The organism is Companilactobacillus nodensis DSM 19682 = JCM 14932 = NBRC 107160 (genome assembly GCF_000615905.1).
Lineage (GTDB): Bacteria > Bacillota > Bacilli > Lactobacillales > Lactobacillaceae > Companilactobacillus > Companilactobacillus nodensis.
The window spans coordinates 1-41,451 of sequence record NZ_BAMN01000020.1 but is presented as its reverse complement, the minus strand read 5'-3'; the positions used below and the strand labels follow the sequence as shown (position 1 = coordinate 41,451).

Genomic DNA, 41,451 nt, shown 5'->3' with positions numbered 1-41,451 from the left:
TTTATATTAATAAATAAATTCATTTTTAGGATAAAAAAAGACACCTCCGAAGAGGTGTCTTAAAAGTCATTATTTAATAACTGTATATCCATCACGAACTTCAAACAATGAGCTTGTTGACTCATCCATTTCTGTCATTCTGATAGAATCTCCAAGTAATTCAGTTACTGAAAGGATCTTTAACTTGTCGAACTTGCAATCATCCGGTACAACGATTGAATCTGTTACAACAATTTCCTTTAGTTCTGAGTTCTGTAGATCATGGGCAGCGTTCTTTGAGAATATTGGGTGGGTAGCAGCGGCGTAAACGTCGATTGCTCCAGCATTCTTCAAAGCTTCTGCACTATTTATCATTCTTGTACCAGTATCAATCAAGTCATCCACGATAACGCAGTGCTTATTTTCAACGTCACCGATAACACCGGGAACAATATCTTCCATCTCAGTTGATCTTTGATCAACGATGGCAATTTGTGAACCGAACACTTCAGCAAATGAGCGAGCACGTTTCATTGAGTTGTGATCAGGAGCAACGAAGACGAAGTCGTCTTGTTTGTCATCCATCTTATCCATGAAGTACTTGGCAAAGATTGGCATTGCACGTAAGTGGTCAACCGGGATATCGAAGAATCCTTGGATTTGATCGGCATGCATATCAAGTGCAATGACACGGTCAACTCCACCCATTTCTAGCATGTTAGAGAATAACTTAGCTGAGATAGGTTCACGTGCGCGAGACTTTCTGTCTGAACGTGTGTATGCGAAGTAAGGCAATACACAAATAATTTGTTTTGTACTTGCACGTCTTAGCGCATCAACAGCAATCATCAATTCCATGAAGTTATCATTAACTGGATCTGAAACTGAGTGAATGATGTAAACGTCTTTTCCACGAATACTCTCGTTGATTTGAATATTGATCTCTCCATCTGCGAAGTGAGAAACGGAAGCGTCCAACAATGGAACGTCCATATATTCAGAAATTCTCTGTGCTAATGGTGTATTACCATTCAAAGAAAGTAAAGCAATTTTATCTAATGATGTATTAGACATATCTGGTCTGTCCTCCAAAATTATATTAATACTGGTCGATCAATGGGCTTACTTTCGTCCGCAATCACAAGTCCCATGTCATTATCCGTCATGACACGTTCCTTATTGCGTACGGCAGACTGCGAAACGATTGTAAACTTATAGTTCAATTTTACACTTAATTGAAGGTACTTATCCAGTATATAAGAGTCAATTTTACCATTTAAGTACAAATGATACTGCGGATATTTTTTCATAACGTTTTCAACCGTTGTTATATTATCCGGATTCTTCAGCTGAGAAATCGTCAGAGCAATACCTACACGCTCGGCAAAGTTACCCAGAAACTTATTTTTTTCGTCCGGCTTTAATTGCGGCTTGCCAAAAACATTTTTCTTAATATAATCCTCAACACTAGTCATTGATTTCCACCTTTCGAACTGTTATTCCTATTATACATACTATAATAACGGTATAATGACCATAAAGAAAGGATGTGTTATCTATGGATGAAATGGTATTTTTTAACCCTGGTGACGCAATTGCTAACTCAAAGGATTTTGGAGAGGCAGTTCGTGGAGCACAAATTTATAAAGCTAAAGATCCTTATGAATCATCCTTAATCGTTGCCGAAGACGTTTCGGACAACAAGAGCTTCGTTGTCTACTTCGCAAAGGATGAGAAGTCACACGTGAAGAATTCTGACAAGTCAGTTATTCCCTATCACTTGAAGAAAAAAATCTAAATCTTCAATAAAGTGATAAACGACAATGCAGCAACCGTCTGTACACTACCGACGGCGAGACCGTAGACCAAGAACTTAGGACCTTCTTTTAAGAACTTCGCCAAGTTCAGTCTTAAGCCGATAGCTGCCAAAGCAGTCGTTTCAAACCAAGTACTGATCACATGAGCACTATTACCAAAGATTGAGGGCATCGTGGTCATACTATTAATAATGCAAATAATCAAGAATGCCAAGACGTACCATGGAATCGGCATTCTTGTTTTTTTATGCGTCGTTACAGTTGCTTTATTACGGTTAACTTTCTTCTCGAACAAGAACACTACGACTACTAACATAATAATGCGGGTGATCTTGAACAACATCGCATACTTAACTGTCTGAGCATCGATCAAGCTGGCACCAGCGACAACTTGACCAACTGATTGTAATGTTCCACCAAGCAAGGCACTCTTACTCAATAAATCATCCCCAAAGACTGCCAATCCCAAAAATGGCAATGTCAGCATCATCACAGTTCCTAGTAGATTAACTAGTGTGATGATCTGTCCTTTCTCTTCATCGTCAGCGTCAATTGCCGGTGCAATCGCACCGATAGCCGATGAACCACAGACGGCATTCCCACCTGCCATCATCAGTGACATCCGCTCACCAAACCCGAGCTTGCGTCCAATAGCATAAGCTGAAATAATAACAGTAGTCATCATCATGACAATGTAAGCCAATCCACGCAGACCCATTTCAGCAATCGTCTGAAATGTGACCGTGAAACCTAACAACACAACTGAATATTCCAATAACTTACTTTCTGAGAACTTAGTTCCCACGGCAAGTCCAGTCTGCTTAAAAAAAGTATTTCCCAAAACAATTCCTAATAATATTGCAATCGTAGCACCGCCAAGACTGGGCAGCCAAATTGCTACCACCTTGGCGATAATTGCGACCGCTACTGATAATCCGAGACCTGGCAAGGTCGCAACAATTTTTTGCATTCTTGTATCCTTACTAGTTTCTAAATCCATATACTTAACCTCCTATGACCGTCTCTTAAGTATATAGGTAGAATTATGATTAAATTATTCAATAACCTAATAGCTTTTATTAATAATTCTGATAGGAGTTGATCACCATGCTCAAACTACTGGAAACATTCAAGACAGTTTACGAAACCAAAAGTTTTTCCAAAGCATCCAAAATCCTCTTCGTCTCACAACCGACTGTCTCCGGACAAATCATGCAATTAGAAACCGACTTGAATATCAAACTATTCATTCGCAATGGTCGGCAAAAAATCGTCGCTACTCCGCAGGCTGATATTCTCTACAAACGGGCGATCGATCTGATCGACGATTGGGAAGATCTCCGACAAGAGATCCGTCACGATGCCGACAAAAAAATAACTTGTGATATCGGAGCTTCACACACATTCGCCATCTACTTACTACCTATCTTATTGCCGAAACTATACAAGAAGTTTCCAAACATTCACTTCACTATCAAGATGATGAATTCAATGGAAGTTCTCGAAAGCATTGAAGCTGACAATCTCGACTTCGGTTTCATCGAAAAGCCTCTTGCTGCCAGCAATATTAGACGAACTAGTCTTTGCGACGACCAATTAGTCTTAGTAAACAATGGCAATCCTTGGTTAGTTCGTGAACCAGCTTCAGGAGTCTACTATTATACTAAGCAATATTTGGCTGAAAATAATATTACTGAACCGAAGATGGAAGTAAAGAATAATGAAATGATCGTTAGACTACTCAATCAAAACTTCGGAACATCTATTATTTCCAAACGTGCGGCTGAAGGATTGGATTATCAAACTTTGAATTACAAGTACGAACGCAAATTCTATTTGATGCGTTCTGAGAGTCACCACTTTGATGATATTGATGAATGTATCAATTACACGATCAAGATGTGCCGTAATTTATTCTAAAAAAACAGCCCCGTTCTCAAAGTGAGAACGGGGCTGTTGTCATATTAAAGAAATCCTTTAATTTTTGAAGCTAACGTTGGAAAAATATAGATGACTTTTTCCTTCCAAGTTTTACTATCTAAACCTAATCCAATCACATTAACAAACAAATTAATATCGTCAGTTGCGGTTTGACTAACTTCAGAAACACCAACCAGCTTGGAATCTTTATCGAATACTCCAACTAGTTCAGAATCCTCATCGTTTGTACCCGCGTAAGCAAAATCTGATTCCAACGAAAAATGTTCAATTCTCAAGTCATCACTAGCCTGTGCATCTGTGACCGACACTCCAGCTTGAGCAATCTGAGGAAAAGTGAATGAACCCGTTCCCGTAACTGGATATGAAATTGGTGCTTCATTACCACTAACTATATAGGCTCCTTCGAATTGTGCAACTGGTGTTAATTTTGGTGCGACCAAAGGACTCTTCTTAACAACATCCCCAGCAGCATAGATGCCTTCAACACTAGTCTGTAAATGATCATCAACAACGATACCTTGTCGATCGTGTTCAATACCTAAACTGTCTAAGTTCAATGATGAAACATTAGGAATCCTCCCAGTTGCATCGACCACATAGTCTGCGTCATAAGAATTGCCTTGTGCAGTATGAACAATATACTTGCCATCAGAAGTCTTGGTAATTTGATCAGCAGCTTGACCAAAATTAAATTTGATTCCTCGTTGCTTCATTTGATCAACGACAACTTTGACATGTTCTTGGTAGAACGGACCTAAGGCCTTATCGGAGAACTCAACCATTTCAACATCTGCACCAGCAGCACTGACAACTGTCGCAAGTTCCATACTGACATAGCCACTTCCAATAAAGACCATTTTCTTAGGGAGCTCAACCAAATCCAAAACGTCATTACTACTATGTGCGTATTCATTACCAGGAATATTAAGTTTATTAGGCTTCATACCTGTCGCAATAATTATCTTATCAGCATCATATTTACTGTCACCTATTTGAACCGTGTGACAATCGATGATTTTAGCTGTACCAGTTTTTGTATCAATAAATTCATTTTCAAAACCAGCTTTTGAATTATCAGGATACGGTTTGAAAGTCTTTTTCTTAGTTTCCATCAGTGTCTTCCAATCGATCTTTGGAGCGGCAACTATACCACGATTCTCTAACTTTTGTCCGATCAAAACATCTCTAACAGCGCCTTCTAAGAAAATTTTAGGTTCACATCCATAGTTTGGGCAGGTTCCACCAAACAAATCATTATCAACGACCAAAACTGTTTGCTTACTATTGCTCTCTTTTAATTCATTTGTGAGTCCAAAGGCGGCTGGGCCACTTCCAATTACGATATAATTATATTTTTTATTATTCATCTTTTCCTCGTTAGAATACCCTTGACGGTATATTATTTATTTAAATACTTTTCTATTTCTTCTTTAAAGAGTTTCTTTGGCTTAGCACCAACCATTCCACTGACCATCTTACCATCTTTCATAATCAAAAAAGTTGGTATTCCTTGTACCCCAATTTCATTTGCTATCAAAGGATCCTTATCGACATTCATTGAAACAAACTTAACATCCTTGCCTAATTCATTTTCAGCCGATAATGATTTTAATATTGGATCCATCATTTTGCATGGGGGACACCAGTCTGCTCTGAAGTCTACAACGGTCACACCTGGCCCGGTAGTTTCTTTTACATAAGTATTATCATGAATTTCTTTTACGCTCATTTCAATGAACCTCCCTTTGATGAATATTAATATACCCCCTACCGTATATTAAATCAACAAGTTTGCTTACGAATAAAAAAAGAGGCTCGAAACTTTCTTCAGATGAAAGTTTTGAGCCTTAATTTGTTAAAATATAAGTGTATACAGTTTTATTCGATTTGTTCTCGATTATCCTTATCCAACCGAGAATCTCTGATAGTTTTGTACACTCGTAAGTTAGCCACACCAACGTCACGCACATTTTCCATGGCGAACTTTCTAGTGATGCTATCCTTACGAGAAACATAATGATATAGCGGTAGCGTGTCAAGATAGAACTTCTTAGCGACGGTCGCATATTCAACATTGAAGACCTGATCTTCCATTAAGTCGAGATCAGTCTGAAAATGTATTGAATTATCCTCGATCACACTGCGACGGTACACCTTATTCCACGTGTAACCCATGATAGGACCACTTATCTTGGTGATCTGCTTGATTGCTTCATCACGATCAACCAAGCCATTCTGACGCTTATCTGTCTTGACCTTACTCTTGCCATTTTCGGTGTCCATAAAGAAGCCGCACGTGGCAAGATCCACGTCAGTATCAACAAAAACTGTTAAAAAGAAATCAACATATCCCGGTTCTAACCAATCATCGCCATCGATAAAGGTAACGAGATTGCCAGAGATATGTTGCAAACCAGTGTTTCTAGCTGCTGAAACACCAGAGTTATTAGTATGAGGAAATGACGATATCCAATCGTACTTGTCCTCATAACTTGCGATAATATCCAACGTACTGTCGGTCGAACAATCATCCACAACGATCAGCTCAAAATTTTTATTAGTCTGAGCAACTAGTGAATCAAGTGTCGACACTACATAGCTGGCAACATTATACGTTGTCATTATGATTGAAAGTTTATTTTTTACCATTAAATCACCTTAATAGTATTTTACTTCGAAAGACCTACAATACGCAACGAATCCGGGGAGGAAAAAACATGAAACGAATCTTAAATCTTGACGGAGCCATAAACTTACGTGAATTGGGAGGCTATAAAACCACTGATGGTAAACAAATTAAATATAATAAACTCCTTCGTTCAGGAGATATAAGTAATTTAACTCCGGAAGCTTTAAACTACCTTAAAAAATACGGCTTAAAGTACGTAGTCGATTTTCGTGGTGACCGTGAACAACAAGTCTGGGCTGATCAGAGCACAGATTTTTATCAAATTTATTCCGATCCCGTTTATCCATTAATGGGCAATGGCGACAAGCTGGCAAGTGCTTATAGCAATACAACATCCTACTTAGGAATGATCTATCAAAGTGTCTTATTGGACAAATACGGACAACGTGCCTATTCGTTATTATTTGAATTATTATTAGAAAACAACCAAGAACACAAGTCATTATTATTCCACTGTGCCGCTGGTAAGGATAGAACCGGCATGGCTGCCATTTTGATACTCAAGGCCTTAGGCGTTGATGATGAAACCATCGCTCGTGACTACCTACTGACCAACTTGATGTATTCTGATTCTGAAACTATCGAAAAAACGCTCAATGACAAAGACGGTAATCAAAATATCAACAAGATGAATATGACCAAGGCCGACTTAGAGAGTATCACTTCTGTTTTTGATGCTCTCAAGCATTATTATGGAAGCTTCGAAAACTATTTAACACAGGCATTGAACTTCGATAAGAACAAATTGGCGCAATTAAAGAATATTTACTTAGAGGACTAGAACATAAATCTCAACGTAAGCTGTGATTTTTTTGTATAATAGAGTTTCGATATGTGAAAGTTTCATGAACTTTCATACCAACGTCTTTATACAAGTATATTTATCTTGTATACTAAAGTCTGTTAATACAATGGAGGAATGAGAATGTTTTGTCCAAATTGCGGCCATAAAGTTGACCTATCACAAAAATTCTGTGACAACTGTGGCTATGATCTAACTTCAATAAAAACTAAACGTAATGAAGAAAAAAATGAAGCACAAAAAAAAGATGATGATACAATAAAATCTTTGGCTGACATCGAGGCAGAATTAAATGATTCTGAACCCGTCAAATCAGAACCAGCACCTGCCGCCAAGCCAAAATATGAGCAAGCACCCGCCCAACAGCATGAATACAGCTCAGTTAAACCTGCTGCTGAAGTGGAACAAAAAAAGCCAGCTGTTAAACCCGCACCTAATTATGATTCCGTGCGTACTTTTGATAGCACAAAAAAAGTTCCTGACGAAGCACTAGAAGATCGCACTGTGGCTTACAACAAGGACGCCTTTAGAAAAGCCGCCACACAAAAACCATATTCCGCACCGAGAACTTCTAATCCAACTCACTCATCACAAGCACAACACGAGTCAGCGGCATTGAATACTACTCAAGACTTCAAGAATCGCCTCTTCAAAAATGGTGAGGATCCCTTCAAACCCACTAAGAGTAAGTTGAAGAAAATGAAGGAACAAAAGAAACTTGAAGAACAACAAAACGATACTAACGATGGCTTAATTCATAACATGGGTAAATTTCTCAAGAACAATGCCTACTTAGGAATCTTTGCCGTGATTATTGTTGCCATCTTATTGGTGGTTAAAAGAAACTACGGCTTCATTGCTTTGGCAATTGTGTTATTGCTATGGTTCTTAGCTTCTCAAGTTAGCCATGGTAATGAAATGAATGCCAACAAAAAGTTCAAACATGAGAACAGCAAAACCTCTAACGATCAACCGCAACAACATCAAGAGACATATAGAGAACCTAAGAAACAAAAAGTAACTGACTCTTCACGTGGTAAGAATACTCGTCAAAAAGTTATTATTGGTTCATCGATCATTGGCTTTGCGGCTTCAATCGGTGGTCCCTTCATCAATGGAGTATCACTATCAAGTACAATTGCCTCAGCTGCTAACTACACGGCCAACTTCGGTTATCAATACAGTACTCTGATTGTTAACTTATCTTCCGCAATTCGCTTAATTTGTTTCTTATCACCAGTTATTGCTTTGATCGCGGCCTGCTTCAGAAAAAAGGGTACTATCAGACTAGTAAGAATTTTTACCGTTTTACCAACTGTTATCTATGCTCTAGTCTTTGGTATTTTCTACTCTGGTGCCGTCAATTCCGCTGTTATTACTGGCCAAACGGCTGTGGGTGGAACACAATTCGGTGCTAGTTTCTACGTCCTATTGGTTACATCGATCGTGTCATTGATCATGGCATATTCATTACATCCTCGAGCTAGAGTTTAGGTTTTCTAATGCCACTTCCGTTTGTCAGTGATTCCACCTGCTGTGGGACCAGCCCCAGCCTTAAAGGCGGTCTGGGACTTCGACTTTAAGCTTTGCATGAACCGCAAATCTTAAAGCTCGTCCATTTTGTAAGGCCGGGAGTTCACCGACCTAACAAAATTTTCGCAGCCGGTTCCATTACTGACAACCTCCAGCTAAGTTAGATTACTATATCAAGTAGTGGAGCCAGGCAGGTACGGCAATCCTGTGTCAATGCAGTTAGTCAGCGATTTATGCTGGCTTACTGCATGGGACGACCTTGAAGACGCGATTTTCGGCTTCAAGGCGAGGTCATAGACCGCACTTCGGCTATGGCCGTTCCCCACAGGATGCCGTACCTGCCTGGCGGAACGAAACCACAAACAACAACCAAAATATACATTGAGTACAAACACCAAGCCACCCACATCTGGGCGGCTTTTTTATTTGCATTACCCATCTACCCTGCTATAATTTGAATTAAGAAAATCAAATATGTTTAAACATATCTGATTTTCGAAAACTCATTTCTTTTATAAAATAAAGACTGGGTTTGCACCTTCCACTTCCTCACCGGTTTAAAAAGGCCGCAGTCGTGGATGGTGTACCGAAGCACCTCAATGAATGGGATGAAACAAGGGGGCTACCCTCCTTGTTTTTGAAATTTAAATATATATGTACGGGGATGAATAAGAATTAATACCATACAATTTAAGGATTCGTTCTTTTCAGTCATCCGTAGAGCTGGCGGATCGATTGAAAAGACGAATCTTTCGCATAAAAGCTGTAGTCATTTGATTGCCAGCCTAATCATTAAATAAAACCCTCCCGAGATACACAATTTCGTTAAAAACTCCGAAATAGGTGATAACAATGTTATATAACGTCTCCCTGATAATTTTAAGTCTCTTCTTGATGATAATTACAATAGGCTTGACCTATTTAGGAATTAAACACACACTTCGTAAGCAATAGTGTTTGCTTACAAATAAAACCCGCCTACTACGTCAATGATGTAGTAAGCGGGTTTTTGTTGTGATTAAATACTATTCTCAAACGACCAATTCAAAGTTGTACTATATTGTCCTGGCGCTACGGCAGCGTCATGAATGTGCAACAACAATCCATTTTCCTTATCCCAGCCGATTGAATTCAACGGCTGGTCTTTTTGGCTCTCAGTAACTTTTACTTTTTTACCGACTATTTCCACGAACTTACCCTGATCATACAATCTCAGACACCCTGGCAAAGAACCACCATCATCGTTGGTAAATTCACCTTCTTGAGTTAAGAATACTTTGATCGGTTCCTTAGTTCGCCTTTGATCATCAACCGTAACTACATCATTTGGTTGGTTAGTATCATCTGTTCGTGAAATTATTTTATCAGTAGTATACGCATTAACTGCTCCATAACTAATATCTCGCACATCCTTTTGAAGCACGTTAGTTACGTAATTCATCACCTTATCCTTACCACGGAACCGATAAGCATTGTCCTCTTCACCAGAATAAATATAGGGATGGGCTACCATCTGTTCATTCATATACACACCATCGACTCTAGTGCGAACTTCGATTACAAATGTCTCTCCTGATTCCCGGCGTATCTGGTCAATCTGCAAGATCGGTGACGTTCCACCAAAATAATTGATAACTTGATATCTACTTGGATCTATCTCCTCATCATTGATCTTGACACTATCAATTTCAGTATCACCGTATATCGGCAAGACATAGGTACCCTTTCTCAGTGGACCACTATCTGGACTTATTGTTATCTCATCACGATATGAAACAATATCTCCGTTGGCAATATCATCGATCAAATCATCAGTATTATTGTGATTAAAGGTTTCATTCTGTACCGTATTATTCAGTGTAATATCCGGCTTGTCGCTGGTAGAACATTTAATCGAGCTTTATTAGTAACGTACTCATACACATCCCTGCTGAACCTCATACTGATCTCGGCCCAATACAAATCATTATCAAGTCTGACCCTTGCCTCTTCAATCACGTAAGACAGTTCCTTAGTATTTGAAGCAACTAACTCACGCTTCTGAGTACCAGCAGGTTGACGATACCATCTAACGGTAAAATCATTATCCTTATCACCTAACTGACCAATATGCCCCTGCATTGCGAACATGGCAGACTCACCAGACTTAACTTTCTTGTCCTCAAGTCCACCACCAATTTGCACATCAACACTATCAGAAACAGAAGTCCCATCTACATTCTTGATCGTACCAGTAACTCTTACGATTCCAGATGCCCCACGACTATTGGCATTTAACTCACCAGTTTCAGGGTTTATGTAAGCCAACTGATGATTGTCGACAGACCAAACCAAGTCCTCGGTATAGTCTTCAGGATTAACCTTGGCAGTTGCGACCGTCGAGTTCAGTGCAATCTCACTCGGATTATTGTAGAGATAATCATCCTGAACTGAGACTTCAATTTTTTCAGCATTTTTATCTTTGGCAGAATAATGAATTCCCGCTACTTGCGACCAAATTTCAGCGATAGAAAAACCCAATCCACCTGCCTGACGCCAGTTAACTCTTTGTTGATAATAGATTGAACCCGGTTCATTGGAGGTAACACGCAGGTCTTCTTCATTACCACCCTCATTACGAGAGATCTCAGTCCAACTCCTACCTTTATCCGTTGACTTGTACCATTGATATCGTGGAGCCGCAAACGGCGATGTGGCTATTCCCAGCGTGGAACGTCCAGAGTGGGTATTCAGATGGATCGAATGCCCAACAACTGTATAAGTTGTGGCTGGCGGTTGAACCGTATAACCTCTATTTAGCCAGATACCTAGGAACTTTTTAACATCTTCAGATGGTTCTTCTTTTGGTTTAACATCCAAATTAGAATACTGTGTTGCTGCATCAACAGTTTGGATATTATTCTTTAACATTCCCCCCATAACAACGAACACCGCTATCATTACTAGGGCATATAATACTCTCCTCATGAAAGTCATATTCCTCATTCTTTACTTTAATTTATTTGCTACAAAAATACTTTTAAAATTCTTTGTAAACAAAAAGTAGCCCGCTGAATGTGACTTCAGCGTGCTACTTTTGCTATTTATATAAGATTATTAATTTACTTGTTTTTAACCAAAAACTGCATACGATCTGCAACGTTAGTAAATATACCATCTACGCCCCAAGAAAACAACTCCTGAGCTCGATTAATATCATCTACCGTCCAAACGTTGATTTGATAGCCATAGTCCTTCATTTTCTTAACCTTAGCCTCAGTTAAACCACGACTGTCCGGATGGATATACTTGGCGTGACAAGCTTGCATGTACAAGTTCCAGTCTTCACCCATTCCGAAGACGTCGAACAACACGGCATAGTCAAGATTTGGTCTCAACTCGTGCATCTTCATCAACATGATGGGATTGAAACTCGAAATAATCAATTGTACATCTGGGTCCAATCTATCAGTTGCTTCCGCAAATTGAGCTACTAAGCTATTTGCCAAGTGGTTAGCGTCATCCCCAACAACACCTTTAAGTTCAATATTGGCATTCAGCTTATGGATATTTAAGAAATCGATCAGTTGACCCAACGTAGGGATCTTTTCACCGCGATATTTCTCAGCAAACCATGATCCTGCATCGGCTTGTTCAACTAATGAGCTGTCCAAAGTTTCAATTGAACCCTTCTCATTAGTAGTTCTATCTAATTTGTCATCGTGGATCACGAAGACTTTTTCGTCTTTTGTGATACTCAGATCAGTTTCGATCCAGTCGATGCCACAGTCAATAACTGTATTAAAACCAGCCATAGTATTCTCAGGTGCTAAGGTTGGTATTCCTCTATGAGCAAGTACTTTCTTTGACATTATATACAAATCCTCCAAGGGAAATTATAGAACTACTTCGTTGCAATTTCACTATATTATCATGATATAAAAAATCCCTCAATAGCTGAATTGAAGGATTCTTATTCTCTTTTATTAAATTAAGCTTGGTAACGTGATTCACCATCAAGGTATGTTTGGTCTAAGCTCATATCAGAGTTCAAGACGATGAAGTCAGCGTCACGTCCTGGCAAGATAGCACCACAAGCATCATCGATGTGTGTACTCTTAGCAGGTACGTAACTACCCATTGTGATAGCATCTTCTTCTGTAGCAACTTCCCAGTCAACAACGTTCTTAATAGCATCCTTCAATAACAAGATACTACCAGCCAAACTATGTGGTTCTTGTTGTAGTCTAACTTGTCCGTCACCAACAGTAACAGGGAATTCACCCAAGACATAATCACCATCTGGCATTAGTCCGGCACTCATACAGTCAGTGATAAGTGCAACGTGTTCTGGAGTCTTCTTATCAACTAAGATTCTTGCAGCATATGGGCTAACGTGGTGTCCATCACAGATCAACTCATCATCAACAAGATTCATTGACATAGCAGCACCAACCATACCAGGGGCACGGTGACTCAAACCACTCATACCATTGTATGTGTGTGTAAAGCCTGTAGCACCAGCTTCAACACAAGCCTTAGCTTGCTCGAATGTAGCATCACTGTGACCTAGAGCAACAGTAACACCTGTGGCAGCAACAGCCTTTGTGAATTCAACTGAACCTTTACGTTCTGGGGCGATAGAAATCTTCTTGATCATACCCTTAGCTGATTCTTGCCATTCTGTAAATTCTTCAACACTAGGATCTCTGAAGTACTTAGGATTTTGGGCACCCTTGTGCTTCTCTGTGTAGAAAGGTCCTTCAAAGTGGATACCTTGAATCTTAGCACCAGTACCTTCACCCTTGTGATCACCAATTGTCTTACAGATTTCGTTCAATTGGTCGTGTGAAGCTGTAAGTGTTGTTGGTAGCCATGAAGTAACACCAGCCTTTAGTAGGCCTTCTGACATTTCGTTTAGTTCTTTCCAACTGTTATTCATAACATCATCGCCAACGAGACCATGGATGTGTGTATCAACTAATCCAGGTGCGATGTACTTGTCAGAATAATCAACAATCTTGCCTTCTGGCTTATTGTCTTCAGTGAAGAAGTCTCCAAACTTACCATCAGTAACTTCTAGATAGCCACCGTTTTCAGTAGTGTTTTGTAAAAAGAATTTCTTAGCATGAATATAATATGTCATTTTCAATCCTCCAAAAGTATATCAAAACAAGTTCTGTTTGCATGATTCATTATACCAGTTTTTAGTGGTCTATACCACAATAAAATAACCATTACTAACAAAAACATCTTCCCTCAATTAAAGGGAAGATGCAATGTTGACAATGTAATTATTCATAATCGTGAATAGTTACACCTTTTACGACACGGTTAACAGTCCCGCTAGCTGAAGGTGTATCTGGTGTGTTGCCTACTTTGATCGAGCTTAGTAGGGCAAATGTTTGAGCAAACATAACATCAGGCAAAGCTTGATATAGTTCAGGCAAGTCAGGGAGTCCTGCTTGAATTAAGAAGTTGTCACCTGAGAAGTTATTGTCTGCGGAAGTACCAACGCCAATAACCTTTTTGCAGATCTCATCTCCCTTGATTTCTTCAAGGATATCAACATCATATTGACGACTATATTTGTCATTGCTTAAGAAGTCAAAGACGACAGTCTTGCCATTAACATATGACTTAGGACCATGACGGAATCCCATTGAAGAATCAAAGATAGTTGTTAATTGTCCGGCAGTTAATTCGAGAACCTTCAGTTGAGCTTCACGAGTCAAACCAGATAATGAACCTGTTCCAAGATAAGCAATACGGTCGTAGTCAAGATCAGCAATAGCTTGAATTTCACTCTCGCGACTCACTACTTCTTGTCCCATCTTAACGATAGCATCGATCCATGGCTTCTTATCAGCTACACTTTGGTCGAAGATCAAAGCGGCTGTCAGTGTCATACATGAGAAGCTACCTGTCATGGCAAATCCCTTATCATTTGAACCAGCTGGTTGAAGCAGCAACAAATTGCCATCTTCATTTTTGGCTTTCTTAGCCAAGTGACCTTCTGGAGCACATGTGATAGTGATTTGGTAAAGATTCTTGATGATCTTTTCAGCTAACTCTACAGTCGCAACACTCTCTGGAGAGTTACCACTTCTAGCGAATGATACCAAGATAGTTGGATCATCGGCTCTAAGATTATCTAATGGTGCAGAAACAATATCAGTTGTCGGAATGGTTTCAAAATTGAAGTGAGAAGTATCGCCGACCTTATTTAGATATGGTCTTAATGTATCTCCCACATATGCTGATGTACCTGCACCTGTGAAGATCACACGAATTTTCTTGTCAGGGAAGTTTGAAATTATTTCGTCCAAGAAGTTATTGACTTGGTCTTGGTTACCTACGAAGTTATCGTAAGCCTCTTTCCACAAATCAGGTTGTTGTTGAATTTCACGGGTTGTAATTTGTGCACCCATCTCTTCTAGTTCTTTATCAGTTTTGCTAAACAATGGTATAAGTTCCCTTCTCTATCTATTTTCATTCCAAGCATTCTACAAGCACCACGGCTAATCCTGGAACTGGGAAATCAGCGTGATAAATATCATCTTGTTTTGTTACATTGACTATCTGATTCTTAACCTCACTACCAACACGATAGGTGATCGATAGCTTAGTTATATTTTTTTCGAGCTTGAAGTTAATACCATCAACATCATCCAGTGACCAATTGCTGATAAGAATCTTCCGGTCATTGAAAATAGCTTTGCAATTATACATGTCTACTAAATGTGCAACATTGACACGTTCCTTCAAGTCACGCTCACGATAATCAATATATTCGGCTTCCCACTCATACTTGGCATGTTCTGTCAGTGGCATGATGTAGAAGTTGTCATTAGCAACCGTTGCTGGACCAAGCTTTTCACCGTAACGATTGTAGGCATTTGAATCTGCAGTCATATCTGTTAAGTAATGAATATTCACGTAAGCACCAATGTGTGTCTGCATGCTTATTCGTGACTTGGTAACTCCGGCTAAAGTTGCATTGTCGAACTGTTCATATACTTGATGACCAGTTCTAGGTTGCGTTACTTCGATCGAATCAGCGTTGATCAATTTTAGTAACTTGCGTGAATCAAGGACAATCACAGCATCCCCATCAAGCAAGACGTAGTTGTTCTGGATCAAGTCAGTGATCTGACTATCACTCAATGTATTCAAGAAGTTACCTGTCAAAGCAACAGTCTCATTTTGAATCTGCTGACCAGTGTAATTAACTGGCTTCGTTGCGAATCCAAAGACTGATAACAACTCCAACCATTGCGTCTGTGAGGCCATCAAGCTATGTAATGTCCCATCAGTAACTTTGTACTTAGCAACCTTCTGTGTCATCGGAACAATGATTCCGTCTCGGTCCTCAAGTGAAATACCATTCTCATATAAGTAATCAGCGAACTTCTTACTCTGATCCAACATCTTATCGTATTGATAAGTCTTGTCGATTCCGATTCCCATCATGCTGAACAAGTTCATCAACAAGCCATCAGCTCTTACCGAACTAGTTGTTTCCAACTGAAACTGTGAGAAGCGAGTCGACTTGGCATATTGAGAATATAAGAAGTTTTCCAGTTCTGGATAAATCTTATGTTTATCCCCAACCAAGGCTCTTGTCGCAACCGTATATTTTTCAAAATCACGGGCATACTTGAGTGGACTGACCTCGTTGTACGCTGGTAAATGAGGTCTCGAAACAGCAGGGGTAGTCTCGCCACTCAAAGTATCGAGTAATGCGTGCCAATCACGATTCTCCATTGCGTGGATCTCTGGCCATGAGCTCATGAGACCTAGCGTTGTTTCTGGAGAAACTTGATGAACTTTTTGTTCGATCATATGTGCTGCTTTTAATATTTCATCACGTGCTACCTCTAAGTATGCATCGCGATATTTGTTCTCTCCACCATTGAGCATCTGTCCAACGAATTCCTCACGTGATAAGTCAGTACCAGCAATGGCATTGTACTTCTTCATGTGATCATCGCAGAAACAGCTCAATTCAAACGGAGCGTTCTTATAATGTCTGAAGTCATCTTCGATCCACAATTCATGCGGCTTGATACCAGCGTAAACTGCATAGATGTCAGAGACGTATTCCATCCAACCGTGATAACCAGGACAAGCCATCGAAGTACTCTTGATACCTTGATAGTTGACCATTGGCTTGATATCGAGTTCAGGTCGAATACCAAGACCACGATCAGAATGATTCATAGTCGTCCAAGGATTGAGACTGATCGTCACGCCCATTTTTTTGAGCGGTTGGGCAATTTCATCGATATCGGTAACCAACTCCTTAGCCTTTTCTAGAGTGATATGTGAATCTGACAATTCTTCTTGATTGAGTAAAAAAGCAACATCATTGATATGAGCATTTTTTATGAAATCGATCATATCATTTTTTTTATCATCGTCATAAATACTTTTATCGATAGCTAATCTTAACGTATAACGGTAATTACTCTTCTTCTTCATCATCGTCATCCGAGTCTTGACTTAAGAAGGCATTGACGTCAACGATTCCGTCCTTGGCTTCTTTCATCAAAGCATTGATATCGAGTTCTTTTGAAACAAACATTTGATTAGCATAATTAATTACCATCGGTAGGTTCAAACCAGAAATAACATGCATGTCTGGATATTTTTGCGTTAAGTTGACTACAACATTTCCGGGAGTTCCGCCCAATAGATCAACGATCACATAGACGGGTTCCTTACCATAATATTTTTTAATTTCTGTTTCTACTTTTTCCTTAAGATCATCTGGACCATCGGATTTTTGAAGACCTAATGCCGCTGTATTCTGTAATTCCCCAATAATCAATTCTGCTGATTTCTTTGTTTCAATAGCCATATTTCCATGACTGATCAAGATTAATGCCATAATTTATATCCTCCTAGATTTTGCCTAGTAAACCGACTGTTGATAATAGAACGGCGAAAATAATAACAATGAAGATAACCTTTGTTGATGTCATACCCTTCTTACCTAATAACCAGTAAACAAGACCTACGACACAGGCTGGAACTAGCTTTGGAAGGATCATATCAATGTTAGTTTGAACAACCAATGGAACTTTACCCATGTGGGCAACAAGTGGAACTTGGATGTTGATCATAGTGGCGATCAAAGCACCAACGATGAAAACACCAAGCAATGTGGCAGCGTCTGTTAAGGCGTTCAATTGACCTTGCATTTCAGAAACAAGTTTTGTACCTGTTCTATAAGCAAAGTGAAGTTGTTTCCAACGGAAGACCATGATTGCGATGTTAACTAATAACCATAAGAATAATCCAGTTGGGTTACCTTGAGTAGCCATTGTAGCAGCGATAGCACCCATGATAGTTGGTACCAAGGCAGCGAACAATGAATCACCGATAGCGGCGAATGGTCCCATAAGACCTGTCTTAATACCTGAAACAGTATCTAATGAATCGGCACCTTCCTTACCTTCAATGGCAAGATCGATACCTGTAACGATTGTATTAAAGAAATTACTTGTGTTGAAGAATTGGTTATGTGTCTTCATAGCTTCTTTAAGTTCTGGAGTACCATCACCATAGATTTTTCTTAGTTGTGGCAAGATCGTATAAAGATAACCTGAAGCTTGCATTCTTTCGTAGTTCCAACCCATTTGGAAACCGAACATACTACGTTTGTTGATTTGAGTAAAATCTTTTTTAGTTAATTCATATTCTTTATTCTTCTTCATCACCGTCTACCTCCCCGTTAGCGTCTTCAATTTCGTCGTCTTCTTCATCTTCATCATCAGAAGTAGTACTTGGACCTGCAGTTGTAGCAGTATTGATTTTTGTTATAGATTTCTTATATTCAAGAATAGCGAAGGCACCACCGATCAAAGCGATAGCCAACATTGGAAGAGCATTGAATGTTGCTGTGAATGCCTTACTTGCACCTGCTAAACCTGCACCAAGTGTTTGGATACTTGTGAACAATGTTGATAGCAAAGCTGTAATTGTGAAACCAAGGATCAAGTAAGCGATGTGTTTCTTAACTGGTAAGTAGTGAAGCAAGATAGCGAAACCAACGGCTGGAAGTGTAGCACCGGCTGTTTGTAGACCAGTGTTCAACCATTGTAGATCGCCGTTTAGATATGTAACCATTGTCTTAACAACACCTTGACCTAGAGCCAAAGCTAGGAATACAGGGATACCACGTGATAGACACCATGGTAATGCACCCATGATTGTGTGTCTTTCAATACCCTTGTAGTTGAAGTTTTCGATATCCTTATCAACTTTGTGTTGGAAGTATGTGTTAGTGAATCTAGCAAGAATATCAAATGATGTTAGAAGTGCAGCAACCGGAACACCGATAGCAGCAATAGCTGTAGCAGCTTTCATACCTGTACCGATTGAAAAGGCCGTAGCCAAAACAGTACCTGAGTTAGCATCGATCTTAGAAGCACCACCGAATGTACCAACACCTAGAACTGTTAATTGAAGAGCAGCACCGATGATAAGTCCTGTCTTCATGTCACCCATGATCAAACCAGAAATCATTCCGGCCCAAACTGGTTGACTCAATGATGAATTCATTTGTAATTCATCATAAATGTTGTACATGGAATATGCCGTTAAAAGCAATATTTGAACAATTGTAAAACTCATAGTTTTTTCCCCCTATTGGTTTTAGATCTTGTAATCCTTCAAAATATCTTCGAAGTTCTTGATGTTGTCACTAGGAACCATTTGAGCTGTTACTTTAACTCCAGCATCCAATAATTGATGGAATGCATGATAGTCGTCATCAGTAACATTGATTGATTGTGTCAAATGTTGTGTAGTATCTTTTTGTGACATGTTACCAACGTTGATAGTATCGAACTTAACGCCCTCTTCCATCATGCTTACAAGGATTGAAGGTTTCTTAACAACAAGAAATACCTTTTGTGAATCATACTTGCCAGCTAAGATATTAGCTGAAGATTTCTTAACGCCTAAGATACTTAGATTAACCCCGGCAGGCTTAGCTAATTTAAGGGCAGTTTTTTGAATGTCGTTCTTTATAATATCGTTATCAACTACCATAATTCTTGAAGCTTGTAATTTAGTTGTCCATAAATTAGCAACTTGTCCGTGAATTAATCTTTCATCTATTCTTACTGCAACAATTGACATAATTATTCCTCCAAATTTGGTGATAAAAATCACTCTCTAAGATTTTTTACTAATATCGTGACGAATGTGATAAGCGAACTGGTCGCTTCTCGCAACGCTAAGTGTATATTCAATTACCTGATTATGAGGATTGTACGTTGAACGTTTAAGGTTCAAACACGGTGTTCCCTCTTTGATATCTAGATAATTGCTATCCCTTTTACTGGTAATACCCGCCAAAAAATATTCATCAGCGTAGTACACTTGCTCATTAAATTCTGTCGCAAAGATCTCATACAAAGATCTACCTTCAAGCATATCCTCAGTCAAAAGATTGAAATGATCTGCAGGTAGATAAGTTCTTTCCAACATAACCGGAACATTATCGGCGATTCTCAAACGTTTGATCTTAATAATCTGATCACCGACACTAACGTCCAACTTACGTGAAAAATATGAATTAGCCTCCTTTCTCTCAAAGCTAAGAATTTTCGTCTGTGGTTTCTTGCCAATGGACATCATCTGCTTATTGAAACTATAACTACTATTGAGATCGCTGTTCAGATCCACACGATTCACGAATGTTCCTTTACCATGAACCCTGCGAATAAGACCAGTCACCTCTAACTCATTCAATGCAGCACGGACCGTTGTTCTAGACAGCTGATACTTATCAGATATCTGTCTTTCTGACGGCAATTTTGCATTGGCTGGCATCGACTGAATGTAGTTGGTTAACAAGTTGATTAGTTGTTCTTGAAGAGTGATTTTCATATTACTGGTCCCTTTCTGGTATCAACCACAAGCCCATTGTATACGCTTGCAGCATTTCTTTCAACAAATTGGTTATACCAATTTTTCGTTGGTTTATTACAATTATATTGCTATTAAAGCATTTCCATAGGTAATAAAAAAAGTGGTACTTTTTTATGTAAAAGATACCACTATAATTTTTCTATAAAAATATTTCTAAAATATATAACTGGTTAATACCAGTTGCTTTATCTGTACAAATGTTTGACCCGATAATTAAATTCATCAGCTCGGGCCCAACTGATAGTATATTCGATTGCCCGTCCGTTATTGTCCATCGTGACTCTCTCTAATCTCAGACATGGTGCACCTGGCTTTTCGTCCAACAAATTTGAGATCTTCTCATTCAAGATCGATGCACGGCATGATTCATCAGCCTCTTTGATCTGTACATTGTAGTCATCCTCAAAAGTCTTATACATCGATTTCTCTTCTAATTGCTGTCTTGTTAGATTCTCAAAAACCTCTGCTGGTAAGAAACTCTTGCCAAACATCATAGGTTTGCCACTGGCCATACGAATACGATCGACCTCGAAGACATTCAGATTCTCTTTTAGATTCAGTCGTTGGATCAATTCCTCATCGGCTGAAATTCTCTTGAACTTGATTATCCTATCGCTTGGCGTTCTACCCTGTAATTCCATAGTCTTAGAAAAACTAAACAAGTCTGCCAAGTTAGTAAGGCTCTCTGAACGTGACGTGACAAAGGTTCCCTTACCATGCATTCTCGTCACCAATCCCGACAATTCTAACTTATCCAAAGCATTTCTGACTGTCGTCCGACTAACGTTGAATTGCAACATTAGGTCACGTTCTGACGGCAGTCGATCATTGGGACGCATTTCGGTAAGAATTTGATTAGATAAAAAATCAATTAAGTGCTGAGATAGCGATTCTTTTTTATCCATATTACCCTCTCCTATAAACTGGTAAATACCACTTCATTAAGTTTACATTGAAAACGTTTACTAATCAATTGATAAAATTACTTTTTCGTATAAAAAAAGACATTCATTTGCCGAATGTCTTCCTCAATTATTATATATTACCTATCTTGAAGCCGTTACGTCGCTTTTCCCAACGTAACAGAGCCTCCTTTTCTTCTGGAACACGAGGCTTAGGTTGACGATTAGGAAACTGTTCTGCTGCTTCTTTTTTTAAAGGCTCAACAATCTCTTCAAGCTCAGCTTGCCTAGCAAGACTTTTTAAGTTTTCCATAGATATTTCCTTCATATCAGCTCTGCCTCCTCAAGACTATTTTTGATTAACCCAAAAACTGACTTGCAATTACTATCGTAATTTATTCTACCCAATATTTTTCTTGGATCTAAGTCAGTTTTTTCTAATTCTTCTTCATCGTTATTATACATTAGTAACGAAACATTACGCAAAACTTGAATTCCAATATATTCACCAAATTGTTCTAATTCTTCATCATAAAGTGGAAACCAAAATATATGTGTATTCCCAATTTGCTTATAAATAAATTCTACATCTGAATTTCGTAAATTCCACTCAAATGTTTTAACCTTTGAACCAATTTCGGTTGGCTGATCAACCCACTGAACCAGAGACCTATACTCATCAATTTCACCTGGTCCTTCCAAACGACTGTACATATACTCATCACTAATAGATGATCTATGCTCCTTTAACAACTGATATGACCAATATTCATAATCTTTTGTATTCCAATAAACAATTCCACGAATTCGATCCAATAGGATATCCGCAACATCAGTAAATGCAACTTCCAACTTATCTTGGGTCTCAAACTTGGTGGGTTCTTTTGAGCTACCATCAAATGCATTATTCGACACCAACTCCACAAATATTTCTAATTTTTCATATTGCCAATACTTACCAATTGATTCAAAACCTAAATCTAATAACACTGTATTCAAATCCTCATAAGACGGAGTAACAAAATCAATATCTTGTGTAGTGTAATTTCCCTTAGTGTAGTATTCCACTGATAATCCACCGGTAACTATTACATATCTATTGAACCTCCTATGAAGATAATCATTAATGATTCCAGCCATACGAATATTTCTTTGACGCGTATTATCACGTTTATCATCTAAAGATTCATTTTCTTTTTGTTCAATCATTTCATTGATAATTCTTTGATAGTCATTGGGCATTAATCTTCCTTTTAGGAATGTATTTGATATAGAAAATATATCGAACAAGCGTTCAGGATGCAATGTTATTGCTTGTTTTGTGCCGCTCCGTCAGGCAGGTATGGCATCCTGTGAGGAACGGACGTAGCCAAAGTACGGTCTACCTCCTCGCTTTGAAGCCGAAAATCACGTCTTCAAAGTCGTCCAATGCACTAAGCCAGCACAAATCGCTGACTAACTGCATAGACACTGGATTGCCGTACCTGCCTAACTCCACTAAAATCAGTCTACTTTATAAAATATAGTATTAGCGTATTAGCTGGAGGTTGTCAGTGAAGGAACCAGCTGTGAAAATTTTGTTAGGTCGGTGAACTTCCGGCCTTACAAAATGGACGAGCTTTAAGATTTGCAAAGCAAAGCTTAAAGTCGAAGTCCCAGACCGCCTTTCAGGCTGGGGCTGGTCCCACAGCAGGTGGAATCACTGACAACCGCAAGCGGCAAGAGACAAGCAACAACAACCAAAACAAAAACAAAAAAAGCATCATGCCGCAGCACGATGCTTCAATAATGGAAATCTTCGTGGCATAAACAAACTTCTGATAACTGGCAAATATCTTACCAACCAAGTCATCCCTACCGCGAAAACCATCCGATATAGCATCCCAACCAAAACTGGGATTCCATGTGGAACTTTACCTGATAATCCGAAAATAATATCACTGTAGAACTTAAAACAATCGAGATCCAGCAGATGGAAACACAAGACCGTCAGCGACTGTGCACCAATGAATAGCATCAATCTTTTGAACTTCAACAAGTTATGGACTTGTAAATAATCATTGATCATTATCGAAAACTTGATGATACACAAACTAGCTGAGATAGATCCAATCACTGCCATCAACTCGTTAGGAGCTTTGGCAGATGCCATATAAAAAGTTCCTAACGACGCCACGAACAGCCAGGCACCTGCTAAGACAATATAATACTTGCCTTTTAATTCTGATAACAAATCTTTTTGATGCATCAAATAACCGAAGTACAAGAATACTTGTGCAATCAAAGCTGAATTGATCGAGAACGGCAATTCATAGACATGGGCAATCGCAAATCCAACACTAGTTAAAACTACCGCCTGTATCCCTTGCCAGAACAGCTTATAACTACGATAATCGATTCTCATCACGGCATTAAAAATTTGATTAGCGACAAACATTGCTACCAAGAACCAAATGGCATTGACTGATGGGAAGTTCTGCAGTTTCATACCATAACCGTACAAGGTCGCAATCATCAATGATTGGAAAGTATGCAAGTTGATTGTTAAAATGCCAGTTCCAACGTGATTTCTTATGCTGAATAGAATAATCAACTTGATCAAATTAACCGCCAGATATGGTATCAATAAGAACTTCACATCATTCAAAAGTAACTTCTTATAACCTTTTTGATGATACAAGTAACCACTCAAAACAAAGAATACCGGCAAGCTATACAAATAAATAACATTGTACAGATACGTTCCATTCAAACCTGCCATCGTATGTCCAATGACGATCGACAATATTGCGATGCATCTGGCAATGTCGATCCAATCGATTCGCTTCTTTGCCATTAGCTTCACCTAATATTGAATGTTTCCAGTTTTTTCAGATTTTAATTCCAAGCCACCACGAATGAAGTCACTGACACGTTGTAGTTCCTTTTGACTAACGACTTCGAATGTTTGACCATCGATAGTCTTAGTTGTGGCAGCAATATGAGTATCATCGACTTTTTCAGTGAAGTGCTTGTAATTCTTGATAATTGTGGTCATGTTGTCAAAGGTCATGTTAGTTTGAACTTCATCACTCAAAGTCTTGAGGAAGCTTGGATTCATCAAAGCTCTGATCGATGTACATCTGTGCATAATAGCAGCCATAACTGTTCCTTGGCGAGATTCGTGTGCCAAATAACCAGTTGAACTAGAACTTGTTTCTTGTGAATATGCTAGGGCCTTAGCTCCATCCATATGAGTCTTGACGCCTTGTTCGAAGCTATATCCATCACTAGTAAAACTGTTTGATGGTGTAATATCAACGCCGCCGATCTTATCGATGACCTTCTCCATACCAGAAATATTGATCAAGGCATAGTAATCAACTGGGACGTTCAATAGTTTTTGAACTGTAGTAATGCTGGACTTTGCTTGACCGTGTTCATAGGCTGCACTGATCTGAGCAGGTGACTTGTCGTAGCCTGGGATCTTCACAGCTAAGTCGTGAGGAATACTTGTGATAGTAGTCTTCTCAGTCTTAGGATCGATGGTCAAAACCATCATTGTATCAGTCTTACCTGCATATGAACGGGTGAAGTCACTAGTATCTGTCCCCATAAGTAAAACTGAAATTGGCTTCTTAGCTTTCAATAAAGCATTCGTGTCACGACTTCCCGCAATTTCTACAGGATCAAACGAACCATTAACGGCACTCTTGACCTCACGGTAACGTGACAATCCTAGACCTAAGCCGCCGACTAACACGAAGGCTAATAACGATAATAAAACATTTCTCAAAATATGCTTTTTGTTATAACGTTTCATATTTATCTACTTCTTTCTATTGTGAATCAACGACTTTGCTTCATCGATGATCTTCGTTCTAAATAGAATCAATAATCCTATGTAAAAAACCATGCCTACGACAACTTCTAGTATCAGCATCTTCCAAGATATCGGCAGGATTCGATCGAGTTCAAAGACGACTTCAAACATCAAAACACCGGCAATCAAGTACTTCGAAAAGTCCCCGAATAGCTTCCGATAATCGACCTGCTTCCTGATTGCAAATAGCTGATACATAGTAATCGAAAATTCTGATAAGACAGTCGCAATCGTGGCACCAACTGCACCCCACTTGATGATCAGTGGAATATTAAAAATAATATTGACGATCGCACCGACCACAACTGAGATAGTGTACGACTTCATCTGCTTAGTCGGAATCAAATATTGAATCCCCAAAACATTACTCCACGCAATCAAGATGATCACGATTGACTCGATTATCATGATGGGAATGACTGCCAAGAACCGCTTTGTAAAGAATAGTGTGACGAACTTTGCAGTCACAGCCATCAATCCAAAGGCAATCGGGATCGCAATTGCGCTGACGAATCGAAAACTCTGATATAAGTAATGGCGTGTCTTCTCAACTTCGCCTCTAGCAAAAGCATTAGCAACATGGGGCAACATAACCGTCCCAGTCGCAGTGACGATTGCCAGTGCCATCTTGACCATCTTGTCCGACTGATCAAAATACCCCGTCGCTTGAACTGACACCATTACCCCCAACATCGTCTTGTTCAACACACCGTATATCTGCATTGCAATTTGCGGTAAGAACAAGACTAATGATGGTTTCAAATGACGCCAGATCGACAAGTGTCGCAGATCAGCTTTGACCAAGTACTTCTTCAAACTTGGGAACAAAGTCAGATTACCTAGCAATAATGACATCGATAGGATAAAGATATAGATTCCTAAGTCAGAATATGATTTGACGAAAGTAAAGATGCTGATCAGCGTCAATATCTTGACGACAAAGTTCCTGATTACGGTCACGTAGAAATTTTCCATGCCCATGAAGAACCAGGAAATATCGAACGCCGCTGCGATCAGTGAGACTGACTGTGCCAAATAGTAAGTTTGATATTGACCGCTCAATAACAAAAATCCTCCAAAAGCTGCGTAAGCAATGAGAATGGTAATTATCCGCATGAAGAATATTTCATAGAACGTCTGTGTCAATTGTTGCTTATTACTTCTGACGAAAGCTATCTGGCGATTACCATACAGGTCAACACCGATACTACCGAAGACGATAAAATACTGGATAACCGAATTGGTATAGGAGTTGATCCCTACGCCAGTTGGACCCAGAACTCTTGCCAAATACGGCGTCGTAACGAGGGGAACTAAGAGGATAAAAACTTGGTAGAAGGCATTGTACAAGTAATTCTTAACGACTTTCATCGACCGAATTCATGTGCAACCAATTCAAGTGCAGCCATGATAGTTTGATCCATGTCGTAATAACGATACAAGCCCAAACGGCCGCCAAACAAAACATCGGGACATGTCTTCCTAGCCAAATTTAAATATCGTGCATACAGTTGCTTATTGACCGAATCGTTGATGGGGTAATATGGTTCATCCCCGCGTTGCCAAGTCTTCGGATATTCACGAGTGATCACCGTCTTATGCTTATTACCGGCACCAAACTCAAAATGCTTGTGCTCGATAATACGGGTATAAGGTGTTTCGGCGTCTGTATAATTTACGACCGCGTTGCTTGATAGTTATCGACATCTTTGATCTCAGTTTCAAATCTCAAACTGCGATAGGACAATTCACCTAATTCATAATCGAAGAATTGATCGATCATCCCGGTGAAAACAACCCTCGGATAATCCTTCAGATAGTTGGCTCGATCAGCGAAGAAGTCTGTTTCGGTTCTGACATCGATCAATTTGTTATCAAGTAATTGTTCGATGATCTGAGTATAACCGCCAATTGGTATGCCTTGGTATGGATCATTGAAGTAATTATTGTCATACGTGAATCGTACCGGAATACGGCGAATGATAAAGGCCGGCAATTCAGTTGCCTTAGCGCCCCATTGCTTCTCGGTATATCCCTTGATCAGCTTCTTATACACATCAGTGCCAACCAGTGACTTAGCTTGTTCTTCCAAATTCTTAGGAGGCTTCATCAAATTAAGTTCGGCACGTTGTTCTTCAATCTTAGCTTGTGCTTGTGCCGGAGTTATCACCCCCCAGAGTTTGTTGAAGGTATTCATGTTGAACGGAAGATTGTAGATTTCGCCATGATAATTTGCTATCGGTGAATTAATGTAATTATTAAATTGCGCAAATTGATTAACGTAATCCCAGATTTTCTTAGAACGAGTATGAAAAATATGTGCTCCATACATGTGAACTTGGATACCCTCGATCGGCTTAGTATAAATGTTGCCGCCAATGTGATCCCGCTTCTCGATCACAGTCACGTGATTGCCACGCTTAGCCGCTTCATTTGCGAAGACAGCTCCGAATAACCCTGAACCAACAACTAAATATTCCATCAACTTCACCTTCATTTATTCATATAAATAACTGTAAAAAGTTTTATCTTGATCCGCGGTACGACTGTGATACTTGATCTTATTCGACAGCTTAAAGACACTAGTATTCTTGGTGATCCGCTTCAAAACACTCTCGTCAAACTTGTGATTCATCAGTGGTGCCAATGCCTCGCAGTCAACATTGTTAGCAGGAACTTGTCGTAACTTATCACGGAAGCCGCCAATGTTATTCTTATAGGCAATGTCAAATAAATAATCGGTCAAAAAATAATCTGGTGTCGCGATGCCATTCTCGATGTAATAAGATAGACAATCGTCGACAAATTTGAATAACATCTGTCCAGAACGACCACCGATACAGTAGATGACCCAGCGTCCCTTCGGTATGAACTTACTGCCAAAACTCTGAATCCCTTTGACTGTGATCAGTGCGTGGTCGGCGAAGTTCAATTGATTCAAGAAGTTATCGTGCTCACCAACATAGATCGTACTGTCGAGCCACACACCGCCATATTCAAATAGGATCTTCATCCGAATATAGTCTGAAAAAGTCTGATAGCTGATCTGATGATTATTCAAGCGTTCCAAGATATTCTCAGGGACTTGTACGAAGTCGCCGAGATTCTCTTGATTCAAAACGATCACTCGTTTATTCAGACGTTCTCGCATCAGCGCGATATTTCGTTGAACAAACATTGGTACATCAGTCACTTGCCACCACATGACCCAGACGATCTTGTCAGTCAGGACTGGATCAGTCTTGATCAATTCATCATGCCAAAAAGTCGTCGGCACATCTTGAATCGTCTTCTTGATTTCCTTCTCGACCAAATAATGATAAGGATCATAAACAAAACTTGGTAGGATCGACTTCTTCCCACTGGTGAACTTCTTAAGTGCTGCCTCTGACTTATAAATACCGGTCAAATATAGATGCAAAAATGATTGTGACATAAAAATCATCCCTTTAGTTCCTGTGTAAATATGTGATTTTCGGATTAAAGAAACGGCCTGATACCATGCCTCGCGTAATGACCTTGAGCTTCTTACCACGCTTCTTGACCTTCCGACCACAGGCCACTCGTACTAATTCCCAACTCATACCGGCATATGACTTCAAACGTAACCTACCGTGATGTTGTCGAGCTAAGAACATGCGATTGCGAAATGAGTAGAAATATCGGTCTAGTCGATTACTATCATCAGTCACGATATCAACACCAATATTCTGCTTCATCTTATGAATAACCACACTGTCAGGTACGAAGTACGACTTATGATGCTGACTGATCCGGGACGTATATTCAGCATCGTCACCCCAGATGAAGAATTCCTTATACGGCAGTCCAACTTGCTGGATAACTGAACGTGGTAACATCAGCGAAACAAATGACGCTGACTTGATGACGGGATAAAAGTCCTCGCTGCTAGCGCTCTGATTCCAATCGAGTGGATCCACAACAGGGATATTCATCAATGCTGGGGTCCCGTCGATCCAACGAACGTTACTGGCTAAGAAACCGAAGTCATAAATATTGTGACTAGCCGCTAGTAGTTTTTGTAATGTATCCGGTTCAGGAATCGTATCATCATCCATCAACCAAAGCAGTTCATCATCGTTACTGGCAATGAATTCCTCCATCCCACGATAGAAACCGGCTGAACCGCCAAGATTCTGTGGCATATGAACGACATCTAACTTGTCATCCGCAAATTTATCCAGAAACTCCTTAGTTCCATCAGAACTATGATTGTCGATGACGATCAAGTGATCGACTGGTGTGGTTTGAATTTCGATGGCTGATAAACATTCCTGTAACAACTTCATCCGATTGTACGTAACCACTAGTGCTGTAACTTTCATGACCCTCGCCTTCTCATCAATAATGTACAAGTTGCATCTTTAAAATTGCCAAGTAATGAATCACTGGGAAGAGATAAAAACGTGACTTGATCAACCAACGCATCGGCAGATTGACGTCATTTACTTCGAAGTAATACTCATCTTTGACTTTTGAATAGAAATTACTCAGCTCACGTTTGGTTTCTAAACGAATCGGTGATAAAGAAATTATCTTGAGTTGAGTTGCAATCATCCGACTGAGCCGATTGACCATCAACTCACGCTGATTATCATTCAATCCATCAGTATGCTCATGAATATAAGCATTGACTCGATCGACGACCAAACTATGTTGCTGCTGATTCTTCCGCATATTCTCCAAGCTGATCGACTGCACCGCTTGATTAACTCGATAGTTATATAGCGGCATGTTGATGAACTCAAATGTCTTAACGTATGGAATCGGAAAAAGAATATATTCAATATCAACATAAAAAGCATGTTCATCGAGTCGAATGCTATTCTCTTGCAGTAGCTTCGTCCGCAATGTATAAGTGTGCATGCTAGGAACGGGATCGATGCCTTGTTCCTTCAAATAATACTTTTGACCCCACTTGATATCATCTGGTCTGATAGCCGCCACATGCTTGTGCTTCGACTTATCATTGAACGCCCAAAACGGGGTCAAAATCAGATCGACATCTGTTCGCTTCAGTAACCCCATGAATCGATCGAGGTTTCGGGGATCCAACCAATCATCAGCATCAACGACCTTGAAGTACCGACCGCGTGCATTGATGATACCGGCGTTAACAGTCGAACCGTAACCGCCATTCTCCTTAGATATCAGGCGAATGGAATCGGGATACTTAGTTGCATAATCAGTACCGATCTCCGCTGTCTTATCAGTCGAACCATCATTGACAATCATGATATCCAAGCGATTCAACGTCTTACATTCGACCAAATGACCTAAGACATTATCCAAAAATTTTTCAGCGTTATAACTTGGGACAACAATCGATAATAATTTATCCATCGGCTTACCCCATTTCTTCTAGAATCTTGATTAGATTCGAAAAATAATTTTGTGTATAAAACTTACTAATAGAATTCTGAATCGTTGCCGCATCATAGTGCTTGCGATTCTCATTGACCTCGATACAGTCATTCTTCAACTCATTCAAACGGCCGCTTTCGTACAACAGCCCGTTGTCATCAGTTATCTCATCCGCTGGACCAGTCGAAACATTGGCTGCGACGACCGGAATCCCATGAGACATTGCTTCCAAGATCGACATCGGCAATCCTTCATAGGTCGAGGTCAACACAAACGCTGTTGCCGAATCGATCATGCTCCACGGATCCTTTTGCCAGCCTTTGAAGCTAACACTGTCGTCTAGTTGCAGGCCATTGACCAAGCGCTTCAGACCTTCAACATCTGGTCCATCGCCCCACAGTTCCAGTTTTGCATGCGGCAATTCCTGCTTGACCATTTCGAACCCGCGGATCAATTCCTGAAGATTCTTTTGGTGTTGATATTCCAAACGTCCGACATAAATATACTTAGGGTCTGCAGCCGCTGGAATCTGCTCATTAGATTGTTCAATAGGATTGAAAACTGAAAAGATCCGACTATCAGGTATTTGCATCTTCAGCAGTTGTTGCTTGATACCAGTTGAAATCGCTAAGTGATAGTCTGCCCGCTTGAAGTACTTGCGATCACCAACGAACATCTTGGCTAACGAAAAATGAATCCAATCTGTGATCTGATAGTGCTTATGAAATATTCTGCGAACCTTGTGGCTTAGATTGATATACTTCGGTGACAAAACAATGATGTTGTCAGCTCGAGTGAAGATCAGATATATCAACAGATTCAAAACACCGATTCCTCGCATCGACTTATTGTCACTAACGCGCCAGCCATAATAACAGTTGCCGCAAGCATCGAAGACGTCGCTATTGCGATAAGCGAATGGCAAGATGAATCTTACTTTTATATCAGGCAATTGATGATCAGAAAAATACTTATTCCACTTGCGAAGAACAGTTTCAGTGCCACCGATATATGGTGGATAAAAATACGGAACGATGACATCGATATTTTTCATGCTGCTACTCCTGACAAATATATTTGTTCAATCGCATCAACCATATTCATAACATCGTATTTCTTCGCAAATAATCGATAACTCGCCTGTGAGTATTCTGGCTCATGATTGATCACCCTTCGAAAAGCTGCTACCAATTGAGCGTCGTCGGCAATGATTTCATCCGTCAGTAAAACTCCATTGTCATCGACCAATTCCTTATGACCGATCACATCAGTTATAATCAGCGGCATCTTCTCGGAAATGGCTTCAAGAACTGAGAACGGCTGACCTTCGTATCTTGAGGTGGAAATAAAGATATCCGACTTCTCTAGGTAGGTATAAGGATTAGTGCGGAAGCCCACGAACTGAATCTTATCTTCCAGACCTAATCGAACGACTTCGGCTCGACACTCATTGAGCATCGGTCCATCACCGACCCAGATGAAGCGACTATCGGGAATAGCTTGATGATTTTTTGTGCAATCTTGATGAACAACTGCGGATTCTTCTGAAAGTCACATCTGGCGACATTAACGAAATCAATATTTGCATGTGAGATCTTCTCATATTCGTGAAACGGTACGCCATTATTAATGACGACCGATTGCGATTGCTTAACAAGTTTGTTGGTGAGGGCGTAGTCTTCTTCATCAGCTGAAACATGAATGACCTTGGTAAAGAAATGACTCATGAATTTTTCAGCAATCTTCAATAAAACATTCTTCAGCCACCCACGATCGACTTCTGAAAAATACGCGTGTGGCGTGAAGACAACTGGTATTTCATCGTGATAACACAGCTTATAAACCACCATAGCGATACCGGCAATCGTGCTGTGGGCGTGGACCAACTGAATATTTTTTTCAATGATCAGCTTGTGCAGACACTTCATGAGCGACAAATATCTGAAGGGATGCTTCGGAAATGCCGAAAGACGATCATCTACTAGATACTTATTCGGTATCTCTGCGCCACGCTTAGAACTGACTAATGTGGTCATTTCAATATCTTTAGTGTCATCAAATTGATTTAAATAATCGACTTGACGCTTAACGCCACCGCCATACGCTTCACAGATCTCTAAGACTTTCATATCATCACCTCATTAATAAGCTCCATTGGGTTTGAAAAACAAACTAATAGTTCGAATAAAGATATATAAATCAAATAAGAGACTACGACGATTGATATATTCCAAATCCAGTCGCACCATTTCTTCAAAACTGACATTGCTACGACCACATACCTGCCATAACCCTGTACATCCCGGTTTGACATCTAGCCTTTGAAGGTCATAATTGTCATACTTCTCAACTTCATCTGGAAGTGGTGGCCGTGGACCTACAAGACTCATTTCTCCAAGTACTACATTCATTAGCTGTGGTAATTCGTCCAGGCTATACCTTCGGATAAAGTGGCCTACTCTAGTAACTCTTGGATCATGCTTTATTTTGAACATTGCTCCTGAAATTTCATTTTGAGATTTTAACTTATCAATTTGCTTGTCTGCATTAATACACATTGAACGAAACTTGAACATTTCAAACGGCTTTTGTAATTTACCTATTCTTATTTGTTCGTAAAAAACCGGTCCGTGTGGATCATCAAGTTTGATGGCAATTGCTAATGTCAAAAACAAAGGTGACAGTAATATCAATCCCATTAGACTGGCAAAAAAATCAAACTTCGTTTAATGATTCGATATACATAACGATGTTGTTGATAAACAACATCTACCGAATTCTTCCAATATTCCATATAAAGGGCCCCTTTGAATCTCCCACAATTCAAATGACCTGATACCCTTACTTCTTCTCCGCACCGTAATATTCGCCGCCATAATAAACTGACTTCTGAACCGTTACTCGATTCAAAATGGCTCCAATAATATGGGCATGGACCAATTCCAACGATTCTCTAGCGTGTCGTACGCCTGCCTTCATGGCAATACCTTGCGGCACGACCATCACTACTCCATCAACTACTGTTGCCAAGACCTGTGTATCAGTGACGGTATTGACGGGCGGTGCATCCAAGACCAACATGTCAAACTTCGATTCCAATTCCTTGATCAAGTCCTTAACTCTGACACTTCCCAGCAACTCAGATGGATTGGGTGGAATCGGTCCACTCGGGATGATATATAAGTTCCTGACTAATGCTGGTTGTAAAATTTCATCCAGTTTGGCATTTCCTAACAAATAATTCGAAAGTCCAACTTTGTTATCCAAACCAAATGTCTTGTGAATCGTCGGTCGGCGAAGATCTGCATCGATCAAAACCACCTTCGAACCTTGATTAGCGCACGTTACAGCAAAATTATTGCTGACTGTTGACTTGCCTTCTGATGGCTCTGAAGAGGTGAAGACGATCGACTTGATCTTTTTATCTACCGCCGTGAACTGAATATTCGTACGGATGGTACGAAATTGTTCCGCGACAACATCTTGGGGATGGTTATAAGTTATCAAGTTGACTCCATGTTTCTGGCTAGTAGAATCAAGCTTGTTTTTTTTCATACCAAACATCATCAAACCCTCCGATCACTAGGATTAGAACTACGAACGCCACTTGTTGAACCGATACCAGACACTTCTTCAAACGACTTCTTGCTGATCTCGTTGATCTGGCCCAAGTTGACCCAGCCCATATCTTCAGTTAAGAAGCTCTCATTGATTACGGTCTTATCAGTAGCTTCACGGATCAGTGCTAGAGCAATTCCTAGAATCAATCCGACGATCAGACCACCGATCAAACTCAATGTCTTCCTAGGACTATATGGCGTTCTACTTGGTGAAGCCTTCGAGACGATCGACACATTGTTGATACTCATAATCTTGCCGACCTTCTTCTTAAAAACATCAGCCGTCATATTTGCGATAGCCGCCGCTGTATTCGGATCTGTCGCCTTAGCAGTCACCGAGAATACTTGTGAATTCTGCTGATTGCTAATCGAGATCGACTTCTGAAGTGCCAACTCCGAACCCGGATAACCTGGATAGTTCTGGACTTCTTGATTAACATCATCCAAGACTGTTGGACTGGTGATAATATCCTTGTAAGTACTGATCATCTGAACATCTGCTTGAACCTGCTGAAACTGTGCTGCCTGTAATTCGTCTGACATCTTACGATTAACTAGGATTTCAGTCGTCGATTCATACTTGGGATTCAGGACAAAGAAGGTAACGAATCCCGTCGCAAATACCGTGATTAAAGTTGTCATAATAATCATTTTCATATGCTTACGAAGTATGCCGAGAATCTCGATCATACTAGTCGTGTTAGCCATTTGCTCTGATTTCACAGTCGTCCTCCCGTACACATTTTCACTGCAAGATCTAGATTTGTGTCTATCTTGTAGTTATGCCAAATCATAGACCATGTTTAGACAGGTTAGATAATATTTAGAACCAATCTTACGATTCGTCTAGTTTGTGAAATTAGACAAAAAAATAGCACTTAGACCGAAGTCTAAATGCTATTGAGACTGTATGGGATTATCTCCCCTAGATTGTTCATTAACTTGTAATAAAAGATTGCTAGACCAACGAAAATCACTATTGTTGTCAGAACAAGGTCGACCAACCGCTGATTGCGAAATCTTCTTCCCATCGCAATAACAGCCTGCGGTACAGCAATGATCGAATAGATAGCAAAGTAGTCTGCCATTCTAATGATCAGCTGTGACTTAGAGCCAACGATATAGAGCACTGCACCAATAGCCGTCATAAAAATAGTGAATGCGGCTGACTTATCATGCAAGATATCAGTCAAAAAGATTGCGGAACAGACCATCACTAATAAGAATATTCCTAACAATAACGTTCCGCCACCAGATATCAAAACTGCATCAGTGTACATCTGATAATGATCGAATAATTGTGAAAAGTTGCTCAACAGACTGTTCAAGAATAAGTTGGACAAGGCTGCCACAATTATCATCAAACTAAAGGTCAACTTGGACTTCTTAATGTACCAAATCAAAAATCCCACGATGCAAAAATAGCCGTACTGTGAATACCAACAGCCATCGTGAATAATACGATCGACCCAACAAAGTGATGACGATATAACAAAGCCATCGCCAACATGACCATTGAAATAGCCAGCATCTGCCGCTGAATGTTGAAACTCTCAAAGTAAAAGTAGAACGTGATATAAATGTAAATACTTAGAAACATCAGATTCTCATCACCGCTGAATAATTCGACAGCCTTGAGAATGCAGAACACTGTAGCCAATGATAAGACGAACAAAAAAACATGATAATTACCATTAGTTAAGTGATTGATCAACCCACTGACTGCAGAATAAACTAGCGTACCATTACCATTGAAGTTCGAGTTCTGTGCCAAATAAAAGCTGACATACTGCGGTGTATCAGTTCCCACAATGCTAGAGCGTAGTCCAAGTAACAAGGTCAAATGAATCAATATCAACCAAAAGTACGCTCGCCGGTCTTTGTAATAGCTGTTAGTAAATAAACTATAAATTAAAAAAATTGCTAAATTAATCGAGTAAAAAATCATTGTTCTTACCCCACAAATATCTTTGTGAACAAGAATAACTCATTTGTTTAAACATTTCTATTTTAGTGCATTAAATTGCTTATTCAATCCGCACCAAACAATCGACGCGTTCCATTAGCCAATTTTACGGCTAACCAATTCATGAACTTAGCCAAGAACAATTGCCGAATCAAATCGATCACGGTACAGACGATATAAATAATTATTGAAACCACAATGCCCATACCAACCGAACTCACTAATGTCTTGTATTGAGCATTATTAACTGCCGTCCACAGTAGCGAACGGATCACCACATTATCGTGAATCAAATATACGCCTAACGTTCCCGATGCAACGATATTAATGAAGCGACTGCTGCCAAGATTCCAATTCTTGCCTAATAAGAACAATGAACATGACATTAATACAATCGGAAGTTTGTTCTGGAAAAGGAAGAAGATCACATGATCCATGAAGAACTGATTACTTCGACCCAAAAGATTAAAGTCCGTTACTAGCAACAAAGTAATAGCTACCGTGCCATAAAATAACCATCGTAAAGTTGACACACTAAGATGCAAATCGTAGCTTCGAAAGAATCCCGCTAACAAGTACAAATAGATAAACCAGGCAAAGTCACTGTAACCAGCTAGTTTCAAAGTTGAAAATGTGGGAATTATTACCCAGATAAGAGTTAAGAATAGCAATAAGTATATGTACATTTGCTTTGAAATATTATGAATTAAAATATTCAGGAATGGTGACATACAGAGCATGAACAAGAACGCATTGACGAACCAATACTCCAATGGAATCGGAAACCACAAGTGAATAATATTGGTATGAGTTAGTGTCGGATTACTGCGGTCAAAGAACCAAAATATTGCTAGAACCGCATACGAATAAAATATCGTCTCCAGCAATAGTCGATAGACTCGCTCCAACTTAAAAGTCTTGGTAACCAAAAAATACGCGCTGATCAAGACAAAAATATTCACACCAACTTTTCCAAAGGTAGTGACCAGGTTGATTCCCACCTTCTGCCACGAAAAGGTCCCCTCATAAAACGTGCCATGAATCCCATAATGATGCAAAACAATAAGGAACATGCTGATGATCCTCAGTAATTCAAAATTAGACTGTCGTTGTTTCATAATTCATCCCCCATACGTGTAATTATAAAATCAAAAAAGCGACTCTGCAATCGTGCAAAGCCGCCCTTAATATTCAAATGTAAATTAACTAAGTACACCGTTACGATCATCACGCAAATCAGACAACTCGTCGATGACCTTCTGAAATCTATCTTCAGGGATACGTCGGTCTCCTGCTTCATACTTCAAGAACCTATCTAATGGTAGATTAAGAATTGCAGCAGCCTCTTTTTGTGACAAATTAAGTTCACGTTCCAATTTGATTATCTCCATCGACAAGTCAAATTGCTTAGATCCCATTGCTCTCTTCAAATATTCATTGTCTGCAAATATTGAGGAAGTTGAAAAATCATTTGCTCTCAATTGAAACATCCTTTCAAGTCGCATATTCAATTCAATGGCTCCGTATACAATGGTAACATTTTGAATTGTAAAGTTCATTTACATTGGGTGTACAAATTGGAAAGTTTTAATTTCGATTATTCTTAACGGTTTTTAGCTTGTTCAATTTCTCGTAATCTTGTTTAGATAAGCAACTATCATCTAATTTACCTGTTGACTTAGGGATTTTTACAGCTTCAGGCTTGTCATTCACTGAATTAGCATTATCTGTAGATGCTGGCTTATCAGGATAGAACACCGAATCAGCAAGTACCTCTCGATCAGGGTTCTTACATCTTCGACAACTCTTGCGGAACTTATGGAAATGAACCTCATACTTCACGTAGTCATTGTCATCCAAGAACAACATAACGATGTATCTGTTTCTGATCCACTTAGGCATATACCACCTATAACGGTAGTTCTTACCCATATCTTCAAATTCAAGTCTTAGAACGGGATGTTTCTTACCAGCATTGGCCTTCATCACACTTCTGCGTTCCTTATTAGCTTCTTTAGGATTATCCTTTGTGGTCTTGATAATATGATCTTCCCCAGATAAGTAATCCAATAGATATGGTTGAAATGCCCAAAGCTCTGCAACTTCGTGGGCCTTGACGATTCTCTTGTTAATAAAATTACCATCAATCAAATAGGGATATTTAATATTCTTTCCACTAATAGAGTTCCTACAGAATTGTTTAAAACCATTCTCACTACTATCAAAATGATTTTCCAAAATCAAATGATCATCACTGTTGTTAGTAACCATAACTTCATAACCATGGGTCTTATAACTTGGCTCTTGGCATCACTCAAAGAAACACCTAAATCAGAATCCTTAGACTCTCTAAATGAAAACACTGCTCCCGCAAAACCTATGGCGGTTACTAGTACATTCGCCCAATCAGCAATATTACCCCAGTCCATACGCAATTCCCCCAGAATTAACTTGTAATTTATACAAATAATTATAGGACAATGTTAGTAGCAATTGTATGCTTTATATTTAAAACAGGGCATAGCTGCCGTTACGATAGATAAAAAAAGAAGTACATATTATAATATACTTCTATACAATTCATCCCACAAAAATAGTACCTAACCATATATCTTCAATACATCATTAAATAACTCTGGTCGATCCCTATTAAATCCCATTGCTATTAATACTAATTTAAAATCGACTGATTCTGTCTTAATCTTACCTACATACTCTTTAAATAAACCTTCAACACCATCAAACAACAATTGACAATCTTCTTTCGAAAGATAGAAACGCATCATTGTCAATAAAACATATAAATTGGCCTTAGGAGAAGATAAATCAGTATCCAAATACTTCTCAAGTGTTCTAATCTTAGGACGCCTCATCAAAACATGATTATAAAGTATCTCCTCATGTGCGCAGACATTTCTAAAATCATTAGTAATCTTCAATATTCCTTCAATATCTTGACCTTGTAAATGTATCAACTGGTTATTTAGCTGTCTTCCACTATCATTAAAATACTTACTAAAGTCTTCAGCAATAGAATTTTTTAACTGGTCATCCAAACAAACATAGAAATGATTAATATTTCCTAAAGTTAAGATATTCACCAGTACCCACAATGGTACTGTTCCATACTCAGTCAAGTAGTGGTTTATAGATTTATCCTTACTTTTACGTGATATCGTATTTGAAAGTGTTGCTATATTTCTTGCAACATTTAAAGTCTGACCAGAATCATTCGTATAATTATTAAGATTAAAATATGGATTCGTCTGACCCTTAAACTTTTCGCTGAAACGATAAGATATTGTTGTTTTTAAAGCACTTTCTATCTTAAGAAGATATTTTAAACATATATTTCGCAAATCACGATCAAAGAAATACAATGATGAAACTTCATTAAATGTAGTACCATTTTTAAATATTTCAGGTTTAACTATTGAGCCCGTCACAGGATCCCTTTCCAAGAAGATATCCTTATAACCATTAATAACACTATAATAATTTTCTAGTTCTAATATTTTAATAACTTTAGAAGCTTGATATCCTTTAGGAATATCCATGCCACGTTCACGCAATATTTTAAGTTGCTGATTATAAGATTTGAATGGCTTCGGCTCAATCATTTGTTTTAATCCTTCCTGAGAAAAAAAATAGTCTGGAACCCGTAGGCACTCCAGACTTGATCTTATATCCTTAATTCTAAAGCATTAATTTAATAAGTCAATTATTTTTATCTTTCTTCCAATAAACATATTTCCATAAAAAACGACAATATTCGGCAATTTATTAACAATCATAAAAAAAAGCGCCCTGCAAATGCAGAAGCGCTAATACAATATCAAAAATTAATATGCTGAGCTAGTTGTTGTAGCAGCTGGTACATATTGAATAGTACCAGTCTTAGCATTATTCAAATCTAGACTCTTACGTAGAACGTTAGTTTCACGTTGCAATTCACTCTTAGTTACGACTTGTAGGTTCTCGCCGTTAACTTTCTTAGCTGTACCTTGTAAGTGATCTTCAGTAACATCCTTAGTTGCATCACGGTAGTCAGTACCGATTGTCTTCAAGTTATCAAATGTTAGATCAGTTAGAACTTGGTCAGTTAATGAATCGATGAAGTCTTGGTTCAACAATGTTGAAATTGAACCTGATTGTTTAACAATAGCTGTCAAGACGTCACGTTGACGATTTTGACGACCGTAGTCACCATCAAGTTTGTCATTGCTCATACCAGCGTATGCCAATGCTTTGTTACCATTCATATGTGTCTTAACACCCTTAGTGAAGTTATATCCACCGAAGCTGAATGATAATGTAGGTGTAACATCAACTCCGCCTACTTCATTGATAACTTTGTTCAAGCCACCAACGTTAAGTAACATGTAGAAGTCGATAGGAACATTTAACATGCTTTGAACAGTTTTAACACTTGTTCCAGCTTGTCCTAATTCATAAGCCTTGTTAAGTGGAGCTGGTGATTCACTCTTGTATCCAGGAATGTTTACAGCTGTTTCCCCAGAAACACTAGCTACAGTTGACTTGTTAGTCTTAGGATTGATAGTAACAACCATCATACTGTTTGTGTGTCCCTTGTAATCTCTTGTCAATTTAGCAGAACCTGTATCAGTACCCATGATCAAGATTGAGATAGGTCTCTTTGAGCTAAGCTTATTACCAACATCATGTGCGCTTACGCCAGATGATTGGAATGAGCTGTTAACTGATTCTTTAACGCTACGATACTTTGACATACCCATAGCAGCTCCGCCGAAGACGAACAACAAAAGAAATGCAATAAGCAAAGTTCTTAAGTTGCGGTTCTTGTGGCTCTTATGTCTATTTTGCATATGTTTTCCCCCTAATATGATCCAAAAATCATATTCTTCATAAAATACGACTTTTGAAATTGAATTATAAATTCATATCTCCATTATACGATTTTATTACGGTTTTTATACCGTTTATGAAGAATTTAATATATTTTTTATCCGCCTCCTTTGATTGACAAAACACGTATAAAAATCATCCTT

General features: G+C 39.2%; 43 protein-coding genes and 2 pseudogenes. 4 read left to right on the top strand and 41 right to left on the bottom strand.

Going from position 1 to position 41,451, the window contains the following annotated elements; genetic code table 11:
* Window positions 1–69: 69 nt before the first annotated feature.
* Complete coding sequence (locus JCM14932_RS11425; protein ID WP_025024969.1) at window positions 70–1,053, bottom strand: ribose-phosphate diphosphokinase; 984 nt, start codon at window positions 1,051–1,053, stop codon at window positions 70–72.
* Window positions 1,054–1,073: 20 nt separating this feature from the next.
* On the bottom strand, window positions 1,074–1,454 hold the full coding sequence (locus JCM14932_RS11420) for a YueI family protein (RefSeq protein ID WP_025024968.1): 381 nt from the start codon (window positions 1,452–1,454) through the stop codon (window positions 1,074–1,076).
* Between the two features lie 83 nt (window positions 1,455–1,537).
* Between JCM14932_RS11420 and JCM14932_RS11415 the strand changes: the two genes are divergently transcribed.
* Window positions 1,538–1,777, top strand: coding sequence for a hypothetical protein (locus JCM14932_RS11415; RefSeq protein WP_025024967.1), 240 nt, complete (start codon window positions 1,538–1,540; stop codon window positions 1,775–1,777).
* Here the strand turns inward: JCM14932_RS11415 and JCM14932_RS11410 are convergent.
* Window positions 1,774–2,796 (bottom strand): YeiH family protein, encoded by a 1,023-nt coding sequence (locus JCM14932_RS11410; RefSeq protein ID WP_025024966.1) that lies wholly within the window; start codon window positions 2,794–2,796, stop codon window positions 1,774–1,776. The two genes, JCM14932_RS11415 and JCM14932_RS11410, sit on opposite strands and share 4 nt — an antisense overlap.
* A 107-nt stretch (window positions 2,797–2,903) precedes the next feature.
* On the opposite strand from JCM14932_RS11410, the gene JCM14932_RS11405 reads away from it, so the two are divergent.
* Complete coding sequence (locus JCM14932_RS11405; RefSeq protein WP_025024965.1) at window positions 2,904–3,716, top strand: LysR substrate-binding domain-containing protein; 813 nt, start codon at window positions 2,904–2,906, stop codon at window positions 3,714–3,716.
* 44 nt (window positions 3,717–3,760) lie between these two features.
* Here JCM14932_RS11405 and JCM14932_RS11400 read toward each other — a convergent pair whose 3' ends face one another.
* The 3 genes from JCM14932_RS11400 to JCM14932_RS11390 all read right to left on the bottom strand — a co-directional run bounded on the left by JCM14932_RS11400 (window position 3,761) and on the right by JCM14932_RS11390 (window position 6,386).
* Window positions 3,761–5,104: a dihydrolipoyl dehydrogenase family protein gene (locus JCM14932_RS11400; RefSeq protein WP_025024964.1), complete on the bottom strand. Its 1,344-nt coding sequence runs from the start codon at window positions 5,102–5,104 to the stop codon at window positions 3,761–3,763.
* Window positions 5,105–5,136: 32 nt separating this feature from the next.
* Window positions 5,137–5,466, bottom strand: a complete 330-nt coding sequence (locus JCM14932_RS11395; protein ID WP_034543316.1) for a thioredoxin family protein — start codon at window positions 5,464–5,466, stop codon at window positions 5,137–5,139.
* A gap of 149 nt (window positions 5,467–5,615) precedes the next feature.
* A complete protein-coding gene (locus tag JCM14932_RS11390) occupies window positions 5,616–6,386 on the bottom strand; it encodes a glycosyltransferase family 2 protein (RefSeq protein WP_025024962.1) in 771 nt (256 codons plus the stop codon).
* Window positions 6,387–6,454: 68 nt separating this feature from the next.
* On the opposite strand from JCM14932_RS11390, the gene JCM14932_RS11385 reads away from it, so the two are divergent.
* Together JCM14932_RS11385 and JCM14932_RS11380 are read left to right on the top strand one after the other, a co-directional pair.
* Window positions 6,455–7,207, top strand: a complete 753-nt coding sequence (locus tag JCM14932_RS11385) for a tyrosine-protein phosphatase (RefSeq protein ID WP_025024961.1) — start codon at window positions 6,455–6,457, stop codon at window positions 7,205–7,207.
* Window positions 7,208–7,351: 144 nt separating this feature from the next.
* Window positions 7,352–8,722 (top strand): zinc-ribbon domain-containing protein, encoded by a 1,371-nt coding sequence (locus JCM14932_RS11380; RefSeq protein WP_025024960.1) that lies wholly within the window; start codon window positions 7,352–7,354, stop codon window positions 8,720–8,722.
* Window positions 8,723–9,779: 1,057 nt separating this feature from the next.
* Here JCM14932_RS11380 and JCM14932_RS11370 read toward each other — a convergent pair.
* The 35 genes and pseudogenes from JCM14932_RS11370 to JCM14932_RS11200 form a co-directional block, all read right to left on the bottom strand.
* Complete coding sequence (locus JCM14932_RS11370) at window positions 9,780–10,568, bottom strand: hypothetical protein (RefSeq protein ID WP_025024959.1); 789 nt, start codon at window positions 10,566–10,568, stop codon at window positions 9,780–9,782.
* A gap of 47 nt (window positions 10,569–10,615) precedes the next feature.
* On the bottom strand, window positions 10,616–11,671 hold the full coding sequence (locus JCM14932_RS11365; RefSeq protein ID WP_025024958.1) for a hypothetical protein: 1,056 nt from the start codon (window positions 11,669–11,671) through the stop codon (window positions 10,616–10,618).
* Between the two features lie 191 nt (window positions 11,672–11,862).
* Window positions 11,863–12,612 (bottom strand): glycerophosphodiester phosphodiesterase family protein, encoded by a 750-nt coding sequence (locus tag JCM14932_RS11360; RefSeq protein WP_025024957.1) that lies wholly within the window; start codon window positions 12,610–12,612, stop codon window positions 11,863–11,865.
* Window positions 12,613–12,731: 119 nt separating this feature from the next.
* Window positions 12,732–13,886: an N-acetylglucosamine-6-phosphate deacetylase gene (gene nagA, locus JCM14932_RS11355; protein WP_025024956.1), complete on the bottom strand. Its 1,155-nt coding sequence runs from the start codon at window positions 13,884–13,886 to the stop codon at window positions 12,732–12,734.
* A 148-nt stretch (window positions 13,887–14,034) separates the two neighbouring features.
* A complete protein-coding gene (locus tag JCM14932_RS11350) occupies window positions 14,035–15,204 on the bottom strand; it encodes an SIS domain-containing protein (protein WP_025024955.1) in 1,170 nt (389 codons plus the stop codon).
* 28 nt (window positions 15,205–15,232) lie between these two features.
* Window positions 15,233–17,224, bottom strand: a complete 1,992-nt coding sequence (locus tag JCM14932_RS11345; protein WP_025024954.1) for a hypothetical protein — start codon at window positions 17,222–17,224, stop codon at window positions 15,233–15,235.
* Window positions 17,208–17,633, bottom strand: coding sequence for a PTS sugar transporter subunit IIA (locus JCM14932_RS11340; protein ID WP_025024953.1), 426 nt, complete (start codon window positions 17,631–17,633; stop codon window positions 17,208–17,210). The genes JCM14932_RS11345 and JCM14932_RS11340 overlap by 17 nt, the downstream gene beginning before the upstream one ends.
* Before the next feature lie 13 nt (window positions 17,634–17,646).
* Window positions 17,647–18,462, bottom strand: coding sequence for a PTS system mannose/fructose/sorbose family transporter subunit IID (locus tag JCM14932_RS11335; RefSeq protein WP_025024952.1), 816 nt, complete (start codon window positions 18,460–18,462; stop codon window positions 17,647–17,649).
* Window positions 18,449–19,381 (bottom strand): PTS mannose/fructose/sorbose/N-acetylgalactosamine transporter subunit IIC, encoded by a 933-nt coding sequence (locus tag JCM14932_RS11330; RefSeq protein ID WP_025024951.1) that lies wholly within the window; start codon window positions 19,379–19,381, stop codon window positions 18,449–18,451. Before JCM14932_RS11330 ends, JCM14932_RS11335 begins: the two co-directional genes overlap by 14 nt.
* Window positions 19,382–19,402: 21 nt before the next feature.
* A complete protein-coding gene (locus tag JCM14932_RS11325) occupies window positions 19,403–19,891 on the bottom strand; it encodes a PTS sugar transporter subunit IIB (protein ID WP_025024950.1) in 489 nt (162 codons plus the stop codon).
* 36 nt (window positions 19,892–19,927) lie between these two features.
* Window positions 19,928–20,644, bottom strand: coding sequence for a GntR family transcriptional regulator (locus JCM14932_RS11320; protein ID WP_025024949.1), 717 nt, complete (start codon window positions 20,642–20,644; stop codon window positions 19,928–19,930).
* Between the two features lie 227 nt (window positions 20,645–20,871).
* Window positions 20,872–21,591 carry a GntR family transcriptional regulator gene (locus JCM14932_RS11315; protein WP_025024948.1) on the bottom strand — a complete coding sequence of 240 codons (720 nt, stop codon included), beginning with the start codon at window positions 21,589–21,591 and terminating at the stop codon, window positions 20,872–20,874.
* 130 nt (window positions 21,592–21,721) lie between these two features.
* The gene (locus tag JCM14932_RS11310; protein ID WP_025024947.1) at window positions 21,722–21,916 is read right to left on the bottom strand and encodes a hypothetical protein; all 195 of its coding nucleotides are present in this window, start codon (window positions 21,914–21,916) and stop codon (window positions 21,722–21,724) included.
* Window positions 21,913–22,830, bottom strand: coding sequence for an ABC transporter substrate-binding protein (locus JCM14932_RS11305; protein ID WP_025024946.1), 918 nt, complete (start codon window positions 22,828–22,830; stop codon window positions 21,913–21,915). The genes JCM14932_RS11310 and JCM14932_RS11305 overlap by 4 nt, the downstream gene beginning before the upstream one ends.
* Window positions 22,831–23,350: 520 nt before the next feature.
* The gene (locus JCM14932_RS11300; RefSeq protein ID WP_025024945.1) at window positions 23,351–24,424 is read right to left on the bottom strand and encodes an acyltransferase family protein; all 1,074 of its coding nucleotides are present in this window, start codon (window positions 24,422–24,424) and stop codon (window positions 23,351–23,353) included.
* A 9-nt stretch (window positions 24,425–24,433) separates the two neighbouring features.
* Complete coding sequence (locus JCM14932_RS11295) at window positions 24,434–25,390, bottom strand: LCP family protein (RefSeq protein ID WP_034543312.1); 957 nt, start codon at window positions 25,388–25,390, stop codon at window positions 24,434–24,436.
* Between the two features lie 6 nt (window positions 25,391–25,396).
* Window positions 25,397–26,821 carry an oligosaccharide flippase family protein gene (locus tag JCM14932_RS11290; RefSeq protein WP_025024943.1) on the bottom strand — a complete coding sequence of 475 codons (1,425 nt, stop codon included), beginning with the start codon at window positions 26,819–26,821 and terminating at the stop codon, window positions 25,397–25,399.
* A pseudogene (gene glf / locus JCM14932_RS15450) lies at window positions 26,818–27,935 on the bottom strand (UDP-galactopyranose mutase). Before glf ends, JCM14932_RS11290 begins: the two are co-directional and overlap by 4 nt.
* 12 nt (window positions 27,936–27,947) lie before the next feature.
* Entirely contained in the window at window positions 27,948–28,886 is a 939-nt protein-coding gene (locus JCM14932_RS11280; protein ID WP_025024942.1) for a capsular polysaccharide synthesis protein, read from the bottom strand.
* 13 nt (window positions 28,887–28,899) lie between these two features.
* Window positions 28,900–29,796: a glycosyltransferase family 2 protein gene (locus JCM14932_RS11275; RefSeq protein WP_025024941.1), complete on the bottom strand. Its 897-nt coding sequence runs from the start codon at window positions 29,794–29,796 to the stop codon at window positions 28,900–28,902.
* Window positions 29,797–29,812: 16 nt separating this feature from the next.
* Window positions 29,813–30,814, bottom strand: a complete 1,002-nt coding sequence (locus tag JCM14932_RS15445) for a glycosyltransferase family 2 protein (protein ID WP_025024940.1) — start codon at window positions 30,812–30,814, stop codon at window positions 29,813–29,815.
* Between the two features lie 4 nt (window positions 30,815–30,818).
* Window positions 30,819–31,889, bottom strand: a complete 1,071-nt coding sequence (locus tag JCM14932_RS11265; protein WP_025024939.1) for a glycosyltransferase — start codon at window positions 31,887–31,889, stop codon at window positions 30,819–30,821.
* Window positions 31,886–32,293, bottom strand: a complete 408-nt coding sequence (locus JCM14932_RS11260; RefSeq protein WP_025024938.1) for a glycosyltransferase — start codon at window positions 32,291–32,293, stop codon at window positions 31,886–31,888. The genes JCM14932_RS11265 and JCM14932_RS11260 overlap by 4 nt, the downstream gene beginning before the upstream one ends.
* Entirely contained in the window at window positions 32,257–32,964 is a 708-nt protein-coding gene (locus JCM14932_RS11255; RefSeq protein ID WP_025024937.1) for a glycosyltransferase, read from the bottom strand. The genes JCM14932_RS11260 and JCM14932_RS11255 overlap by 37 nt, the downstream gene beginning before the upstream one ends.
* A gap of 12 nt (window positions 32,965–32,976) precedes the next feature.
* Window positions 32,977–33,629 (bottom strand): annotated as a pseudogene (locus tag JCM14932_RS15440) (sugar transferase).
* Window positions 33,630–33,676: 47 nt separating this feature from the next.
* On the bottom strand, window positions 33,677–34,399 hold the full coding sequence (locus JCM14932_RS11245; RefSeq protein WP_025024936.1) for a CpsD/CapB family tyrosine-protein kinase: 723 nt from the start codon (window positions 34,397–34,399) through the stop codon (window positions 33,677–33,679).
* Window positions 34,400–34,401: 2 nt separating this feature from the next.
* Window positions 34,402–35,178: a YveK family protein gene (locus JCM14932_RS11240; RefSeq protein ID WP_025024935.1), complete on the bottom strand. Its 777-nt coding sequence runs from the start codon at window positions 35,176–35,178 to the stop codon at window positions 34,402–34,404.
* A 167-nt stretch (window positions 35,179–35,345) separates the two neighbouring features.
* Window positions 35,346–35,858, bottom strand: a complete 513-nt coding sequence (locus tag JCM14932_RS17755) for an EpsG family protein (RefSeq protein ID WP_025024934.1) — start codon at window positions 35,856–35,858, stop codon at window positions 35,346–35,348.
* Window positions 35,855–36,403 carry an EpsG family protein gene (locus tag JCM14932_RS17750; RefSeq protein WP_025024933.1) on the bottom strand — a complete coding sequence of 183 codons (549 nt, stop codon included), beginning with the start codon at window positions 36,401–36,403 and terminating at the stop codon, window positions 35,855–35,857. The genes JCM14932_RS17755 and JCM14932_RS17750 overlap by 4 nt, the downstream gene beginning before the upstream one ends.
* Window positions 36,404–36,486: 83 nt before the next feature.
* Entirely contained in the window at window positions 36,487–37,539 is a 1,053-nt protein-coding gene (locus JCM14932_RS16070) for an acyltransferase (protein ID WP_025024932.1), read from the bottom strand.
* 84 nt (window positions 37,540–37,623) lie between these two features.
* Entirely contained in the window at window positions 37,624–37,902 is a 279-nt protein-coding gene (locus JCM14932_RS11220; RefSeq protein WP_025024931.1) for a helix-turn-helix domain-containing protein, read from the bottom strand.
* 106 nt (window positions 37,903–38,008) lie between these two features.
* Window positions 38,009–38,692, bottom strand: coding sequence for a hypothetical protein (locus JCM14932_RS11215; protein WP_025024930.1), 684 nt, complete (start codon window positions 38,690–38,692; stop codon window positions 38,009–38,011).
* Window positions 38,662–38,850, bottom strand: coding sequence for a hypothetical protein (locus JCM14932_RS11210; RefSeq protein WP_025024929.1), 189 nt, complete (start codon window positions 38,848–38,850; stop codon window positions 38,662–38,664). Before JCM14932_RS11210 ends, JCM14932_RS11215 begins: the two co-directional genes overlap by 31 nt.
* 171 nt (window positions 38,851–39,021) lie before the next feature.
* The gene (locus JCM14932_RS15430) at window positions 39,022–40,041 is read right to left on the bottom strand and encodes an Abi family protein (protein ID WP_025024928.1); all 1,020 of its coding nucleotides are present in this window, start codon (window positions 40,039–40,041) and stop codon (window positions 39,022–39,024) included.
* Window positions 40,042–40,263: 222 nt separating this feature from the next.
* Window positions 40,264–41,268, bottom strand: a complete 1,005-nt coding sequence (locus JCM14932_RS11200; protein ID WP_025024927.1) for an LCP family glycopolymer transferase — start codon at window positions 41,266–41,268, stop codon at window positions 40,264–40,266.
* Between the last annotated feature and the right edge of the window lie 183 nt (window positions 41,269–41,451).

Coding starts and splice junctions, on each gene's coding strand:
- JCM14932_RS11425 (WP_025024969.1), bottom strand. CDS start 1,053: ATGTCTAATACATCATTAGATAAAATTGCTTTACTTTCTTTGAATGGT.
- JCM14932_RS11420 (WP_025024968.1), bottom strand. CDS start 1,454: ATGACTAGTGTTGAGGATTATATTAAGAAAAATGTTTTTGGCAAGCCG.
- JCM14932_RS11415 (WP_025024967.1), top strand. CDS start 1,538: ATGGATGAAATGGTATTTTTTAACCCTGGTGACGCAATTGCTAACTCA.
- JCM14932_RS11410 (WP_025024966.1), bottom strand. CDS start 2,796: ATGGATTTAGAAACTAGTAAGGATACAAGAATGCAAAAAATTGTTGCG.
- JCM14932_RS11405 (WP_025024965.1), top strand. CDS start 2,904: ATGCTCAAACTACTGGAAACATTCAAGACAGTTTACGAAACCAAAAGT.
- JCM14932_RS11400 (WP_025024964.1), bottom strand. CDS start 5,104: ATGAATAATAAAAAATATAATTATATCGTAATTGGAAGTGGCCCAGCC.
- JCM14932_RS11395 (WP_034543316.1), bottom strand. CDS start 5,466: ATGAGCGTAAAAGAAATTCATGATAATACTTATGTAAAAGAAACTACC.
- JCM14932_RS11390 (WP_025024962.1), bottom strand. CDS start 6,386: ATGGTAAAAAATAAACTTTCAATCATAATGACAACGTATAATGTTGCC.
- JCM14932_RS11385 (WP_025024961.1), top strand. CDS start 6,455: ATGAAACGAATCTTAAATCTTGACGGAGCCATAAACTTACGTGAATTG.
- JCM14932_RS11380 (WP_025024960.1), top strand. CDS start 7,352: ATGTTTTGTCCAAATTGCGGCCATAAAGTTGACCTATCACAAAAATTC.
- JCM14932_RS11365 (WP_025024958.1), bottom strand. CDS start 11,671: ATGTTAAAGAATAATATCCAAACTGTTGATGCAGCAACACAGTATTCT.
- JCM14932_RS11360 (WP_025024957.1), bottom strand. CDS start 12,612: ATGTCAAAGAAAGTACTTGCTCATAGAGGAATACCAACCTTAGCACCT.
- nagA (WP_025024956.1), bottom strand. CDS start 13,886: ATGACATATTATATTCATGCTAAGAAATTCTTTTTACAAAACACTACT.
- JCM14932_RS11345 (WP_025024954.1), bottom strand. CDS start 17,224: ATGAAGAAGAAGAGTAATTACCGTTATACGTTAAGATTAGCTATCGAT.
- JCM14932_RS11340 (WP_025024953.1), bottom strand. CDS start 17,633: ATGGCATTAATCTTGATCAGTCATGGAAATATGGCTATTGAAACAAAG.
- JCM14932_RS11335 (WP_025024952.1), bottom strand. CDS start 18,462: ATGAAGAAGAATAAAGAATATGAATTAACTAAAAAAGATTTTACTCAA.
- JCM14932_RS11330 (WP_025024951.1), bottom strand. CDS start 19,381: ATGAGTTTTACAATTGTTCAAATATTGCTTTTAACGGCATATTCCATG.
- JCM14932_RS11325 (WP_025024950.1), bottom strand. CDS start 19,891: ATGTCAATTGTTGCAGTAAGAATAGATGAAAGATTAATTCACGGACAA.
- JCM14932_RS11320 (WP_025024949.1), bottom strand. CDS start 20,644: ATGAAAATCACTCTTCAAGAACAACTAATCAACTTGTTAACCAACTAC.
- JCM14932_RS11315 (WP_025024948.1), bottom strand. CDS start 21,591: ATGGATAAAAAAGAATCGCTATCTCAGCACTTAATTGATTTTTTATCT.
- JCM14932_RS11310 (WP_025024947.1), bottom strand. CDS start 21,916: ATGAAGGAAATATCTATGGAAAACTTAAAAAGTCTTGCTAGGCAAGCT.
- JCM14932_RS11305 (WP_025024946.1), bottom strand. CDS start 22,830: ATGCCCAATGACTATCAAAGAATTATCAATGAAATGATTGAACAAAAA.
- JCM14932_RS11300 (WP_025024945.1), bottom strand. CDS start 24,424: ATGGCAAAGAAGCGAATCGATTGGATCGACATTGCCAGATGCATCGCA.
- JCM14932_RS11295 (WP_034543312.1), bottom strand. CDS start 25,390: ATGAAACGTTATAACAAAAAGCATATTTTGAGAAATGTTTTATTATCG.
- JCM14932_RS11290 (WP_025024943.1), bottom strand. CDS start 26,821: ATGAAAGTCGTTAAGAATTACTTGTACAATGCCTTCTACCAAGTTTTT.
- JCM14932_RS11280 (WP_025024942.1), bottom strand. CDS start 28,886: ATGTCACAATCATTTTTGCATCTATATTTGACCGGTATTTATAAGTCA.
- JCM14932_RS11275 (WP_025024941.1), bottom strand. CDS start 29,796: ATGAAAGTTACAGCACTAGTGGTTACGTACAATCGGATGAAGTTGTTA.
- JCM14932_RS15445 (WP_025024940.1), bottom strand. CDS start 30,814: ATGGATAAATTATTATCGATTGTTGTCCCAAGTTATAACGCTGAAAAA.
- JCM14932_RS11265 (WP_025024939.1), bottom strand. CDS start 31,889: ATGAAAAATATCGATGTCATCGTTCCGTATTTTTATCCACCATATATC.
- JCM14932_RS11260 (WP_025024938.1), bottom strand. CDS start 32,293: ATGCTCAATGAGTGTCGAGCCGAAGTCGTTCGATTAGGTCTGGAAGAT.
- JCM14932_RS11255 (WP_025024937.1), bottom strand. CDS start 32,964: ATGAAAGTCTTAGAGATCTGTGAAGCGTATGGCGGTGGCGTTAAGCGT.
- JCM14932_RS11245 (WP_025024936.1), bottom strand. CDS start 34,399: ATGTTTGGTATGAAAAAAAACAAGCTTGATTCTACTAGCCAGAAACAT.
- JCM14932_RS17750 (WP_025024933.1), bottom strand. CDS start 36,403: ATGATTTTTTACTCGATTAATTTAGCAATTTTTTTAATTTATAGTTTA.
- JCM14932_RS16070 (WP_025024932.1), bottom strand. CDS start 37,539: ATGAAACAACGACAGTCTAATTTTGAATTACTGAGGATCATCAGCATG.
- JCM14932_RS11215 (WP_025024930.1), bottom strand. CDS start 38,692: ATGGTTACTAACAACAGTGATGATCATTTGATTTTGGAAAATCATTTT.
- JCM14932_RS11210 (WP_025024929.1), bottom strand. CDS start 38,850: ATGGACTGGGGTAATATTGCTGATTGGGCGAATGTACTAGTAACCGCC.
- JCM14932_RS15430 (WP_025024928.1), bottom strand. CDS start 40,041: ATGATTGAGCCGAAGCCATTCAAATCTTATAATCAGCAACTTAAAATA.
- JCM14932_RS11200 (WP_025024927.1), bottom strand. CDS start 41,268: ATGCAAAATAGACATAAGAGCCACAAGAACCGCAACTTAAGAACTTTG.